Origin of the sequence: Corynebacterium sp. zg-331 (assembly GCF_014267345.1) — a bacterium.
In the GTDB taxonomy this organism is placed as follows: Bacteria; Actinomycetota; Actinomycetes; order Mycobacteriales; family Mycobacteriaceae; genus Corynebacterium.
The window spans coordinates 1-56,560 of the sequence record NZ_JACMYD010000004.1; the positions used below are offsets into that span (position 1 = coordinate 1).

Consider the following 56,560-nt stretch of genomic DNA (forward strand, 5'->3'; position numbering starts at 1 on the left):
CTCGGCAACCGCCTCGTAATACAAGCGCAGCGCACGGTCCTTGGTCTCTTGATCAAACCTCATAGTGCCCATGGGCCCCATTATCTCCTATTTAGCTCGTGCACTCTCACACCCCAAGGACGCCTCAAGTTCTTGCATTGCCTTGAGGTGAGAGGGGGGGGATCCTGAGCGGCAAGCGCTACGACCATGCTCGCGGGGCGTGGGCAGCATGGCTGAACCCCACCGGGGGCGCCGATCCGCCCCCAGGAGAGATTCGTTGCCCGTGCGGTCCTTGAGGGGTGCGCGTGGGCGAAGGCAAACCTTGGGGCTATGACGATGTAGGACCCATTCCCCTCCACGGATTTCACCATGGTTGCGTTGTACTCGGAGGCGATCGTTTCCACCTTTTCGAGCAGACCACCGGCGAGCGTGAGGGAGGAACATTCTGTCCCGCTTGCATCCCCACTTGAATGCGACGGATGAATAATCGCCTAGCCTTGAAGTAGCATCGTCAATTCCGCCCGCACCAGCGCATCGCTCAAATCCACCTGACAAACCTGCTCGATCTTTTCCAGGTGCGCTCGAATGGTGTGTCGGTGTAATCCCAGTCGAGTGGCGGTCGGGGAGACCTGCGCCCCGCACAGAAGGTAGGCCCGCAGGGTTGTAGAGAGACGGGGGTCGTATTCCTCCAGCGCCCCGATGGTGGCGGCCCGCCGCGGTTGGAGGGCCGCCTGCACCGAGGGGTCAGCGAGCCAGGTCGGTTGAGGCTGCACCTGAATAGTCCCCGGCTCGCTGAGGGCCTGTGCCCGGGCGAGTAGTTGCTGGGCGAGGGGGAGGGAGATGTCGCGGATTGGGGTGCGCGGCGAGGTGGCAATGCGCAGCGGTAGCGGGGGGAAAGTATCGCCAGGAGCATGAACAACCACGGCGCTATATTCGCTCAGCTGAACATGGCCAGGGAGCAGGGAGGAGAGGGCGTCGTCGAGAAGTTCTGGGGTATCCGCGTGGAGCACGCTCATGTCCAGGGGCTCCTGGGGAAACGTTCGCTCGGCTTCCTGCCGCGTCTCCGTGGAGGCTCCCTGGTCGAGCAGTACCCGCAGGGCTAGGGACTCGTCGGGGGAATCGCGTGGGGGAGAAGAGACCAGCAGCCCCACCAGCCCGGCGAGGTGCCGCAGTAGGGCACGGGACGAGGCGGGGAATTTATCGGCGGAAGCCGAGCGGGCCACGAGGTGAAACCGCCGCCCGGGGAGCTCGGCACCCCCACCCCCCACCACAAGCGGAATGCTCAGCGTGGTCACCCTGGCCCCGTTCTTGCCCGTGCTGGTGCGGGCGCTGGGTGGGGTACCCGGGGCGACCTCCGCGAGGGCAATCTCGGCCCCCAGGTAGGAGGAGGCCTCGCGCAGCAGGGCGTCGAGCCCGTTGCCAGCCTGCCTGTTGAGCTTTTCTTGTCGTCGCAGCAGCTCCGTTTGTTCGGCCAGTGTGCGCCGGGAGAGTTCGGCCATGACGGCGTTGGCGATGGCGAGGAAGGCGGTGGCGCGGGGTACCTCGAAAAGGCCTAGGTCGTGGGTGTGGGCGGCGTCGATGAGCGGCGGGGGAACCTGGTCGAAGACGAGCCCGGTGCCAAAGCCGATGGCGCGCACCCCGGCGCGGGTCAGTCGCGCGGCGTAGTCGTGGAAGTCCTCGGGGGAATCCGCGAAGGCGAGTCCTACGGTGAGGATGAGGCTGCCGGGGGTGGTGAACTCGGTGGGGTCGGTCAGCTCGGTGGCATGAACCACGGTGAAGTCGCCGCCGGGGGTGTGGATGGACTGGAGGTGGAGGGAGCGTTGGTTGAGCAGCCAGGCCAGGGGAATAGTGGACACCCTGGATAGTGTAATTGCAGAAAATTAGACGCTATGGCCATAGCGGCGCGGCGGTGGGTGGCATCACAATAGTGGGCAATTGTTGCGGAAAGAGGAAGGAATCGGTCATGGCCTCACTACCGGAGTTGGAGTATCGCATCGAGCAGCAGCGCAGGCTGGTCACGGAGCAGCGCCCCGGCCCGCGCAGCAAGGCCCTGGAGGAGCGTCGCCAGGCGGCCCTGCCCGCGGGCATGGTGCCCGCCCTGCCCGGCTACGTGGTGGACGCCGACGGCGGCATCCTGGTGGACGCGGACGGCAATCAGTTCATCGACCTGGCCTCGGGGATCGCGGTGACCTCGGCGGGGGCGTCGAACCCAGCGGTGGTCGGGGAGGTGCGCGAGGCGGTGGGGCGCTTTACCCACACCAGCTTCACCATCTCCCCCTACGAGTCCTACGTGGCGGTGGCGGAGAAGCTCAACGAGGTCACCCCGGGGGATCACCCCAAGCGCACCGCGCTGTTTAACTCGGGTGCGGAGGCGGTGGAAAACGCGGTGAAGATCGCCCGCAGCTACACGGGCAAGAACGCGGTGGCGGTGATGGATCGCGCCTTCCATGGTCGCACCAACCTCACCATGGCGATGACGGCCAAGCAGCAGCCCTATAAGTCCGGCTTCGGCCCCTTTGCCCCGGACGTCTACCGGGTGCCGATGTCCTACCCGGTGCGCGACGGCTTGAGTGGGCAGGAGGCCGCCCGGCGCACGATCACGGCCCTGGAGCAGGAGATCGGCGCGCAGAACCTGGCCTGCGTGGTGATCGAGCCCATCCAGGGCGAGGGCGGGTTCGTGGTGCCCGCGCCGGGCTTTCTGCCCGCGGTGTCGCGCTGGTGCACGGATAACGACGTGGTGTTCATCGCCGATGAGATCCAGGCGGGGATGATGCGCACGGGCACCTGGTACGCCAGCGAGCACGAGGGGATCGTGCCGGACATGGTGACCAGCGCCAAGGGCATCGCCTCCGGCATGCCGCTGTCCGCGGTGACGGGCCGCGCGGAGATCATGGACGCCCCGCAGCCCGGCGGTCTGGGCGGCACCTACACCGGCAACCCGGTGGCCTGCGCGGCGGCGCTGGCTACTTTCCGGGAGTTCGAGGAGAAGGACTTTGGCGCCCGGGCCCGCCGCATCGAGGAGATCGCCCGCGAGGAGCTGGCCGGGCTCATCGAGGACCCGCGGGTGGCGGACTTCCGGGGTCGGGGCGCCATGCTGGCCTTGGAGTTCGTGACCGCCGAGGGCGAGCCGGACGCCGAGTTGGTGCACGCGGTGGCGGCCGGGGCCAAGGAGCGCGGCGTGCTGATCCTGACCTGCGGGCTGGATCATAACGTGATTCGCTTCCTGCCCTCGCTGGCGATCCCGGAGCACCTGTGGCGCGAGGCGCTGCGTATCGTGGTGGACCTCGTGACGGACAACAAGTAAAGGAGCCCGCAGCATGTCCTTTGATTACACTCCTCATCAGGACCTCTTAGATAGCCTGCCCACCGGCCTGTGGCTGGGTGCTCGCACCACCCAGGCGGCTTCCGGTGCGACCTTCGAGGTGATCGATCCGGCCACGGAGGAGGTGCTGGCCGAGGTCGCCGACGCCGATTCCCGGGACTGGTTCGAGGCGCTCGCCCTGGCCGACGCCGCCCAGGGGCCGTGGGCGAAGGTCGCCCCCCGACAGCGCTCGGTGATCCTCACCGAGATCTTCCAGGAGATGACGCGGCGCGCCGAGGACTTCGCCCGCGTGATGACCCTGGAGATGGGCAAGCCGCTCGCGGAGGCGCGCGGCGAGGTGGCCTACGGCGCGGAGTACCTGCGTTGGTTCGCCGAGGAGGCGGTGCGTATCTCGGGGCGCTACGCGGCTTCCCCGGCGGGCAACGGCTCCATGACCATCTCGCACACCCCGGTGGGCCCGGTGCTGGCGATCACCCCGTGGAACTTCCCGCTGGCGATGGCCACCCGCAAGATCGCCCCCGCCCTGGCGGCGGGCTGCCCGGTGATCGTCAAGCCGGCGGCGGAGACGCCGCTGACCATGCTCCTGCTCGGGGAGGTCATCGCCGGAGTATTCCGCCGCCACGAGGTGCCCGAGGGCGTGGTGTCCATCGTGCCCACCACAGTCTCGGCGCGAATGTCCGAGGAACTCATGGCCGATTCCCGGCTGCGCAAGGTCACCTTTACCGGCTCCACCGCCGTGGGCAAGATTCTAGTGCGCCAGTCCGCCCAGCACCTCCAGCGCACCTCGATGGAGCTGGGCGGTAACGCCCCCTTCCTCGTGGCCCACGACGCCGACCTCGACATGGCGCTTGACTGCGCCATGCAGGCCAAGATGCGCAACGGTGGCGAAGCATGCATCGCCGCCAACCGCTTCCTGGTGCACGAGTCCCTGGCCGAGGAGTTCACCGCGCGGTTGACCGAGCGTATGGCGGCGATCCGCATGGGCCACGGCCTGGAGGAGTCCACCACCCTGGGCCCGGTGATCACCGCCCGCCAGCGCGACGCCGTGGCCGCGCTGGTCGAGCGCGCCGTGGAACAGGGCGCGGTGGTACACACCGGCGGGCAGGTGTCAGAGGGCAAGGGCTTCTTCTATCCCGCTACCGTGCTGTCCCACCTTCCCGACGACGCCGAGATCCTCTCCCAGGAGATCTTTGGCCCCGTGGCCACCGTGAGTACCTTTGCCACCCTGGAGGAAGGCGTGGCCCGGGCCAATAGCACCGAGTTTGGGCTGGCCGCTTACGCGTTTACGGAGAACGTGCACACGGCGGACTACCTCGCGCACGCCCTGGAGGCGGGCATGGTGGGCATCAACCGCGCGGCCATCTCGGATGCCGCCGCCCCCTTCGGCGGTATCAAGCAGTCCGGGTTCGGGCGCGAGGGCGGCGCCGAGGGCATCGAGGAGTACATTTCCGTGCGCTACATCGCCAAGCCCTAGCCGGGGCTAACCACCTAGCGACGTGCCCCGTTCCCGGCACGAAAGCGGTCGGATCCCCGCGGATGCGGAAGCCTACGTGCCGGGAACGGGGCATTCCTCTTGCAGCGCGTGGTTCCGCGCTTTAAAGTCAACCGGGGGGATATATGAGAAACCTTATTGTCAGCGGCGTTGACCGCTCCACGGTACGGCGTCGCGTGAAGGCGGGGACGTACTACAAGGTTTGCAAGGGGCTCTACCTGACACGAGCCCCCACCGCGCGCGAGCTCTTGGGCGTTCTCTTGGCTACCTTTCCCGCCGCGCGTGCCACGGGGTGCACGGCCGAGCAGCTTTTTTACCGCCGGGAACTGAGCTTTCCGCTGCAGCTGGTGAGTACGCGAGACATGCCGGACATGGACGGCGTTGAATGGTTTCGCTCGCGGAGGTCGGCATTTGTCTGGATGGGGGAGTATCGTGTGCATCTTCCGTGTCTCGCCATCGAGTACCTCGAGGAACCGCGAGCCATTGCTCTCCTGGAGCACGTCTACAAAAACCGGAATGGAAAACGTGCGATTGAAAAACACGCTGCTGGCGTTCGCTTCCCCGCGCGGAGCCGCGACCTCCTGAGGAAGGCGGTGATTGGTGCCGATAGTGGTGGCGAGACAGTCCTCATCAGGGCCCTGAAAAACGCCGGATTGGCGGTGGAAAATAACGTGTTCCTCGGCGCCTACTGGTGGGACATTTACGTCCCGGAGCTCAACCTGTTGGTGGAAGTCGACGGCTTCAAATACCACAGCAGCGAAAACCTGGAGATCTTCGTGCGGGACCGCGCCAAGGCAAATGACGCGACACTGGCGGGGTACGTCGTGCTGCGTTTTACCGGCAGCTGCGTGGCCAATGAGCTAGACCGGGTGGTGGCGCAGATTCTCTCCGTGCGGACCATGCCGAATCCGCTGCCCACTCAAGGGGTGTGGGAGTGGCACTGGATCTTTAGGCGTAGCGATCGATGGTAATGCCCCGTTCCCGGCACGTAAGCTCCCGGAGTCGCGGGGATCCGAGGTCTTGTGTGCCGGGAACGGGGCATTTCGGGGCGGTGAGCGGTCGTGCCTAGTCCTCCACGTAGTAGAGCTGTTTGTTCACGAACTCGTCCATGCCCAGCGGGCCCAGCTCACGGCCAAAGCCGGAGCGCTTCACCCCGCCGAAGGGCAACTCGTAGCCCTCCCCGGCGGGGGTGTTCACGTTGGCCATGCCCACTTCCAGGCGGCGGGAGAGAGCGGCGGCACGCTCGGTATCCTCGGAGAACACCGTGCCGCCCAGGCCAAAGCGGGTATCGTTGGCCAGCCGGAGGGCCTCCTCGTCAGAAGTTACCCGGAACACGGTGGCCACGGGGCCGAAGAACTCCTCATAGTAGATGTCCGAGCCCACGGGCACGTCCGTGAGCACGGCGGGGGATAGGTAGGCTCCGGTCTCGGTGAGTTCTCCGCCCGCGCGCAGGGTGGCCCCTGCGGCCACGGCGCGATCGAGTTGATCCTTGAGCTTCTCGGCGGCCTCGCGGGAGGACAGCGGGCAGTAGGTGTTCTCCCCCTCCTTGTCCGGGGTGGTGGGGGTGGCGGCCTCGGCCAGGGCCACGAGCTCGGCCACGAACTCCTCGTAGACGTCGTCCATGACGATCATGCGTTTGTTGGAGTTGCACGCCTGCCCGGTGTTGTACATCCGGGTGCCCCAGGCGAGGGCCGCGGCGGCGGGAATGTCCGCGGAATCGAGGATCACGTACGGATCGCTCCCGCCGAGCTCGAGCACGGCCTTCTTCAGATGCTGGCCCGCCTGGGCACCCACGATGGCCCCGGCGCGCTCCGAACCGGTGAGGGAGACGCCCTGCACCCGCGGGTCCGCGATGATGGTGGAAACCTGCTCGTGGGTGGCAAAGAGGTTGGTGTACACGCCCTCCGGCACCCCGGCGTCGCGGAAGATCTCGGCCACGGCGAGCGCCGAGCGCGCGCAGATCTCCGCGTCCTTGAGCAGGATGGTGTTGCCCAGCACCAGGTTGGGACCCACGAAGCGGGCGATCTGGTAGTAGGGGAAGTTCCACGGCATGATGCCCAGCAGGGGACCGATGGGCAGGCGACGGATCACGGCCTTGCCGGAGCCGGAGACTACCGGAATGGGCTGATCCTTGGTGAACTCGGCGCCGTGCTCGGCGTAGTAGCGAATGATGTTGCCGGAGAGCTCGGCCTCGTCGGCGGCCTCGGAATGAGGCTTGCCCATCTCGGTGCCGGCGATGGTGGCGAGGGCGTCCTTGCGCTCGATGAAAAGCTCCCCGGCGCACGCCATGATCTCGGCGCGCCGGGCCAGCGGCAGCTGCGACCAGGAGGCAAAGGCGCGGGCGCTAGCATCGAGGGCGGCCTCGACCTCGGCGTCGCTGGCAAAGGGGAAAGTCTCTACCACCTCGTCGGTCACGGGGTTGTGGACGCGGTACTGGGGGGAGGTCATGATTTCTCCTTCGTGGGGATCGGGGATGAGGGATAGACGTCATGGCGGGCCGTGATCCGGGGCAGCGTGTGTCCCAGGAAGAAGGCCGGGTGGCGCAGCCGGGTAAAGACCATGAGCGCCACCCCTAACAAGAGGATACTCGTGCCCAAAATAAACACGGTGCCTACGCCGAAAAGAGAGGAACCCGAGCCGTAACTGGGATTCATGGAATCCCATGCGGTGACGACAAACATGATGAGCAAGAAACCGCCTCCGAGCAGCGGAAAGAGGAACTTGAAAACGATGTTATGCGCGCTGGCAAAGAGCTCGTGACGGAAATACCACAGGCAGGCCATGGCGGTGATGCCATAATAGAAACAAATCATCAGGCCCAGGGCGGCAATCGTGTCCCAGAGAGCATTATCGGACAATATCCGCGTGACCGCATAAAAACCGCCGGCGGCTACCGCCGAGGCGATGGTGGCCGTGGACGGCGTGCGATACCGGGGGCTTATCCGCGCAAAGATCGGCGGCAGCGCCTGGTAATACCCCATCGCCAGGAGGGTGCGCGCCGGGCCGACCATGGTGGATTGCAGGGAGGCAAAGGAACTGGACAGCACCGCCACGTACATCAGCAGCGCGGCGGGTCCCAGGACGGGGTAAGACAACGCGGCGAAGATGGATTCCTGATTGTCCGGGTTCCCCGCGCCCAGGCCCGTGGAGCCGGTACCGGCCCAGGCGACGATGGCCAGTGCCGTGGCGATGTACAGGGCTATGATGATGCTCACCGTCACCGCGGCCGCCCGGCCGGGGGTCTTTTCCGGGTTCTTGGTCTCCTCGTTCATGGTGAGGGTGACGTCCCAGCCCCAGAACATGAAGATTGATAGCGAGATGCCCGTGGCGATGAGTGGGAAGTCACCGATACCCACCGGATTGAACCAGCTCAGGCTCGGAAGGGTGACATCGAAGCCATCGCCGCGCAGGGCGCGGAGGAAGGCTACGGTGTCGAAGGCGACGATAGCCAGGATTTGCACCCCCACCAGGAGATACTGGAGCTTTTGGGTGGAGTCCATGCCGCGGTAGGCCACCCAGGTGGCCAGGGCGATGAAGACGAAGGTGGTGGGGATGTTGATCCACAGCGAGTGGGTCCACTGCGCTATCTCCGGTCGCCCGGTGATCTGCGCTATGAGCAGGTAGAAGAAATCCACGGCCACCGCCGCCAGGTTGGAAAGCACCAGGATGGTGGCGGTAATCAGCCCCCAGCCACCCATCCAGCCCACCCACGGCCCGAAGGCCTTGGAGGCCCAGGTAAACGAGGTGCCGGAGTCCGCCACGGCGGCGTTGAGCTCGCGGTAGGCGAAGGCCACCAGGAGCATGGGGATAAAGCCCAGCAGCAGTACCGCAGGGACGTACTCGACCACGGCGGAGATCGTGGGGCCCAGCCCGGAGGTCAGCGTGTAGGTGGGGGCGATGCAGCTGATGCCGATGATCACGGCGCCCATCAACCCCACTCTTCCCGCGGCGAGGCCCTTCGTCCCGGCTATGTTATCTCCGGTCCCCGGGACGGCGCGGGGAGCCAGCGGTTGCGTCACCATCATTCACCATCCCGTGCTATCCGCGCTGTGCTATCTTCTCCGCGACGATCTCGCCCTGCCGGATGGCGCCGTCGACGTGCTGATAGCCCTCGGCGGCGATGTCGGAGCAGGCGTAGTAGAGAGGTCCCGTGGGCTCATTTTGCAGATGGCCCCAGCGGGAGAGCCCGCCGAGATCGTAGGAGGTGGCGTAGGCGCCGCGCGTCCATTCCTCGGCCGCCATGTCGGAGAGGTAGAAGGCGATGGGGTCTGTGGCCTTGGGGCCGAGGTAGGCGGCCAGTTCCGCCAGGATGCGCTCCTTGCGCTCCTGCGCGGGCAGTGCCCACATTTGCTCGGCGTACACGTCGGAAACGAAGCCCACGAGGGTGCCATAGGAATCCTCGGCGTCCTCGCGGGAGGCCCCGATGTTCTTGCCGTAGTTGGTGTTGTCGTAGACCTCCTGCACCAGGCGCCCGCCGCCAAAACCGGTGCCGGAAAGTCCTTCGGCCCGCCAGAAGGGCTCGGAGTACACGGCATGCACCTTGATGACCAGCCCCATGGAGATGTGCTGGTGGGCGATGTGCTGCTTGCGGGGCAGCGGCGGTACGAAGGAGATGCGGTTATAGAGGTTCGGCGGCACGGCCAGGACGGCGTAGCGCGCTCGCACCGTGAGCCGATCGGAGTGCACCACTACCGAGCCGGGGGCGCCGTTGTCCGTTACTCCATTGCGCACGTCGGCCGGAACGTTGTTGAGCGCGTCGGCGGTGGTGGAATCTGGGGTGGCCCATTCCACCGTGCGCACCGGGGTACCGAGGTGGACGTCCTCGCCGAGTTCGTCCGCCATCCGCTGCGAGACGCCCTGCATTCCGCCGATCACGCGGCGATCCAGGATGAAGTCCTCGTCCGCCAGGTTGGAAAAGGAACCCGCGGAGGCCGCCATGAGCACGGCCTGGAGGGTGGAAAAGGCGTAGGAGGGCTTGGTGAGCATGCCCGAGGCGACGTAAATGGAGACGTTATCGATGGCCTCGGCGTCGTCGGAAAGCTCCTCCAACCAGCTGCGGAAGGAGACGCGGTCGAGCTCCTGAGCCCGTGGGTGATCCCAGGGGCGCGCCGGATCCATCTCGGCGGCGAGCTCGTCCATGATACCGATGAGGCGTTCCATCTCCGCGATGGTCTCCGGGGAGGCGGGGAAGGTCGTGCCCTCGTACTCGTGACGGGTGCCATCGGGGGAGAGATAGATGGACTTGCCCTCGCGGTAGCGCTGGAAGGTGGGTAGCCCCAGTTCCTCCAGCAGCGCGAGGAGGCGGGTTTGATCCGGGGAGATCCACTGCCCGCCCAGCTCGAGGAAGTGCTCCACGCCCTGCTCGTCGGCGACCCGACCGCTCCAGGTGCGCCCGCCCACCCGGTCTCGTGCCTCCAGGACGGCCACGCTGAGGCCCTTGCTGCGCAGGGTGCGCGCGGCCATGAGGCCGGAGGGGCCGGCGCCGATGATGGCGACGTCGCGGGTAATCGTTGGGTTTTCTGCCGGAAGATTCATGATGCTCCTCAAGGTCGGGTCGTGTCCCATACCAAAATGAATCATGTTCATTTTGTGTTGGCAGTCACCATACAGGATTTCTGAGGCCAGTGGAATAGTCTGGAGGTATGAATCGTGCGCAAGGCCGAGGGCGCCCCTCGTATTCGCTGGTCAACCGGGAAAAAATCGCCGAGGCGGCGCTCGCTATCATCCACCGTCTCGGCTACGACAAGCTCACGATGGCCCGCATCGCGGAGCAGATTGGGGTCAGTCCCAGCGCCCTGTATAACCACGTCTCCGGCAAGCACGAACTTCTCCTCCTCGTGGAGGACACGGTGATGGGGCAGGTCGATACCTCGCCGCTGTACCGCGCCCTCGACGGTACGATCACCCCCCGGGACGCGCTAGCCGCCTGGGCGGAGTCCTACCGCGACGTCTTCGCCCGGCATTCGCCCCTGGTCAGCGTGATCGCGCACGCTCCGATCTCCGGCGCGCCTCGCGCCGTGGCGATGTACGAACTTGTTGCCCGGGTCTATGTCCGGGCGGGTGTGCCCACCGAGGAGGTGTTGCCGCGTATCGTCATGCTGGAGTCTTTCATCTACGGCTCCGCCTTCGATGTCCACGCCCCCGCCGATCTCTTCCGTGTCCCGGAGTCGGCGGGGTTCGATGCGCCCACCCTCGACGCCGCCCACCGCGCCGCGCCGACGGGCCCCGAGGAAGAACGAGAATCCGACCGCAACCCCTACGCTGACGCCCCCTTCCGGCTGGGGCTTCGCGCGCTCCTGCGTGACGTGGCCGATGAGGGCTGCGCAGGCGGCTCCTAGTCTCCGGATCAACTCCGCGGCTCGCTCGCCCATGAGCATGGCGGAGGCGGCAAACACGGGGCGATTCCTCGTCGTGAGGTAGGGGCAGATTCGTCATCTATCTGTGGTAACGGAGGCGGTGGCGGGGCGACGCTGTGCGTCCGGGGCTTTCAAGGTGGGCGAGAGGTAGCGTAGAAAGTGGTCTAGAGGTAGTTTACGCACGTGGGAAGGGGTAAAGCAGATGTACATTCGACGGGTGCTAGACGAGGTGTTGGACACCCTGCTTCCGTATGCCCCCGCGATAGCGATCGAGGGGGCCAAGGCGGTGGGAAAAACTGCAACGGCCCTGCAGCGGGCACAGGATGTCCTGAGATTGACACGCACCGTGGACATGGAGCGCGTGAGGGGCGATGTGGAGGGGGAGATCGCTTCTCCGCATACTTTGCTCATCGACGAATGGCAGCTTTATCCCCCGATCTGGGACGCGGTGCGGCACAGCGTGGACGAGGATCGGCGCGGGGGACGCTTTTACTCACGGGATCGGCGGGGCCAACAAAGAACGTCCGGATACACTCCGGCGCGGGCAGGATCCTGCGCCTCAGACTCAGGCCCCTGTCCTTCTTCGAGCGGGGCATCTGCGAGCCGAGCGTCAGCATCGCGGATCTGGCGAGCGGGCGAAGAGGAAAGGTAGGCGGAGCGGCACACTGTGGGTTGAATACCTACGTGGAGAAGATCATTCGGTCGGGTTTCCCCGGGATACGGGACTTTCCACACCCGGTCCGGCTGGAGGAACTGGATGGGTACATAGCCAGAATCTCCGACCACGAGATGACGGAATCCGGGCATACCGTTCGCAGGCCGCAGTCACTGAGAAAGTGGATGGAAGCCTACGCCGCAGCCAGTTCCACGACAGCCGGTTACTCGGAGATATTGGACGCGGCTACCCCCGGGGAAAGCAACAAGCCGTCCAAATCCACAGCGCTGGAATACCGGGAGACGCTGGAAAGAATTTTTATTCTTGATCCCGTTCCCGGGTGGTCTCCCGCGCTGGCCCCGCTATCGCGGGCCACGCAGGCCCCCAAGCACCAGATGGTCGATCCCGCGATCGCGGCCCGCCTCATGCGGATCGATGAGGGCGTTCTGATGAAGTACGAAGGAGGAACCTTTACCCCCAAGGACGGCTCGCTTTTAGGCCTTTTCTTCGAGTCCTTAGTGACCCTTTCCGTCCGTGTCATGATCGAGCCCCTGCGGGCGCATCTATATCACCTTCGTACCAAGGAGGGACGTCAGGAGATCGACCTCATCGTGGAGCTGGATAATCGCCGGGTGCTTCCCATCGAGGTCAAGCTCAAGGAGGCCGTGGACGATCGCGACGTGCGCCACCTGCACTGGCTAGAAAACAAGATCGGGGATCGCGTGGTGGACAAGGTGGTGGTCACCACGGGAAGGCATGCCTATCGCCGCGCCGACGGCGTGGCCGTGGTTCCCCTCGCCCTGCTCGGCCCGTGATCGCGTCTATGGCACCCGGTGTGTCCACTCCCGCGTGCCGAACTTCTCTTCCACGAGCCTGCGGGCCGCCGCGAGATCCTCTTCACTGAGTTTTCCGGGGTGCGAGGGATAGCGGGACCGGAAGGCGTCGATCAGCGCGGTGATGACCTCCTCCCGGCTCACACCGGTCTGGCGGCGCAGCGGATCTACTCGCTTGGCGGCGGAACGCAGCCCCTTGTCCGCGATCTTGACCTTGCCTATGCGCAGCACTTCCGTCATTTTCTGGGCGTCGATGTCGTAGCTCATGGTGGTGTGATGCAGCACCGCGCCGGCCACGCGCTTTTGGGCGGCACCCCCGATCTTGCCGTGATCCGAGGTGATGTCGTTGATGGGCACGTACCAGGCGTTGACGCCCAGGGAATGCAGCCCGGCGAGGACCCACTGATCGAGGTATTCGTACGATTCCACGTAGCTCAATCCCCGCACCGCCGCCTCGGACACATAGAGGGAGTAGGTGACGCAGTTGCCGCCCTCCATGAACATCGCGCCGCCGCCGGAGATACGCCGCACCGGGACGATACCGTGCCGCTCCACGCCGTGCGGATCTAGCTCGTTGGCGTAGCTCTGGTAGGAGCCAAAGACCACCGCGCGATCCTCCCAATCCCAGAAACGCAGGATCGGGCCGCGCCGCCCGGCGGCGACCTCGTGGAGTAGGTGCTCGTCCAGAGCCACGTTGAGCAGGGTGGGCAGCGCGCCGGGGCGCAGCACCTCCCACTCATAGTCGGTGAGGTCCTTCGCGTCGAGCACCGCGCGGCGGGCGGCCAGGGCGACGTCGGCGGTGGAAAATCCGTGGAGCTGAGCGCCCAGCGGCGCCAGCGCCGCGTCCAGGCGCTGCTGGAGCTGCTCGGCGGTGTCCGTGAGCGGCGCGCCGACGAGCGCGTGGGTCAGCGCGGGGAAGGCGTCCTCGGGTTCGAGGAAGAAATCGCCGGAGACGCTGGCGGCGGTGATCCGCTGGCCGTCCTCGGAGACGTCCACTACCACCAGCTTTCCTCCGGGAACCTTGATTTCGAAGTGATGATCGGTGCTCATGGGGCAATGGTACGGGCGCTTCCATGCCGTTGCGGGGTGCGGTGGAACCACACCGGCCACGGCGTGGCATGGGGAGATTCTTTCATTCCGTTCTGGGGCTGGAGGGGCTCACACCGGCCACGGCGTGGCATGAATAATCCCCGCGCGCCCTACGCGGCGGCTTCGTGGCGTCGATAGGCGCGCCCCAGCAGCGGCAGGAGAACCGCCGCGAGCGCCGCGCAGAGCGCCAGCGCCAGGGGGAACCGGCCGGGGTCGAGCGCGGATTCGCCCCAGGAGGGCAGCGCGAGGAGCCACAGGGGCGTGGAGGCCAGGACGTCCCCACCCAGGGTGAGCGAGACGATGGCGCCTACCACACCCAGCCCCAGGGCCGCGCCGGGGGAGAACCGCACGGTGAGCAGCAGAAACAGCAGCGCGAGCACGGTTCCGGTGGCGCACCACAGCACCGCGCGGGCGGCGGCCCGCCCTATCGACTCCCCGGCCGCGACGGCCCCCAGGGCGGCCGCCAGGCACACGAGCCAGGTCATGCCCAGGTGCCACAACGTCACCGCGCCGCGCAGCCCCGGGCGGCGCAGCACGGCGATGCGCCACGCGGGGGCGAGCCCACCCCACGCCGTCACCGGCAGGATCGCGGTGCCCAGGGGCAGGACGAGGAACGTGGTCAGCCCGGTGACCACGAACGGCGGGTACACGGCAGCGGCGTAGGCGAGCACCGAGAGCGTCGCCAGGAGCAGCGGGTAGCCGCCGCGACGTCGGGCGGCCAGCACAGGGACGCGCAGGAGACCCCACCGTGTGGGGCGAGCGGCACTGCCGCCGGGGGAGTATAGGATCTCCGCCGAGGCATTTCCGGTTTGGTGGCGGCGCCCCGGTGCCCTCCGCTGCGAGCGCGGGTCGCAGGCGACGGCGGCCGCGAGGGCCAGCGCGTTCATGAGAGTGCAGGCGGCCAGGGCCGGCCACGGGTGGGGGATCGGCTCGCCGGGGGCGAAGGGCACGAGGTTGGCGTGCGTGCCTAGCAGCGTCAGCGCGAGGCGCACAGGCCAGGCTGGAGGAACCGCCCACCATGAGGGTGATTCCGCGGCGAGCAGCCCGACGACCTGCCAGGTCACGGCCGCGAGCAGGGGCAGGACGGCGCCGGTGGATCGGCCGATCAGCAGGAAAACGCAGAGCACGCCCACCTGGCCCCACCAGGAGGCCAGCCCGGCGAGCGGGATCGCGCCCGCCCCGGCATAGCCCTGAATCAGGGCCGCGCACCAGCACATCCCGAAGCTCAGCGCCGTGAAGGCACCCAGCAGCCCCGCGAGCACCAGAACCCGCGCGGCGCGCTGGGCCGCCGGGGAGAAGGCACGCCACTGCGTGCCCCCGCAGCGGGCGGCGCGCTCGCGCCTGTCCGCGAGCACGTAGAACAACGCGGTCAGCGGCGCGGCCATGCCGGTGACGTACATGCCCTGCCAGGAGAGGAGGACGGCGGCGTCGCGCCGGCCGGAGGCCACCATCGGAAGAAAGACGCTGAGCCCGCCGACGAGCAGGCCGAGCAGCGGCAGCCGCGCGACCGCGCTGCGCCGGGTGCGTAGCAGCTCCGCGCGCAGGGCGCGGGGAAGGGATCGGAGCATTAGTGGTGATCCTCCGTTGCGCTCGTGGCGTCGGTGAGGGCGAGGAACCGCTCCTCCAGTCGCTCCGGCGGGGCGAAGTCGGCCAGCGTGCCCGCGTAGTGAGCGCGCCCGTGGGCGAGCACCGTGAGGTCGTCGGCCATGCGGGTGACCTCCCCGAGCTGGTGGGAGCTCAGGAGCACCGCGCCGCCGCGCCGCGCCCACTGGCGCAGGAAGCCGCGCAGCTCCACGATGCCCTGGGGATCGAGACCGTTGTGGGGTTCGTCGAGCAGCAGGACCTCGGGGTCACCCAGCGTGGCGATCGCCAGGGCCAGCCGGGCCTTCATGCCGGTGCTGAAGGCCGAGGCGCGCTTGCGGGTATCGGGCAGGCCCACCGCGCGCAGCGCCCGCAGCGCCTCGGAGCGGGGCAGACCCAGCAGGTGGCAGTGGATCGCGAGGTTCTCCACGGCGCTTAAGTGCGGGTAGAGCGCGGGGCCGTTGATGCTGGCGCCGATGTGGCGCAGGCTCTCGCGGGTGCGCGGCGAGCCGAGGATGGTGACCTCGCCCGCATCGGGCCGCAGCAGGCCCAGGATGGCCTTGTAGGCGGTGGACTTGCCCGCCCCGTTGCGTCCGATCAGGGCGTGGACGCGCCCGGGGCGAACGGTGAGGTCGAAGCGGTCGAGGATGCGCTGCCCGCCGAGGCTGATGCGCAGGCCACGGCAGGTAAGGGAGGGAACATCGGTAGTCATGCCCGCTACTATGGCCCCTGCGCGGCGCGGCGTGATCCCCGCGCAGGGTGATTATGGGGAAGGAGATTCTCCCCCGTCAGGGGGAGGGGCCAGGCCCGCGCGGTGCGCGAGCAGCACCAGGGCCACCCGGTCCCGGCAGTGCAGCTTGGTGAGGAGGTGGGAGACGTGGGTCTTCACGGTGGCGGCCCCGATGGTCAGCGCGGCGGCGATCTCGGCGTTCGTGTGGCCCGCCGCGATGAGGGAAAGGATCTCGAGCTCGCGTGGGGTGAGCAGGCTTAGGCCCTGGCGCTGGTGGGCGGGCAGGGCGCTCGCGCCCGCCACGGCTCGCCGGTAGGCCCGCAGCACGTGGCCGGTCACCCCGGCGCTGAGCACGGATTGCCCCCGGTGCACGCTGCGCACCGCCCGGACCAGCTCGGCCGGGTTCGCGTCCTTGAGCAGGAAACCGGAGGCGCCCGCGCCGATGGCCTCGCGGATGAGGGAGTCCTCGTTGAAGGTGGTCAGCATGAGCACGGCCACGCCGCGCGGAGCCAGGACGCGCGCGGCCTCGATCCCGCCAACCCTGGGCATGCGGATGTCCAGCACCGCCACGTCCACCCGGTGCTCCCGGGCGGCGCGCAGCGCCTCCTCGCCGTCGTGGCACACGGACACCACGGCGATGTCCTCCTCGGCGGACAGGATCGTGGCGAGCGCCGAGGCGAGCAGCGGCTGGTCGTCGGCCAGCAGCACGCGGATGGACGGGGTCATCGGGGTTCTCCTAACGGCAGGTCGGCACGCACGAGCCAGCCGCGCTCCGTGGGACCGGCGCGCAGCGTGCCGCCGAGCGCCGTGGCGCGCTCGCTCATGCCCACCAGGCCGGTGCCGCACCCGGCGGGCAGGCCCGGGCCGGAGGCTGCGGAGGTGAGCGAGCGCGGCGCCTCGAGGCTCTCCACCGTCAGGGTCAGGCCGGAGGGATCCTCGGTCAGGCGGTAGTTCACGGCTGTGCCCGCCCGCTGGTGGCGCAGCACGTTGGTGAGGGCCTCGGCGGTGATGCGACGCACCGCCAGGGCGTGCTGGACGGGCAGGCGGGAGAGGATGTCGGCGGGATAGTCCGCGCGCACGGTCAGGCCCAGCCCGCGAAAGCCCTCCACGATCTCCGCGAGGGTGGCGGGGTCCTCCGATGCAGCCGTGGGCGCGCCGGGGGAGCGCAGGGTGGCCACGATCCCGCGCACCTGCGCCAGGGCCTCCGCGCTGACGTCCCGCACGGTGCCCAGCGCCTCGACGGCCGCCTGGGGGTTGGTGCGTGCCCCGATGATCCCGGCGGAGGACTGCACGTTGATGAGGGTGAGGTTGTGGGCGAGCACGTCGTGGATCTCCTGGGCGATGAGGATGCGCTCGGTTTCCCGGGCCGCCTCGTGTTCCCGCTCGCGCCGCCGCTGTTCCGCGCGCCGGTGCAGCGCCCACAGGAAGGCCACGCCCAGCAGCGACCAGTGCAGCGCGAGGAAGCCGAGGAGGGAATTCCCGGAGCGGTAGCGGAGGTCGTCCGGGCCCCGCAGCTCCCACATGAGCGGGCTGGCGGGTGCGGCCGCCGCGCACGCGAGGAGCGCACCCCAAGCGAGGTGACGATCCGGGGCGTGGCGGCTAAGGGAATAGACCGCCATCGGCGCCGCCACCAGGTACGGGGGAAATCCCGTGTTGGCGGGCGCGGCGGCGATGAACGCGAGGCACCAGGCCGCGAGCAGCCCCAGCAGGGCCCCGGCGGCGGGGACGACCCGGGTGCGCCACAGCGCCAGGGCGGGGACGAAGCCGAGGGAGAGCGCCGCCTGCGCGCACAGCACCGGGGTGGGGTGCGCGGCGGCGATGCTCACGTACATCGCGGCGAGGACGCAGCCGAGGAGCGCCGCGGCGGCGTCGCCGCGCCGGAGTCTCCGCATGCTGTGCATGATCGCCGTGCCCTAGCCCACGAACTCCGCTAGGTACCGCCCCGTGGCGGTGCCGGAGGCAGCGAGATCGGCTGGGCTGCCGCTGAACACCACCCGGCCGCCCTGCGAGCCCGCGCTCGGGCCGAGGTCGATCACGTGGTCGGCGCGCGCGATAACGGCCAGGGAGTGTTCCACCACGATCACGCTGGCTCCGGCGTCCACCAGGCGATCTAGCACGGAGATCAGGTTCTCCACGTCCGCCAGGTGCAGGCCACGCGAGGGCTCGTCCAGCACGTAACGGGTGGCGTTCTCCGCCATGTGGGTGGCGAGCTTGAGGCGCTGGCGCTCGCCCCCGGAGAGCTCCGTGAGCGGCTGGCCCAGGGTGATGTAGCCCAGGCCCACGTCCCGCAGCCTGCCGCAGATCTTCGTGGCGGCGGGCACCCGGGAGTCCTTGGCAGCAAAGAAGTCCGCGGCCTGGGCCGCGGTGAGCTCCAGCACGTCCGCGATGGTCAGGCCGCCCAGGGTGTATTCCAGCACGGATGGGCCGAAGCGGAGCCCCTCGCACACCTCGCAGGGGGTGGCGACGCCGGACATGATGCCCAGGTCCACGTAGATCACCCCTGCGCCCTTGCAGTGCGGGCAGGCGCCGTCGGAGTTGGGGGAGAACAGCCCGGGCTTCACACCCCCGGCCTTGGCGAAGGCCTTGCGGATGGGGTCGAGCGCCCCGGTGTAGGTGCCGGGGTTGGAGCGGCGCGAGCCCTTGATGGCGCCCTGGTCGATATACACGGTGGACTCGTCGCGCGGCAGGGCGCGCACCAGGGAGGACTTGCCGGACCCCGCCACGCCGGTGATGGCGGTGAGCACGCCCAGGGGGACGTCCACGTCCACGTCGCGCAGGTTGTTGTGCCGGGCCCCGCGTACCTTCAGCGTGCCCGTGGGCCTGCGGACCTCGGCCTTGAGGCTGCCCTTGTCCCGCAGGTACGCGCCGGTGACGGTGCCGGAGGATTCCAGGCCGGATACCGGCCCGGAGTAGCACACGGTGCCGCCCTCGGTGCCCGCGCCCGGGCCCATGTCCACCACGTGATCGGCGGCCAGGATAGTCTGCGGGTTGTGCTCCACCACCAGGACCGTGTTGGACTTATCGCGCAGGCTGTGTAGCAGATTATTCATCTTTTCTACGTCGTGCGGGTGCAGCCCGGCGGTGGGCTCGTCGAACACGTAGGTGATGTCCGTGAGCGGGGAGCCCAGGTGCCGGATCATCTTGGCGCGCTGTGCCTCGCCGCCGGAGAGCGTGGAGATGGGGCGGTCCAGGGTGAGGTAGCCCAGGTCCACGGCGATGAAGTTATCGAGGGTGGCGCGCAGGGCGTCGAGAAGCGGGGTGAGGTTGGGGTGCTCCAGCCGGGCGGCCCACTCGCGCAGCTCGGTGATCTCCATGGCGCAGAGCTGGGCGATGTTGGTGCCGTCGATGGTGGATTTTAGGGCGTGCGGGGCCAGCCGCGTGCCGCCGCAGGCGGGACAGGGGATGAAGGTGACGGCGCGGTCCACAAACTCCCGGATGTGCTTCTGCATGCCCTCGCGCTCCTTGGACAGCATGGAGCGGCGCAGCCGGGGCAGCAACCCCTCGTAGGTCATGTTCATCCCGGCGATCTCCATCTTGGTGGCCTCCTTGTCCAGGAAGTCCGCGCGCTGCCGCGGGGTGAAGTCTGCGATGGGCGCGTCCGCCGGGAACAGGCCGGACTCCGCGTACATGCGGTAGGACCACCCGCCGGTCTTGTAGCCCGGCACCTTCAGCGCGCCCTCCTGGAGACTCAACGCGGGATCGAAGACCTCGTCGAGGTCGAAGTCCGTGACGCGCCCGGTGCCCTCGCACTCCGGGCACATGCCGCCGGTGCGGTGGAAGTCCTGCCGCTGCTTCTTGCCGCCGTTGACGGAGATCGCTCCGGTGGCGCTCACCGAGGGGATGTTGAAGGAGTAGGCCCCCGGGCCGCCCGCGCTGGGCGAGCCCATGCGGGAAAAGACGATGCGCAGCATCGCGGTGGCGTCCGTGGCGGTGCCGACCGTGGAGCGCGGGTTGGCGCCGAGGGGCTCCTGATCCACCACGATGGCGGTGGTGATGCCCTGCAGCAGATCCACGTCCGGCCGGGGCAGCGAGGGCATGAAGCCCTGCACGAAGGAGGAGTACGTCTCGTTGATCAACCGCTGGGACTCCGCGGCGATGGTGGAAAAGACCAGCGAGGACTTCCCGGAGCCGGACACCCCCGTGACCACCGTGAGCGCGCGTTTGGGCAGCTCAAGGCTGACGTCGCGGAGGTTATGCTCGCGCGCGCCAAAAACGCGGATGGTGTCATGCAGGTCGTTCGTGGTCATGCCCGCGATCCTACTAGACGGGTGGGACGGGCTATGTTCGATAGATATGTCTGATACTTACGACTCTATCCGCGAGGGATCCAGCCCAGAACGACCCCAGCGCGCGGGCCGTGCCCGCGCCTTCCTACGAGAGGTGACCTACCCGCACAGCATTCACCCGGCCTTGGTGCCCGGCGTGAGCGTGGAGGACCAGCGGATTCGCTACCGCGTCGATCGCCCCATCATCCTCAGCGTGGGCGGATTCATCGTGGCGTTCGTGGCCTGGGGAGTCCTGGCACCGCAGCAGGTGTTAGGGGTCTCCACCGCCGCGCTGAACTGGGTTATGCTCAACCTCGGGTGGGTGCTGAGCGGCCTGGCCATCGGTTTGGTGATCTTTCTTGTGGCGTTGGCGTTGTCCCGGTACGGGCGCATCCCGCTGGGCCTAGACGGAGAGGAACCGGAATATTCCACGTTGTCCTGGGCCGCCATGCTCTTTGCTGCGGGCATCGGCATCGCGATCATCTTCTTTGGCCCCTTTGAACCGATGAGCCTGTACCTTAACCCCCGCCCCGGGGCCTACGATGCCGCTTCCCGGGAGGCGGTGCTGGGCGCCCTGGCCCAATCCGCCCTGCACTGGGGCGTCAACGCCTGGGCCATCTACGCGGTGGTGGGTCTGGCGGTGGGATACGTGTCCTATCGCCGCGGCCGAGTGCCGCTGATGAGCTCCATTCTCATGCCGCTGCTAGGCAACCGCCCCACCACCTCGTTTCCCGCGCGTATGATCGACTCCCTGGCGATTATCGCCACGCTCTTTGGCACTGCGGCCTCCCTGGGCATCGGCGCGCTGCAGATTGCTACCGGGGTGGAGGTGGTCAGCGGCTGGTCGCCGGCGGGGAATGCTCTGGCGATCGCGGTGATCGTGGTGTTGACCATCGGTACCATCGCCTCGGCGGTTTCGGGTGTGGACAGGGGCATCCGCTGGCTTTCTAACATCAACCTCGTGCTGGCCCTGGGGTTGGCGTTCTTTTTCTTCCTCGCTGGTCCCACGGCCTTCCTCATCAACATGCTGCCCGGCGTACTGGTCACCTACCTGGGTTCCGCGCCGGACATGTTGGCGGCCAATATGGGCCAGGGGGAGGACATGCAGGAATTCCTGTCCGCGTGGACCACCTTTTACTGGGCGTGGTGGGTATCGTGGTCGCTTTTCGTGGGGGTCTTTGTGGCCAAGATTTCCCGGGGGCGCACCATCCGCCAATTCGTCCTCGGCGTGCTGCTGATTCCCTCTACCATCATCGTCGTGGCGTTTAGCATTCTGGGTGGTACCGCGATCTGGTTGCAGCGCCACGACGGCGACATCGCACCGGGCAATGATCCCGCCACCCTGCCCAGCCCAGAGCGCGTCTTCTTCGTGGTGCTTGACCACCTCCCCGGTGCGCCTATTGTGGCGCCCATCGTGATCGCGATGCTGGCAATCTTCTTCATCACAACCGCCGATTCCGCCGCCCTGGTCAATTCCCAGCTCTCTCAGCAGGGCAACCTCCAGCCGCGTCGCTTGGTCACGGCCTTTTGGGCGCTGTGCATGGCGGGTATCGCCGTGGTGATCCTGCTCAGCGGTGGGGACAACGCGCTGACGGGCCTGCAAAACCTCATCACCGTGACCGCGCTACCCTTTGCCTTGGTGCTGGTGGGCATGGTGGTGGCGCTGATGCGGGAATTGCGCAACGACCCCGCCGCGATCCGGCAGGCCTATCAACGCCGCGCGGTGGCTAACGCGGTGGTGCACGGCGTGCGCGAGTACGGGGATAACTTTGCCCTGGCCGTGGAGCCGAGCCGGGAGGAGGAGTATGCCACGGGGGCGGGCTTCGATTCCGCCGCCGAGGAGGTGGTGGACTGGTACGCGCGCACCGACGAGGAGGGCAATCGCGTGGGGTACGACTATGAGACCGGGGAATACCTAGATGAGCCGAATGACGGGTCGAATCGGGGCTGAGCGGCAGTGGGATTCTGGCGGTTAAGCCCCTTCTGCTTCTAGGAACCGACGCCACAGCGGCCATTCGCGGGCCGATTGCAGGGCCCCGCGGTCGAAGGAACCCTGCAGCTTGTCCGGGTTGAGTTCGGTGGAAGCCACGAGCCTTCCGGTGGGGAAGAAGAGGTAGGCGCGTCCCTGTTTCTCTAGCTCCAACAGTCGGGCCATGGTGCGGTTATAGCGGGTATGGCGGGTAATCAATCGCTCGGCCACCACGGGGTAATTACTCAGTAGGTTGCGCAGCAGCCCGGGGCGCTTGATGGGCGCCTTGGCGTAGCCGCGCGGGTGGGTGAGTACCACGAAGAAGCGGGTGTAGCCGTCGTTCTCCGCTGCGTCGAGGGGGATACCGCCGGAGGGACCGAGCGCGCCATCCACGTAGGGCACGCCGTCGATGTTGGGCAGGGGCATGAGCAGCGGCAGGGTCGAGGAGGCCCGAACCTTGGCGAGGAGGGACTCGGAGTCGGTGACATCCTCGTGCCCCCAGTACACGCTGCGCCCGGTGTGTGCCTGGACGGCCCCGATGCGGAAGTCCGCGGGATGGGAGGCGATGGCCTCGTAGTCGAGAGGGCCGGGCAGGTTGAGGCTGGGGGCGCGGCCGTAGATGTATTCCGCGTTGAAGTAACCGCGGCCGCGCAGGAGGGAACTCAGCCCGCCGAAGTGGGGGTCGGAGGCAAAATCTACGAAGTTGTGGCGGGCGCGTTCCCGCTCGCCGGATAGATAGTTCACGGTGTGGGTGGCCCCGGCGGAGATTCCGCCCACCCAGCCAAAACGCACGTCCTCGGCCAAGAGCCTGTCTATCACCGCGGCGGTATAAGAGGCGCGCATTCCCCCGCCCTCCAGGACGAGTGCGGTCTGAGGCGCATCGATCGTCATGGTGCCACGGTACCCGTTCGCGCGGGCATACGTGGTGGCGTACCGGGCAGCCGCGCCAGGATGGGGCGCGGAGGGGAGGGTACATTGCCCTGTATGACCACTTCCACGGCTCGGGTGAGCACCGAGCGTTCCGGGCGCTACGCCAAGCAACTGGCCGATCACTTTGGCCGCACGATCACCGCGCACTGGGACGAGAGCACCGGCCAGGGGGCGTTGATTTTTGACGATCCCGAGCGGCCGGTACGCGGCGAGGTATCCCTGGTCGCGGGGCAGGGGATGCTCCTCATGCACGCGGAGTGCGAGAGCGAGGAGGCCTGCGCCACGATGGAGCGAGTGGTGGGCATCCATCTGGTGCGCTTTGGTCGCAAGGATGCCCTGGTGGTGCGGTGGCGGCGGTCCGGGGGCCGGGCCGGCAGCGAGTGGACGGTGGGGGATCTGGATGAGCCGGGGAGGTGCCCTAGGATAGGCGCAGAAGAAAAGAACACGGGTGCCCGGCGTCAGTACCGGGCTGAGATGCCGACCGCGGGTGGCAAACCGTAGAACCTGATCCGGTTAATACCGGCGCTAGGGAGGATGCAAAACATGGCAAAAAACGCGCGGGCACGCTCGCCGCAGTGGCGCGTGGTGGATATCGTGGTGGCCGCCGTTTTGGGCCTGGCCTGCGGGCTGGTGTTCGTGGTGTGGAATTCCGCGGGCTTGCTGTGGTTGGAGGCCATGGATGCCCTCACGCCGGGTTTGGGGGGCTTGGCCACGGGAATATGGCTGATCGGCGGGGTCATCGGCGGCCTGGTGATCCGCAAGCCGGGCGCGGCGCTGTTCACCGAGGTGCTGGCGGCGGTGGCGTCCATGTTGCTGGGCAGCCAGTGGGGGGTGTCCACCGTGTATTCCGGTATCGCACAAGGGTTGGGCGCGGAAGCGGTCTTTGCGCTCTTTTTCTACCGCTCCTTGAGGCTTCCCACCGCCATGCTGGCGGGCGTGGGCGCGGGGATCGGGGCGTTCATCCTGGAGCTTTTCACTGCGGGACACCTTGCCCGCTCCCTGGAATATAACGCGATTTACCTCGGCTGCCTGATCGTTTCCGGGGCGGTGCTGGCCGGTGCCCTGGGCTACGCCCTGGTCACGGCCCTGGCGCGCACGGGGGCACTCGATCGCTTTGCCGCCGGGAGGGAGGCGCGCGCCGCCGCATGACGATGCAGGCGCCAGACACCGCTCGGCGGGGTGCGATCCGGGCTCGGGGCTTCGGCTGGCGCCACGCCACCCGCGCGCAACCCGCTCTCAGCGGCATCGACCTGGACATTGCCCCCGGCGAACGGGTGATCCTCACCGGGGACTCCGGGGCGGGCAAGTCCACCCTCCTGGGGGCGATCGCCGGGCTGCTGGGCGGCGAAGAGGAGGGCGAGGCCGCGGGCAGCCTTGAGGTCGATGGGGTGGTGGGGATGGTGCTCCAGGACCCGGATTCTCAGGTCATTGCCAGCCGCGTGGGCGACGACGTGGCCTTCGGCTGCGAGAACCTGGGCGTGCCGCACGGTGAGATCTGGCCTAGGGTGCGCCGGGCGCTGGATCTGGTGGGTCTGGGCTTGCCACTAGAGACTCCCACCCGCTATCTTTCCGGGGGACAGAAGCAGCGCCTGGCCCTGGCCGGGGTGGCGGCGATGGGGGCGCACATCGTGCTCCTCGACGAACCCACAGCCAACCTCGATCCGCGGGGTTGCCGCGAGGTGCGTGAGGCCGTCGAGACGCTGGTGGCGCGCACCGGTGCCACCCTGGTGATCGTGGAACACCGCCCCGAGCTGTGGCGCGACCTGGCCACCCGCTGCCTGCACCTGGGCCGCGAGGGCCTGCTCGAGATCACTCCGGAGCAGTGGCCGCCGCGCCCTTTATTGCCCCCCGCGCAGCCGCAGCGCGCCAGCGAAGGAGACGTGTTGTTGCGCACCGAGGGGGTGATCACGGCGGCGGGCCTCACCCCGGATCTGCGCCTGCCTCGGGCCGCCTCCACCGTGATCACCGGCCCCAATGGGGTGGGCAAGACGCAGCTGGCCATGGTGCTCGGCGGGCTGGACGCCCCGCGCGCCGGGCGCGTCCGCCCCCACCCTGACCTCGCCCGGGGGCTGGACACCCCGCCGCATCGCTGGCGTTCGCAGGATCTCGCGCGGCGCATCGGCACGGTATTTCAAAACCCCGAGCACCAATTCGTGGCCCGCACGGTAGCAGACGATCTGCTCGTGGGCGGCTCGGCCGAGCGAGCGGAGGAGCTCATGGCGCGGCTGCGGCTGAGCCACCTACGCGGGGCGAACCCCTACACCCTGTCCGGAGGAGAAAAGCGTCGGCTCTCCGTGGCCACGGCGTTGATGGGGCACCCCGCGCTGCTGGTGCTCGACGAGCCCACCTTCGGGCAGGACACCGCCACCTTTGCCGAGCTCGCCCTGCTGCTGCGCGAGTGCACCGAGCGGGGTACCACGGTCGTGTCCATCACGCACGATGCGGACTTCGTGGCCACCTTGGGCGATCAGCACGTGCGCATGGCGCCACTCGAGGAGGAGCACCCATGAACCTGCTGCGCGGGGTCAATCCCGTGACCCGCCTGGGCGCGATGATGCTCGCCACCACGCCGCTGCTGCTCAGCCTGGATGCGTTCTCCGCCCTCGTGGCCATCGCACTGACGTGCGTGCTCTCCCCGATGTGCGGGCTGGGCTGGGGCGCGTTGGTGCGCCGGAGCCTGCCGCTGCTGCTGGTCGCACCGATCGCCGGGGTCTCCATGCTGCTCTACGGCCGTCCCGGTGGGCGGGAGTACTTCTCCTTCCTCGCCATCCATATCACCGATAATTCGATTGCGCTCAGCCTCGCCATCGTGCTGCGGGTGCTGGCCCTTGGGCTGCCGGTCATCGTCCTGTCCGCCCGCGTCGATCCCACGGATCTGGGCGATGGTCTAGCCCAGGTGGCGCGCCTGCCCGCGCGCTTCGTTATTGCCTCGGTGGCGGCGATTCGCCTGCTGGCCCTGGTGCGCGACGACGCCGCCTCCCTGCGTCGGGCCCGCCGGGCCCGCGGGGTGGCCGATCGTGGTCGGATTCGCGGGACCTTTTCCTTGTTCTTCGGGCTGCTGGTGTCCTCGTTGCGCCGAGGCACCAAGCTCGCCGTGGCGATGGAGGCCCGGGGCTTCGGGCGCGCGGGCGTGCAGCGCACCTGGGCGCGCCCCTCCACGGTGGGTCGGCGCGACGCGATGGTTCTGCTGACGTGGGCGTTGTTGCCCGTCCTCGCGCTCGGCTGCGCCTGGGCGGCGGGCACATTTCGCCTGCTGGGGGTGGCATGATTCGCACCTGGCTCATCGACGGCCCTTCGGGGGCGGGCAAGACCACGTATGCCGAGGCACTCGCGCGCCGCCTGGGGCACCGAGTGGTGCATTTAGATGACTTTTACCCGGGTTGGGACGGCCTGGCCGCCGGGGCGCGCATGGTGGCTGAGCACGTGCTGCACCCGAGTGCGCCGGGGTATCGCCGCTGGGATTGGGAGAGGGATCGCCCCGGTGAGTGGGTGACGCTGCCGGTGGGAGCGCCGCTCATCGTCGAGGGGGTGGGGGCGATCACGGAGGCCTCGGTGGCGGCGGCGCGGCATCGGGGCGGGGTGCATACCGTGGTGATCAGCGCCCCGGAGTCGGTGCGCCGCGCCCGCGCCCTGGCGCGCGATCCTTTCTATGAGCCGTGGTGGCAGACCTGGGCGCGCCAGGAGCGCGAGCATTTTGCGACCACGGTGCACATCACGCCCGACGAGAGGAGAGAACATGGATAGCGAGGCGGTCATTCGGATTGCGGCCGTGGTGCTGCGCAATGGGAAGGGGAAGGTGCTCACGGTGCGCAAACGCGGCACGAACTCCTTCATGTTTCCCGGAGGAAAAAGAGAGCCGGGGGAGCGGCCGCGGGAGACGGCGCGCCGCGAGATCAACGAGGAATTGGGTCTGACTTTGTGCGCGGAGGATTTGATCTTCCTGGGCACGATGACCGCCCCGGCGGCCAACGAGCCGGGCCATACCGTGGAGTGCGCGGTATTCGATTGGCGGGGCGTGTTGCCCGAGCTGCCCCAGGTGCGCGCGGAGATCGCGGAGGCGCGATTTTATGACCCCTCGTCCCGCGCGGCGGAGATCGCGCCCTTGACGCGGGACGTGGTGTTTCCCCTCCTGTTAACCACCTAGCAGGAGGATGCGGGTGTATTAGTCTTCACAGACTATGCTGTCTGAAAAGCGCGAAGGAGACAGCATGGTTCGATCACGGATCATCGCCCTGCTGGTGGCGATGAGCATGGCCGCGGGCGGATTAGCCGCCTGCGGCACCGACGACCCCACCGATTACGTCACGGCCAACGGCTCGGAACCTCAAAATCCCCTGATACCCGGCATGACCAACGAGAACGGCGGGGGCAGGGTTATCGACCTGATTTATTCCGGTCTGGTGGCCTACGATGCCCAGGGACGGCCCTATAACGAGGTGGCGGAGTCCATCGAGTCCGAGGATGGCAAGCACTACACCATCCGGCTGAAGGAGACCTTCTTTGCCGATGGCACCCCGGTCAAGGCTCAGAACTTCGTGCGGGCCTGGAATTACGTGGTGGAACACTCCCAAACCCTGGAATACGCCTTCGAGGGCATCGAGGGCTACGAGGAGGGCATCGCGGAGCTCCCCGGCGTCCGGGCGGTGGACGATCGTACCCTGACCGTGGCCCTCAAGGAGGTGCAACGGGATTTCCCCACCCAGCTGGGCTACCAGGCGTATTTCCCGCTGCCGGACGTGGCCTTCGACGACATGGAGGCTTTCGGTAACAAACCCGTGGGCAATGGCCCCTACCGGGTAAACGAGTGGACGCATTACGACAACATCACGCTTCTGCCGAATACCGAGTATCGCGGCGCCCGCGAGGCCGCCAACGACGGCGTGAAGTTCCTCTTCTACGCCTCCCTGGATGCGGGCTACGCGGACCTATTGGCCAATAACCTCGACGTTTTGGATGCGCTCCCGGATTCCGCCTTCGCCACCTATGAGGAGGAGCTTGAGGGCCGCTCGGTTAATCAACCGGCCGCGGTATTCCAGGGATTCGTCATCCCGGAGCGCCTGGAGCACTTCTCCGGCGAGGAGGGGGATCTGCGCCGCCGCGCGATCTCGCGGGCCATCAACCGCGAGCAGATCACGGACCTCATTTTCGAGGGGACGCGCACCCCTGCCACGGACTTCGCCTCGCCCACGGTGCCCGGTCACTCCGATCACCTCCCGGGGGCGGAGGTACTGGATTACGACCCGCGGGAGGCCCGTCGGCTGTGGGCGCAGGCGGACGCATTGTCCCCGTGGAGCGGGGAGTTCACCATCGGGTATAACTCCGACGGCGGCCATCAGGCCTGGGTGGATGCCGTGACCAACCAGCTGCGCAACACCCTGGGCATCGAGGCCCTGGGCAAGCCCTACCCGGATTTCAAGTCCCTGCGCGACGACGTGAACAAGCGCACCACCAGCGGGGCCTTCCGGTCCGGTTGGCAAGCCGATACCCCCGTGCTCAGCGACTTCCTGGTGGCCCCGTTCACCACCACCGGCGGTTCCAACGACGGCGATTACTCCAACGCCGAGGTGGATCGGCAGGTGGTTTTGGGCAAGGCCGCCGTCACACCGGAGGAGGCGAACGAGCACTACAACCTGGCCCAGGAGGAATTACTGAAGGATCTGCCCTCCATTCCGCTGTGGTATTCCAACACCGTGGGCGGCCATAGCTCCAGGGTGGGCGAGGTCGTCTTTGCCTGGACGGGGATGCCGGTGCTCAACAAGGTGAGGAAGGTGGCCTCATGATGCGCTACGTGGGCCGTCGCCTGCTCCAGATGATTCCCGTGTTCCTCGGCGCCACCTTCCTGCTGTACGCCCTGGTGTTCCTCATGCCGGGTGACCCCGTGGCAGCCCTGGGCGGGGACCGAGGTCTGAGCGATTCCGCCCGTCAGGCGATCGAGGAGCGGTATCACCTGGACAAACCCTTCTTGGTGCAGTACCTGCTCTACCTCAAGGGGATCTTTAGCCTTGACTTTGGCACCACCTTTTCCGGTCAGCCCGTCTCGGAGGTCATGGCCCGGGCCTTCCCGGTGACCATTGTGCTGGCGATGATGGCCCTGGCCTTTGAGGCGGTGTTCGGCGTGCTCTTTGGCGTCATCGCCGGGGTGCGCAAGGGCGGCATCTTCGACTCCACGGTGCTGGTGCTCTCCCTGCTGGTCATCGCGGTGCCCTCCTTCGTCATCGGCTTTGTGCTGCAGTTCCTGGTGGGGGTGAAATGGGAGCTGTTGCCGGCCACGGTGGGCAGCAACGAGTCTCCGGTCGCTCTCGTCCTGCCGGCGGTGGTCCTGGGCTCCCTCTCTTTCGCCTACGTGTTGCGGCTGACCCGTCAATCGATCAGCGAGAATCTCCAGGCTGATTACGTGCGTACCGCCAAAGCCAAGGGACTCTCGGCGCGCCGGGTGATGACGCATCATGTGCTGCGTAACTCGTTGATCCCGGTGGTGACCTTCCTCGGCGCGGACCTGGGGGCGCTGATGGGCGGCGCGATTGTCACCGAGGGGATCTTTGGCATCAACGGCGTGGGCGGCGCGATCTATCAGGCCATTCTCAAGGGGGAGCCCAGCACCGTGGTTTCCATTGCTACGGTGCTGGTGATCGTCTATATCCTGGCCAATCTGCTGGTGGACATCCTGTATGCCGTGCTTGATCCGAGGATTCGCTATGTCTAACTACCCCCATCAAGAGCATGTCGTGGCCGAGGAGCAGGCCCCCGAGTCTCGGCCGGAGTCCGAAGAGCGGAAAAACGGTGCTCCCGCCTCCCAGTGGGTGGTGGCCTGGCACCAGTTATGCCGCCGCTCCATGTTTTGGGTCAGCGCGGTGTTGATCCTCGGCGCGGTGTTGACGGCCGCCTTCCCGCAGCTGTTGAGCTCCGCCGATCCCCGCTCCTGCGATCTGGCCCGTTCCCTGGCCGGGCCGGAATCCGGTCATCCCTTTGGCTTCGATCGTCAGGGCTGCGACATCTATGCCCGCACCATCTACGGCGCTCGCGCCTCGGTGACGGTGGGGCTCCTCACCACCGTCCTGGTGGTGTGCATCGGCACCACGGTGGGGGCGGTGGCGGGCTACTTCGGTGGGGTCCTCGATGCGGTGCTATCCCGGCTCACGGACGTGTTCTTTGCGGTGCCGCTGGTACTGGCGGCCATCGTGGTGATGCAGATGTTCCGCGATCACCGCACCATCCTCACCGTGGTGATCGTGCTGGGGTTGTTCGGTTGGACGAGCATTGCGCGGATCACTCGAGGCGCGGTGATGAGCGTCAAGAACGAGGAATACGTCACCGCCGCCCGTGCGATGGGCCAGCCAGGGTGGAAGACCCTCATCACCCACATCGTGCCGAACTCCGCCGCTCCCATCATCGTCTACGCGACGGTGGCCCTGGGCACCTTTATCGTGGCGGAGGCCACGCTTTCCTTCCTGGGCATTGGTCTGCCCTCTACGGTGGTGTCCTGGGGTGGCGACATCTCTGCGGCCCAGGCCAGTCTGCGCACCAAACCAATGGTGCTGTTTTACCCCGCGGCGGCCCTGGCACTGACCGTCTTGAGTTTCATCATGATGGGCGACGTCGTGCGCGACGCCCTGGAACCGAAGGCGAGGAAGCGATGAGTACCGCGACCACCCCCCAACCGCTCCTGCAGATCAGCGATGTACGGATCACCTTCGACTCCGCCGCCGGCCCCGTCCACGCCGTCAAGGGCGCCAACCTGACCGTGTACCCGGGCCAGGCCGTGGCCATCGTGGGCGAATCTGGCTCCGGTAAGTCCACCACCGCCATGTCCGCGATGGGTCTGTTGTCTCCGAACGCGCGCATCACCGAGGGTACCGTGCGCTTCGATGGTGTCGACGTCACCCGCTACACGGAGAAACAGTGGCAGCGGCTCCGCGGCCGGGAAATCGGACTGGTGCCCCAAGACCCGATGAGCAACCTCAACCCCGTGTGGCGCGTGGGACGCCAGATCGAGGAGATCCCCGGCAATCACGACGTGGTGGCCCTGCTGGAGGAAGCGGGCCTGACCGACGCCGCCCGCCGGGCCCGTCAGTTTCCCCACGAGTACTCCGGTGGTATGCGCCAGCGCGCGCTTATCGCCATGGGACTGGCTTCTCGTCCCAGGCTGCTTATCGCCGACGAGCCCACCTCCGCCCTGGACGTGACCGTGCAAAAGCTCATCCTGGATCACCTGGAGAAGCTGACCGCAGAGCTCGGCACCGCCGTGCTTTTTATTACCCATGACCTGGGGCTGGCCGCCGAGCGCGCCGAGCACCTCGTGGTGATGAGTGGCGGGCGCGTGGTGGAATCCGGGCCCAGCCGTGAGATCCTTACTAACCCGCAGCACTCCTATACCCGGCGCCTGGTGGAGGCCGCTCCCGCCGTGGGAACCCCCGGAACGCCTCGACAGCGCTCGAATCACGAGCGGGTGATCAGCGTGGAGAACCTGACGAAGGACTTTGGCAAGAACCGCGCCGTGGACGACGTCTCCTTCTACGTGCGCACCGGCACTACCACGGCCGTGGTGGGGGAGTCCGGTTCTGGCAAGTCCACCGTGGCAAACATGATTCTGGGTCTGCTCCAGCCCACCTCGGGGGTCGTGCGTTACAAGGGAAAGAACCTCGATGAGCTTTCGCGCCAAGAGAAGTTCGAGATGCGCCGCCGCATGCAGGTGGTGTTCCAGAATCCCTACGGTTCCTTAGACCCCATGTACTCGATTCAGCGGTGCATCGAGGAACCGATGAAGATCCATGGCATAGGCCGCAAGCAGCGGGCCAGCAGGGTGGGAGAACTTCTCGATATGGTGGCTATGCCGAGGTCGGTGGCGCGCCGCTACCCCAATGAACTTTCCGGCGGGCAGCGCCAGCGCATCGCCATTGCGCGGGCGCTGGCGCTGGATCCCGAGGTGATTGTGCTGGACGAGGCGGTCTCCGCCCTGGACGTGGTGGTGCAGGATCAGGTGCTAAGGCTCCTGGGGAACCTGCAGGAGGAGCTGGGCCTTTCCTATCTCTTTATCACCCACGATCTCGCCGTGGTGCGGCACACCGCCGACGACGTGGTGGTCATGCGCGGCGGCAGGATCGTGGAACGAGGCGACACCGAGAGGGTCTTCCGTTGTCCCGAGCAGGAGTACACGCGCAATCTCATCGATGCCGTGCCCGGTTGGGGGTAGATCGATGGAGGGGATCGCCATAGCCGTGGCCGTGATGACCAGGGAGCAACCTGCCTCTTCTTGACGGGAACAGCAATTCCGGAACGGGAGGGGAAGAGGACCGAGAGAAGCGCCCTGCCGACCACGGTGTAGGAACCGGTCGGCAGGGCGCTTGTTCGGCTCGTCGTGCGGAGCGTGGCGCTAGGCGATGCCTTCGCGCTGCTTGAACTCGCGGCGGCGGGCGTGCAGGATCGGTTCGGTATACCCGGCGGGGGATTCCGTTCCCTTGAGGATCAGATCCTTGGCGGCCTGGAAGGCAAGGGAATAGTCATAGTCCCGCGACATAGGCAGATAGGCGGCGTCGCCCTCGTTCTGCTTGTCCACCACCACGGCCATGCGCTGGAGAGAATCCACCACCTGCTCCTCGGTGATGACTCCGTGGCGCAGCCAGTTGGCCAGCAGCTGGGAGGAGATGCGCAGCGTGGCGCGATCCTCCATGAGGTCCACGTTGTGGATGTCGGGAACCTTGGAGCAGCCGATGCCCTGCTCCACCCAGCGCACCACGTAGCCCAGGATGGACTGGCAGTTGTTGTCCACCTCTTCCGCGATTTCCGCCGCGGACCACGAGGGGTTCTGTGCCACCGGGACGGTGAGCAGATCGGCGAAGGTATCGCGGCGGCCCACAGTCACGAGTCGCTGCTGCACCGCACGAACGTCCACCTTGTGATAGTGGGTGGCGTGCAGCGTGGCGGCGGTAGGGGAGGGCACCCAGGCGGTATTGGCGCCCTCGTGCAGCTGGCCAATCTTGTTTTCCACCATCTCCGCCATCATTTCGGTCTTGGCCCACATGCCCTTGCCGATCTGGGCGCGCCCGGATAGCCCGCGCTCCAGCCCGGCGTCCACGTTGTTGTCCTCATAGGCTTGCTTCCACGGAGCGGTTTGCATGTCGGCCTTGCGCACCATCGCCCCGGCTTCCATGGAGGTGTGGATTTCGTCGCCGGTACGGTCGAGGAAGCCGGTGTTGATGAAGGCCAGGCGGTGGGTAACGGCTTGGATGCAGGCGTCGAGGTTGGCGGAGGTGCGTCGCTCCTCGTCCATCACACCGACCTTGAGCGTATTGGGCTTTAGGCCCAGCAGCTGCTCGACGCGGCTGAAGAGTTCGTCGGTGAAGGCGACCTCCTGCGGTCCGTGCTGCTTGGGCTTGACGATATAGATGGAGCCGGTCACGGTGTTGCGCAGGGGATTGTCCTTGCGGGTTCCCGGGATGGCGCAGGCCGCGGTGATCACGGCATCCATGATGCCCTCGTAGATCTCCTTGCCGTCGATGAGGATCGCCGGGTTGGTCATCAGGTGTCCCACGTTGCGCACCAACAGGGTGGAACGCCCCTTAAGTACGGTCTGCGAGCCGGTACGCGAGATGTAGGTACGATCCGGATTCAGCGCGCGGGTGAAGGTCTTATCGCCTTTGGTCACCTCCTCCTTGAGGGTGCCGGTATTGAGGCCGAACCAGTTGCGGTAGCCCAGGGTCTTATCGGTGGCATCCACCGCGGCCACGGAGTCCTCGAAATCGATGATGGTGGAGGTGGCGGCCTCGAGGACGATGTTTTCCACCCCGGCGAGGTCCGTCTTGCCCACCGGGGAGGTGGGGTTAATGCGGATGTCGATGTGCAGGCCGTTGTTGTACAGGATGATGGAGGAGGGATCGCCGAAGTCCCCCACGAATCCCTTGTACGCCTTGGGGTTCTTCAACGGGATGCACTCGCCGTCCACGCGGGCGCACAGGCTACCGCGCACCACGCTGTAGCTCTCCACGTCGGCGTGGCTGGCACCGTCGAGCGGCACGACCTCGTCGAGGAAGGCCCGGCCCCAGGCGATGACGCGGGAGCCGCGCACCGGGTTATAAGGACCCGAGCGCTGCGCGCCGTTGTCCTCGGGGATGACGTCGGTGCCGTAGAGGGCGTCGTAGAGCGAGCCCCAGCGTGCATTGGTGGCGTTGAGGGCAAAGCGGGCGTTGAGCACGGGCACCACTAGCTGGGGGCCGGCGATCTCGGAGAACTCGGGGTCGGTGTCGTCGGTGCGGATCTCGGCCTTCTCGGGCACGGGTTCCAGGTAACCGATGGACCGCAGGAACTCCTCGTGCTCCTTCGGGTCCGGCCGGCCGGGGTGGGTGCGGAAGTAGTCGTCGAGCTGGCGTTGCAGCTCCTCGCGGCGTGCCAAGAGTTCCTTGTTGCGTGGGGTAAGGTCCGCCACGATGGCTGCGAATCCCTGCCAGAACTCCTCCGCGTCCAGCCCGATTTCGGGCAGTACTTCTTCGACGAGGAAGTCGTAAAGGACACGGGCAACGTCCATTCCGGCGACCTGGACGCGGTCGTCCTGCGTGCTAAGAGCCGTGGTCGTGGGCATCGGGGAACTCCTCAATGATCTGGCGAACGAATGGAACAGCGACGTGATTGCCGCTTGGGGGATCATCGTATGTGCGTGGCGTCACTATGGAAAGCGGCTCGGGGATTTTTTCCTCGGGCTACCCCCGGTCCGATCGGGAACGGGGAGTGCGGGCGGCGGGGGTAAAGCGACAGCTTTCTGGAGGGATACTATGCCGCCTGACGGGCGGTTTTGTGATCTGTGGCGCGGGGTGGCGCGGGGGTAATATGGGGCGCTGGAACTAACATCATTCGGCTCTTTCTCTTCTGTTCTGCTACCCCCGTTGCGAAAAATATTGACCGGAATCATTGACGCGGGCCCTTGATCCTGCCATTCTGTGAATCACGCCACCAGATGTGGTGTGAAGGGTTCGCCTCTCAAAGTCATGGCGAGGCGTGCCCGGCAGTACCCCGCTTTTCAAGACCGACGAAGGAAGTTGGTGTGATTATGACCGCTACCGGCCAGGCCCGTACAACCGAAGAAATTCAGAAGGATTGGGATGAAAACCCCAGGTGGTCTGCGATTCAGCGCGACTACACGGCTGAGCAGGTAGCCAAGCTCCAGGGTACCGTGGTGGAGGAGCACACCCTGGCGCGTCGCGGTGCCGAAATCCTCTGGGAGGGCATCAACAAGGGTGGCGGCGAGTACATCAACGCCCTCGGCGCGCTCACCGGTAACCAGGCCGTGCAGCAGGTGCGCGCGGGCCTGAAGGCCGTGTACCTCTCCGGCTGGCAGGTCGCGGGCGACGCGAACCTTTCCGGCCACACCTACCCGGACCAGTCCCTGTATCCGGCCAACTCCGTGCCCCAGGTGGTGCGTCGCATCAACAACGCCCTCCTGCGCGCGGACGAGATCGCCCGTGTGGAGGGCGACGACTCCGTGGATAACTGGCTCGTCCCCGTGGTCGCGGACGCCGAGGCGGGCTTCGGCGGCGCCCTCAACGTCTATGAGCTGCAGAAAGCCATGATCGCCGCGGGCGCGGGCGGCACCCACTGGGAGGACCAGCTCGCCTCCGAGAAGAAGTGTGGTCACCTGGGCGGCAAGGTGCTCATCCCCACCCAGCAGCACATCCGCACCCTCTCCTCGGCCCGCCTGGCGGCCGACGTCGCCAACGTGCCCACCGTGATCGTGGCCCGCACCGACGCCGAGGCTGCCACGCTGCTGACCTCCGACGTGGACGAGCGCGACCACGAGTTCCTCACCGGCGAGCGTTCCGCCGAGGGCTACTACTACGTCAAGAACGGCCTGGAGCCCTGCATCGCCCGTGCCAAGAGCTTCGCCCCCTATGCCGACCTGATCTGGATGGAGACCGGTACCCCGGATCTGGAGCTGGCCAAGAAGTTCGCCGAGGGCGTGCGCTCCGAGTACCCGGATCAGCTCCTGGCCTACAACTGCTCGCCCTCCTTCAACTGGTCTGCGCACCTGGAGGCGGACGAGATCGCCAAGTTCCAGAAGGAACTCGGCGCCATGGGCTTCGTGTTCCAGTTCATCACGTTGGCCGGTTTCCACGCCCTGAACTACTCCATGTTCGATCTCGCCCACGGTTACGCCCGCAACGGCATGACCTCGTTCGTGGACCTGCAGAACCGGGAGTTCGAGGCGGCCAAGGAGCGCGGCTTTACCGCCGTCAAGCACCAGCGCGAGGTCGGTGCGGGCTACTTCGATGCCATCGCTACCACGGTGGATCCGAACTCCTCTACCACCGCCCTCAAGGGTTCCACGGAGGAGGGACAGTTCCACTAGTCCATGAGGCGGCGGGCCGCGATTGGCCTTGTGCCGTGGTCATGATGTGTGACGGTGTATGACCAGTGCGTGGGCGGCAATCGCCGCCCACGCACTGAGTTGCTTTGAGGACGCCAGACGCGAGAAAGAAGAAGACATGACGCAGTTCATTCCCACCGCCGATCTGGTGGATATCATCGGCGAATCCGTGCGCAGCTGCGATACGCAGTTGCGCACTATCGGTGGCCGCACGCAATTTTGCGGCAGAATCACCACGATTCGCTGCTTCCAGGACAACGCCTTGGTCAAGCGGATCCTCAACGAGGAGGGGGAGGGGGGCGTGTTGGTCATCGACGGCGATGCCTCCGTGCACACCGCGCTCGTGGGCGATCTCATCGCCGCCGCGGGGCGAGATCACCACTGGTCCGGCGTGATCGTCTATGGGGCGGTGCGCGATTCCGCGGTCATCGCCCAGCTGGACTTCGGCTGCAAGGCCCTGGGTACCAACCCGCGTAAGTCCAGTAAGGACGGCACAGGCGAGCGCGACGTCACCGTGCACTTCGGTGGCGTGGACTTTGTGCCCGGCCACTACGTCTATGCGGATGCGGACGGGGTGGTAGTCACGGAGAAGCCTATTATTCCCCCGCAGGAGTAAGCCGTACCTCCGGGGCCCAGGTGAGCGTCACCCCCTGGGCCTTAAGCCACTCCTCGGGATTCTCGCCGTGGCGGCTGCTCCCGGCCACCGCGGCGACGGTGGCGCGCATAGCCAGCTCGGCCTCCGCAGAACCGATGAGCCCAGCGTGGGCAGCGGCGGCGAGTTCGTCGAGGTCGAGTACTTCCACGGGGGCGGGTGGATTGCTCACCAGATCCACGTAGAGATCCCGGGTACGCCACAGACCGCCTTGGCGGGTGATAGCGGCGACGTCGATGTAGAGGTGCTGCCGAGTTTCTACACCGGGGCGGAAGTGAAAGATATTAGCGCGCAGATTCCAGGCCGGCAGCAGCCAGGACTCCAGGTAACCGAAGCGGGGGTGATCGGCCCCGCGGGCCATATACAGGCCAAAATCGGTGACGCGAAAGCGATCCACGCGGCGCGGGAATCCCTTGGGATCGACGTTGACGCTGGTCTGAAGATCGAAGGTTTCCTGCTTGATGGGATGGAGATCCGTCGTCATAGCGCGTGCTTCGGCGGTGCTTCGCGAGCGGGGCGCGGGTTGTTCACGATCCCGGCGGTGGGGGCGTAGGAGCAGGTGCCCTCCTGGGTCTTCACGGAGCCGGTAATCACGGCCACGATGGTGCCCGTTCCCGTATCGGCGGTGCCGGATAGGGTGGCTGGTCCTTGTGGGTTGATGCCGTGGTTGCCCAGCGGCGTCGTTCCTGCAGTCAGAGTGGTGAGGTTGAACCAGTGCACGGCCATGTTCTTTTGTTCTGCGGCGGCCGCGGCGGTGCCCAGGCCGGTGAACAGGAAGGTGGTCTGGCCCTCGCTCGCGCCGGGAGCGGGGATCTGCGCCGGGCCGGGTACCCCGATGGCGGTGCCCACGGAATTAAGCTGGCCTCCGATGCAGTTTCCGGCCACGGTGGGCCAGTAGAACTGGGCGAAGTGGGGGGCATCGTCGGGCAGGGCCACCGCCCCCTTGGAGTCGGCGGTTCCCTCGTAGAAATCGGCGGCCGCGCGGATCGCGGAGGCGAGGTCCGCGGGCAACCAGGGTTGAGCGGCGAAGCTGCGGGCCTGCTGCACCTGCTGTTGGCTCGGGAGAAAGAGGGGCCCCTCCGGTAGCGGCGGCACGGGGAGGGTGAGCGCCCCGGCGGTGGGGGCACCCAAGGCGAGACCGAGTGCGGCGATTGCGCCGGTGAGACCGGCGGCAAGGCGGCGACGGGGGAGCGACACGAGGCGGAAACCTTCCGGTGGGGAAATCAACTATTGTCACTCTAGTATCGCGATGGCCGTTTGTCTCCCCTGGGGTGAGTGCGGGCGAGGAGTGGGATCAAGCGCCCCGGTGATGAGGGCCGAACGTGACGTGCGTCGGTGCCGCGCAGGGAGTAACCTTTCTTCAGTTCACCAATTTCCCTTTTGTGCTAGGAGTACCCCCGTAGTGAGCCACCCAGAGTTCCGTAACGTCGCCATCGTCGCGCACGTGGATCACGGCAAGACCACCCTTGTTAATGCCATGCTGGAGCAGTCCGGCGTCTTTGGCGAGCATGAGGAGGTCGCCGATCGCGTGATGGACTCCGGCGATCTGGAAAAGGAAAAGGGCATCACCATCCTGGCCAAGAACACCGCCATCCGCCGCAAGGGCTTGGGGAAGGACGGCGACGACCTCATCATCAACGTCATCGATACCCCCGGTCACGCGGACTTTGGTGGCGAGGTGGAGCGCGCGCTGTCCATGGTGGACGGGGTGGTGCTGTTGGTGGATGCCTCCGAGGGACCACTGCCGCAGACCCGCTTCGTGCTGGGCAAGGCGTTAGCGGCCACAATGCCCGTGATTATCCTGGTGAATAAGACCGACCGCCCGGACGCCCGGATCGATGCCGTGGTGGAAGAATCCCAGGATCTGTTGCTGGAGCTGGCGGCGGGCTTGGATGACCCGGAGGCCGCCGCCGCGGCCGAGCAGCTGCTCGATCTGCCGGTGCTCTATGCCTCCGGCCGAGAGGGCAAGGCCTCCACCGTTAATCCTGGCGATGGCAACGTCCCGGATGCTGAGGACCTTCAGGCGCTCTTCGACGTGATCTACGACGTGCTGCCCGAGCCTACTGCTACCCTGGATGGCCCGCTGCAGGCCCACGTGACCAACCTGGATTCCTCGTCCTTCCTGGGACGCATCGGCCTGGTGCGCATTCACTCCGGCGCCCTCAAGAAAGGGCAGCGGGTGGCCTGGATCCATTACGACGAGGAGGGCAACCAGCACGTTAAGGACGTCAAGATCGCGGAGCTGCTGCGCACCGAGGGCGTCAATCGCGTGCCCACCGACGAGGTGATCGCCGGGGACATTGCGGCGGTGTCCGGCATCGACGACATCATGATCGGCGATACGCTGACGGATCTGGACAATCCAGTGGCCCTGCCAAGGATCACCGTGGACGAGCCGGCGATCTCCATGACCATCGGCGTGAATACCTCGCCCATGGCGGGCCGCGGCGGCGGGGATAAGCTCACCGCCCGTCTGGTCAAGGCGCGCCTGGACCAAGAACTCATCGGTAACGTGTCCATCCGCGTGTTGCCCACCGAGCGCCCCGATGCCTGGGAGGTGCAGGGTCGCGGCGAGATGGCGCTGTCCGTGCTGGTGGAGACCATGCGCCGCGAGGGCTTCGAGCTGACCGTGGGCAAGCCGCAGGTGGTCACCCAGACCATCGACGGCAAGCTCCACGAGCCCTACGAGATCATGGTGATCGATATTCCCGCCGAGCACCAGGGCGCGGTCACCCAGCTCATGGCGGCACGCAAGGGGCAGATGCAGGCGATGGACACCACGCCGGGCTCGGACTGGATCCGCATGGAGTACCGCGTTCCCGCTCGTGGCCTGATCGGCTTCCGCACCACCTTCATGACGGAGACACGCGGCACCGGCATCGCCAACTCCTATTCCGACGGCATGGATCTCTGGGCGGGGGAGATCAAGGATCGTCCCAATGGCTCCCTGGTGGCGGATCGTTCCGGGCAGGTCACCGCCTACGCCCTGACGCAGCTGGCGGATCGCGGTGATTTCTTCGTGGAGCCGGGTGCGGAGACCTACGAGGGCATGGTCGTGGGGGCTAATAACCGGGACGAGGACATGGACATCAACATCACCAAGGAGAAGAAGCTGACGAACATGCGCTCGGCCACCGCCGACGCTACCGTCACGCTCGCCAAGGCGCGCACGCTTTCCCTGGACGAGGCGATGGAGTTCTGCGGCAGCGACGAGTGCGTGGAGGTAACCCCCGACGTGTTGCGCGTGCGCAAGGTGGTGCTCGGCGCCACGGAGCGTGGCCGCGCCCGCGCCCGCGAGAAGGCGCGCAACAAGTAGCGTTGGGCCTGGGTGCGCTAGCCTGGTTGTGCGTGAGCCTCGTGAATAAACACAAGCGTGCGGTGGCAGCCTCGGTGATGGCGTGTGTGCTCGCGGGCTGCGCGGCTAACCCCAGCCCGCCCCCGGTGGAGGACGTCCGCGAGGCGACCACCACCGCCGCTCCATCCCGTTCCGCGCGGGAGGAACCCGCGCGGACGTCGTTGAGCGTGGGGATCGATCCCCTGCGCAATGGTTTTAACCCGCACCTCCTGACGGACTCCACTCCTTTCGTGGAGGCCTTGGCCGACCTGGTATTGCCCTCCGTCTTTGTGGCCGGTGCGCCCAATCCGGATCTGGTGGTCTCCGCAGAGCAGATCGAGCCCGCCGCGCCGGGGGCGGCGCAGACGGTGCGCTACGTGCTCACCTCGGAGTCCCAGTGGTCCGACGGCACCCCGGTCGGCGGTAACGACTTCGTGTATCTCTGGCAGTCCATGCGCACCACGCCGGGGGTGCTCGGGGAGGCGGGTTATCGGGCGATCGCGGATGTGCGCATTACCGGAGGCGGTAAGACCGTGGAGGTGGACTTCTCCCAGCCGGTAGCCCAGTGGCAGGGGCTGTTTAGCCACCTCTTGCCCGCGCACCTCATGCAGGGCAAAGATTTTGCGCGCGGAATGCGCGAGACCATTCCGGCCTCGGCGGGGCGCTACATGGTGCGCGCGGTGGATCGCGCCCGAGGCACGGTGGAACTCAGCCGCAACGATCGATTCTGGGGCAGCGACCCGGCGGCGACCGAGCTGCTGATCTTCCGCCCCGTGCGCGGCACCACCGAGGGGGCCGATCAGCTGCGCAGCCAGCAACTGAGCTACCTGGACATCACTCCGGCGGAAACCTCCGTTCAGGCATTCTCCCTGGTGCCGGGAAGCCGCTTGCACACCACGGATACGGGCCGGGAGTTAGCGCTCACCGCCTCCGTGGACTCGCCCACCCTCGGTGATGTCGCCCTGCGCGAGACGCTGTTCGGGCTGATCGACGTCCCAGCCCTGGCCCGCCTGGCGGCGGGGCGCAGCGCGGACGTGGCGGTGCCGGAGCACCGGGTGCCGGAAGTAGCCGAGGAGAAGATCGAATTACTCCGGCAGCGCGCGGCGGCCCAGCCGTTGCGCCTGGCTGCGGACCCCACCGATGGCGTGGCCGCGGCCGCTGTGCGCGGCCTGGCCGATAGTCTGGTGCGGCTGGGGGTACCGGCCCATGCAGTCAACATGGATCTTGACGAGGTCGCGGCGCGGGGCCTTGGCGAGGGCGAGGTGGACGCCGTGGTATCGTGGCGCGCTGCGCAGCCGGATGGGCTGGAGGCCGCCGGCAGGTACGCCTGCCCGGAAGGGGTGGCGCGCGGGAGTAACCTCTCGGGGTACTGCTCCCCACGGACCCAGGACGTGGTCAATGCCGTGCTGGCGGGTCGGGAATCCCCCGAGGTTCTGCGCGCGGTGGAGGATAACGAACACCTCAGCGTGCCCTTGTTGCGGGAAACGCACCTGATGGTGGCGGGGCCCGAGGTAGACGGCTTGCCCGAGGCTCCTGAGCAGTGGCAGGGGTTGGCAACGGCGGCCCGGTGGACGAAGCGATGAGGAGGACGCGAGTGGATGTCTTGCGGGGAAAGAGCGTGGTGGCGGTGCACGCCCACCCAGATGATGAGGCGATCTGGACGGGTGGGGCCTTGGCCCGGCTGGCCCGCCTGGGCGCAGAGGTGACTGTGGTCACCTGCACGCTGGGGGAGCACGGCGAGGTGATCGGCCGCCCCTACGGAAACCTGGTGGCCGAGCGGGCGGATCAGCTCGGCGGGTTCCGCATCGCAGAGCTGCGCGAATCCCTGGCGCGCCTGGGGGTACGGGGGGAGTTTTTGGGCGCCGCAGGAAAATATCGGGACTCCGGGATGGCGGGCACCCCGGCCGCGGCGCACCCGCGGGCCTTTACCGCCTCCGGCGACGACGCGGTGGACGACCTCGTGGGGATCCTGGAACGACTGCGCCCCGACCTACTCATGACCTACGGCCCCGATGGCGGCTACGGACACCCGGATCATATTCGCGCTCACCAGATCGCCCATGCTGCGACCCGTCGGGTTCCGGTACCGGGTATCGCGTGGGCCGTGACCCTGGACTCGGAGCTTCAGGCGGGCCTGGCCGCCATCGAGACCATTCCCTCGGGATGGCGTCGGCCCCGACCCGGGGAGATCGCGGCGGTGGATCGCGCGGAGGTGGCGCTCACGTTGACGGCGGGGGAGATGGCCGCCAAGGCCGCGGCCATGCGCGCGCACGCCACCCAGTTGTGGCTGGCCGACGGCTCCGTGAGCGAGACCAACCCGTGCGCGGCCTATGCCACGGTGCGACACCCTGGCCCGGCCGCGCACGTTTTTGCTCTCTCCAACCTCATTGCCCAGCCCCTGACGTGGCGGGAGCACTACGCGGTGGGGTGCGGTGAGATCGCCCTCGGGGGTCGGCGCTGGTGGGAAGATGATGGTCGATGAGTGATCGACGCTTCACCCGCACCGATTTCTCCTGCGGCGAGGCGGCCCTGGGGTTGTTCTGGCTAGCGCTGGGCGCGCTGCTCTCGGTGGTCCTCGAAGTGATCTACCTGGGTACCTGGATCGCGCTGCCCGGCGGGGCCAGGGTGGCCTTTCCTTATACGATACTGGTGGCCTTTGCCTTCAACCGGGTGCTCAGCCGCACGGCGCTCTTGTGGACGCGCAATGCCGCGGTGGCCGGGATACCCCTGTGGACGTGGTTGCTGGGCTACGTCGCCCTGACCGCATGGGTGGCCATGAGCGGGGATCAGCTGGTGGGGAATAATATTCGCAGCATCGCGCTGCTCATCGCGGGAATGGCCGGAGGCGGTTGGCCGCTGGTGCTGCGGAGGTGACATACTAGGCAGTTGTCACTGCTTTCCGGCGTTGCCCCTGGCGGAGCAGCGCCTGTTTCCCGTAACTGGAGTACCCGATACACGATGACTTATACGATCGCACAGCCCTGTGTGGATGTCATGGACCGCGCCTGCGTGGAGGAGTGCCCGGTGGATTGCATTTACGAGGGCAAGCGCTCCCTGTACATCCACCCCGATGAATGCGTCGATTGCGGTGCCTGCGAGCCGGCCTGCCCGGTGGAGGCCATCTTCTATGAGGACGACGTGCCCGACGAGTGGCTGGATTACAACGACGCCAACGCGGCCTTTTTTGACGACCTCGGCTCTCCGGGCGGGGCGCAAAAGCTGGGACCGCAAGACTTTGATGCCCCGCTGATCGCCGCCCTCCCGCCGCAAAACGCCGATTAATCTGCCCACAAGAAAAGGCCCGCCATGACCCGTATTCCGCTTGGAACCACCCTGCCCGACTTCCCCTGGGACACCCTGGTTCCCGCCAAGCAGAAAGCCGCCGAGCACCCCGAGGGGATCGTGAACCTCTCCGTTGGGTCCCCCGTGGACGAGGTGGCCCCGGGGATTCAGCTGGCCCTGGCGGAGTCCGCGGCCTACCCGGGCTACCCTCAGACCGTCGGCACCCCGCGGCTGCGGCGGGCCATCGTGGACTCCGTCGTGCGCCGCTATGGGGCGATGGGTCTCAGCGAGTCCGCCGTGTTGCCCGTCGTGGGCACCAAGGAGGCCATCGCCTGGCTTCCCACGGCCCTGGGGCTTGGCGAGCGGGACGTGGTGGTGATCCCGGAGCTGGCCTATCCCACCTACGAGGTGGCCGCGCGCCTGGCGGGATGCCCGACGGTGCGTACCGATTCCACGGTGGCCCTCGGCCCGCAGACACCGGGCCTGTTTTTCCTCAACTCCCCGTCTAACCCTACCGGCAGGGTGCTGGGGGTGGAGCACCTGCGCAAGGTGGTGCAGTGGGCTCGCGAGCGCAACGTCATCGTGGCCTCCGACGAATGCTACCTGGGCCTGGGATGGGACGATGCCCACCGACCGCTGTCCATCCTGCACCCCGAAGTGTGCGATGGCGATCACCGTAACCTGCTAGCGATTCACTCCTTGTCCAAGACCTCCAACCTTGCCGGCTACCGCGCCGGGTTCCTGGCGGGGGATGAAAGCCTGATCGGGGAACTGACCCTCGTGCGTAAGCACGCGGGCCTCATTGTGCCCCATCCCATCCAGGCAGCGATGACCGCGGCCCTGGAAGAAGACGCCCAGGAGCAGATGCAGAAGATGCGCTACGCCTCCCGTCGTGCCGTGCTGCTGCGTGCGCTTTCTCAGGCGGGCTTTACTATCGAACATTCCCAGGCCGGGCTCTACCTTTGGGCCACGCGGGGGGAGGACTGCTGGGATACCGTGGACTGGCTGGCCGAGCGGGGAATTGTGGTGGCCCCTGGTTCCTTCTACGGCCCGGCGGGGCAACGCCACGTGCGAATATCGCTCACCGCCACCGACGAACGCATCGAGGCCGCCGCGGCCAGGCTAGGTGCCTGAGTCTTCAGCGGCTAGAATGGGTCGGTCAGTATTTCTTGTGGAATCGAGGCCCGATCGCAGTGCATCTAGGTAGTCCCTCCGGGCGTCTTTCCCGGAACGTCCAGCAATTTCTTACCTTCGGGATCATCGGTGGCTCCGGTACGTTGGTGAACTTGGCGGTCACCGCGATGTCGAAGAAGGTCGCCGGGTGGACGGCGGGGATCTCTGAACACGATGCCTTCCTCAACCTGTTGGGTACGCAGTTTCACATTCGTTGGTTCCATATCTTCATGGTGATTGGGTTTCTCTTCGCCAACACCTGGAACTACCAGCTCAACCGGGTGTGGACGTTTCGGTCGGTGCGCACCGAGGGCTGGTGGCGCGGTTTCTTTCCCTTCCTCCTCACGGGCCTGAGCGCCCTGGTGGTCAGCAGCATCGTGGCCACTTTCTTGATGAATCCCGCCTCCCCGATCGCACTGCCCACCGAGGTCTTTGACGATTCGACGGGCCTGCGCACCAAGTTCTACTGGGCTACGGCGATCTCCATCGTGGTGGCCATGCCGGTGAACTTCGTGCTCAACAAGATCTGGACTTTCCGCGGCAGGCCTCCGGCGGTTGCCGTGGTGGCCGAGCAGGAACCTGTCGCCCGGGTTTAGGCATCCTCCCCGATTCGACGGTCGAGGGCGCGCCTGTCCTTCTCACGGCGGGCCTCGGAGTACGTGTAGGCGCTATAGGCTCCGGCTAATCCACCGAGCATGGGAACGATGAACGAGAACCAGTCTTTGGGCGTGCCAGCGTTGTGGAAGATACCCGTTGCATATGACGATGAAGATGAATACCGCCGCGATGCACTCCGGCGTGCTGTTGCGCTGATAGCGCGGGCGGGGCGTGGTGCGGCGCAACCAATGCAGACCTCCGAGTGGGGAGAACAGGGCGGGCAGGAGAGCCACGAGGCTGAGATAGGCGTGATCCCCGGGGAGGAGCCACGCGAGGGTGGCGGTGATGGTCAAAGATAGCCAGTAGCTATAGGCCAGCGATACCGTCGAGGCCTTGTGTAGCATGGCACGCTCGAATTCGTCGTCAACGAGCCGTTCCTGACGGCGGATCACGTAATCTGCATAGCTCATGAGGGGGGCTCCTGTTTGGAGGAGGGTGGGGTATCGGGGTTGCCGAAGACGTGCTCGACGGTGCGGTGGAGCTCGCTACAGATCGCCATGGCCAGGTGCACCGAGGGGGAATAGTTGCCCCGCTCGATGTTGGCGATGGTTTACCGCGAGACCCCCATGCGCTGGGCGAGCTCGGCCTGGGAAAGCTCGTTCCAGCGGCGATACTTGCGCACCAGGTTTGCGGGCAGGTCCGTCACGTTTGCGCCTCCTTAATCTAGTTTATGAGGCAGATTGTAAAATGTTCTTGTCTATGTATCTAGATTTCTTTCCTATGTGAGGTGAGAAAAAGACCGCCCCGGCGCGTCAGCGCCGAGTGCGGCCCGCAATCGGAAGGCTGCCTAGTTGGCGTGCAGCTCCTCGTTGAGAGACACAGACGAGGCGTACGAGGTAGCCTCCACCGCCCCGGAGACGGAATTGCGGCGGAAGAGCACGCCAGAGGCCCCGGAGAGCGAGGCGGCCTTCACCGCGGAACCCTCGGGTACGCCCGCGGCCTGAGCGACCGCCCCGAAGACGGACACCTTGGTTCCGGCGGTGACGTAAAGACCCGCCTCCACCACGCAGTCGTCGCCCAGGGAGATGCCCACGCCAGCGTTGGCTCCCAGCAGGCAGCGCTCGCCGATGGAGATGACTTCCTTTCCGCCGCCGGAGAGGGTCCCCATGATCGAAGCACCGCCGCCCACGTCGGATCCGTCTCCCACGACTACGCCGGCGGAAATGCGCCCCTCGACCATCGAGTTCCCCAGGGTGCCCGCGTTAAAGTTCACGAAGCCCTCGTGCATGACGGTGGTGCCCTCGGCGAGGTGTGCGCCGAGACGTACCCGATCGGCGTCGCCGATGCGTACCCCCGTGGGAACCACGTAATCGACCATGCGGGGGAACTTATCCACGGAGTACACGGTCACCGGGCCGCGGGCGGCCAAGCGGGCACGCACCATCTGAAAATCGGCGGGAACGCACGGGCCGTAGTTCGTCCACACCACGTTGGCCAGGAGGCCGAAGATGCCGTCGAGGTTTTGCCCGTGTGGTCGTACGAGTCGATGGGAGAGTAGATGCAGGCGCAGGTAAGCGTCGTAGGCGTCGATGGGGGTGTCGTCGAGGGAGGCGATGCGTGTTTCCACCGCGACGCGAGCCACGCCGCGATCCTCATCCGGTCCGGTCAGCGCCACGAGGTGAGCCGGGGCCTCGTCGAGGCGGTCGGTGCCCGCGGTGAGCGGAGCGTCGTGGAGCCTGGGGGCGGGGAACCAGACGTCGAGCACGGTACCGTCGTGGGTGAGGGTGGCTATTCCTTGAGCTGAAGCAGAAGTCATGCCTTTGAACCTACCCGAGAGTCCCTGTGGCGGAGGGCAAAGGATACGACGATGAGCGCGGCTATCATGACGAGCACGGAGAAAATCTGGGCTCGGGAGCCATCATCGAAGAGCATGAGCGCCACAAAGGCCAGCAGAGCGGCGATGGTGGCCCACCCCAGCCAGGGGTAACCCCACACCCGCACCGTGGTGAGCTCACCGTTGCGCTCTAGCCTCGGATGGAGCCTGAGGTAACTGGCCGCCACCATGATCCAGATGACGATGAGGATGCCGCCCACGGCGTTGAGCAGGAAGTCCAGCAGGCCGGTGGGGTTCCACCACTGCAGGCCCACCGAGACGAAGGCAAAGGCCACCGAGAGCAGCACCGCGCGGAAGGGCACGTTATCCTTGCTGAGCTTACCCAGGCGGGCCGGGGCGTTACCCTCCGCGGCGAGGGAATACGCCATGCGGGAACTCGCGTAGATCTGCGCGTTGAAGGCGGAGAGCAAAGAGATGACGATCACGGCCTCCATGAATCCCACCACGCCGGGGATATCGGCGATCGCGAGCACCTGGGTGAAGGGGGATTCCGCGGCCGTCTCCGCGGCATCAATCTGCGTGGCGGGTAGTAAGAACGTGATGACCAGGACGGAACCGAGGTAGAACACGCCGATGCGCCACAGGGTAGAGCGGATGGCGGTCTTGATCGCGCGGCGCGGATCCTCGGATTCCGCGGCCGCGATGGTGACGATCTCGATGCCGCCGAAGGCGAAGGCCACGGCGAGCAGGCCCGCGGCTAGGCCGGGAATCCCGTGCGGCATGAAGCCGCCGTCGCCAAGAAAGTGTTGCGTGCCCACGAAGTCGTGGCCGGGGAGCAGACCGAAGATCAACAGGGCGCCGATGAGGAGGAAGGCGATGATCACGCTGACCTTGAGGAAGGCGAACCAGAACTCGAACTCCCCAAAGCCGCTGACCTTGGCTAGATTGACGATGGCAAAAAAGGTGACGCATACGAGCGCGGGAATCCAGGGCTCCACCCCGAACCAGGAGGCCATGATGGCGGCGGCGCCGGTCATTTCCGCACCCAGCACCATGATCATCATGAACCAGAAAAGCCATCCCAGGGTAAAACCCGCCCACGAGCCAAAGGCGGCCCGGGCGTACGTGGCGAAGGAACCGGGCGCGGGGCGGGCGGCAGCCATCTCCCCGAGCATGTACATCACGGCCATGACCACGGCCCCGGCGATGAGGTAGGCGAGGAGAATGGAGGGGCCGGCGGTGCGGATGCCCACGCCGGTGCCCAGGAAGAGGCCCGCGCCGATGGCGGACCCAAGACCCATCATGGTGAGGTGGCGGGTTTTTAATCCGCTTCCTAGCGTCGTTGCGTCATTGCTGTTAGTCATGCATCGTCCTTATCGTTGCCAGTGGCGCGTTGCGTCGTTCTCGTGGGTTCCGGTTAATGTAGCCGCTCGGCGCGTGAGAAACGCCATCGACACGATGACGCCGCAGATCACCGCCACGGCATAAATTTGGGTACGTGCTGCGGCATCGGCAAGCATGAGCGCCACGATGGCCGCCACCGCCAGCAGGGTAGCCCAGGCAGCCCAGGGGTATCCCCACATCCGCACGGTGGAAATTTCTCGATTGCGCACGAGCCTCGGGTGCAGGCGCAGGTAGGACGCGATGATGGATACCCAGATCACCACCAGGCACCCGCCTACGGCGTTGAGCAGGAAGTCCAGCAGGCCGGTGGGGTTCCACCACTGCAGGACCACCGAGGCGAAGGCGAAGATCACGGAAAGCACCAGGGCGGGGGTGGGCACTCGATTTTCCCCCGTGCGTGCAAAGAGGGCGGGGGCGTCGCCGCGCTCGGCTAGGGAATAACACAGGCGCGAGGATCCGTAGAGCTGCGCATTAAAAGCGGAAAGGAGAGCCACCACAATCACGGCCTCCATGAATCCCACCACCCCGGGAATTCGCGCCTGCTCCAGCACCAGGGTGTAGGGGGACTCCGCGGCGCTCGTGGCCCCGCCGAGGGAATCGAAGGGGAGGAGGAAGGCGATCACGAGTACCGAACCGAGGTAGAAGATGCCGATGCGCCAGATCACGGAATTGACCGCCGTGGTGATGGAACGCTGCGGATCCTCAGACTCTGCGGCCGCGATGGTCACCATTTCGATGCCGCCGAAGGCGAAGGCCACGGCGAGTAGGCCGGCGGCTACCCCGGACCAGCCGTGCGGCATGAAGCCATGATCGCCAAGGAAGTGCTGGGTGCCCACGGGGTCGTGGCCGGGAAGCAGGCCGAAGACCAGTAGGGCGCCGATGAGGAGAAAAGCGAGGATGACTGCAACCTTGAGGAAGGCGAACCAGAACTCGAACTCCCCAAAGCCCCGCACGGATAGGAGGTTCACCGCCGCCAGGATGGCCACGGAGACGAGCGCAGGAACCCAGGCGGGCAGCCCAAACCAGGAGGCCATGATGGCGGCGGCGCCGGTCATCTCCGCACCCATGATCATCACCATCATGAACCAGTAGAGCCAGCCCACGCTGAAACCGGCCCAGCGGCCGAAGGCCTGCTCGGCATAGTCGGAAAAGGAGCCGGAGGAGGGGCGCGCGGCTACCATCTCCCCGAGCATGCGCATGATGAGCACGGTGATGATCCCCGTGACGAGGTAGGCGAGCAGCACCGCGGGGCCGGCGGCGCGGATGCCCACGCCGGTGCCCAGGAAGAGGCCCGCACCGATGGCGGAGCCAAGACCCATCATGGTGAGGTGGCGGGTACGCAGGCCGTGGCCCAGGCCGGTGTTCGTCGAGGCGGACATGAACAAACTGTATAACCGCCGCGTGACCACCACATACCGGGTGCCCCCGTTTATTCGAACAAGGAGGATGAAGCGGGGGTAAAACGGCATCCTTCCGTTCGCGCCTCTACCCTCGGTGAGCATGAATACTTCACCGCCACGCCTCGATCTCACCGGAGACCCCGTCGCCCTGACCGCGGCGCTCGTGGACATCGCCAGTCCCTCTCACCAAGAAACCGCCATTGCCGACGCGTTGGAAAGCGCGCTGCGCGGCACCGTGCCCGACGAGGTGGAGGTGCTGCGCTACCACAACAACGTGTTGGCGCGCACCCACCGCGGCCTGGGCTCCCGGGTGATCCTGGCCGGGCATATCGACACGGTGCCCCTGGCCGATAACGTTCCCCACCGCCGGGGTCGGGATGCCCAGGGCCGCGATACCCTCTTTGGCTGCGGAACGGTGGACATGAAGTCCGGCCTGGCGGTTTATGCGCAGGTCTTTGCCACGCTGGCCGTCGCCGATTCCCTGCGCCACGACCTCACCTTTATCGCCTACGAGGGGGAAGAGGTGGCCACCGAATTCAACGGCTTAGGCCACCTTGCCGAGGCGCATACCGATTGGTTGCGCGGCGATCTCGCCCTCTTAGGGGAGCCCTCCGGTGGCGTGATCGAGGCGGGCTGCCAGGGTTCGATCCGGCTACGTGTTCGGGCCACCGGCACCCGCGCTCACTCGGCGCGATCGTGGCTGGGCGATAATGCCGTTCATCGCCTGAGCCCGGTGTTGGGGCGCATTGCCGCTTATACCCCGCGCGATGCAGTCGAGCTTGATGGTTGCGTGTATCGAGAGGGCCTCAACGTGGTGCGGATGGAGGCGGGTGTGGCCAATAACACGGTTCCTGACGACGCATGGTTCTTTGTGAACTTCCGCTTTGCCCCCGATCGTAGCAGTGAGCAGGCGATGGAACACCTGCTGGACGTGCTGGCCATCGAGGGGGAGGATAACCTGAGCTACGAGGTGGACGACGTGGCTGCGGCCGCCGCGCCGGGTTTGGCCGCCCCGGCAGCGCGGGATCTGGTGCGGGCCGTAGGCGGACGGGTGCGGGCAAAATACGGTTGGACCGATGTGTCGCGCTTCGGCCAACTGGGGATTCCGGCGGTGAACTTTGGTTGCGGCGATCCCGGCTATGCCCATAAGAAGGATGAGCAGTGCCCGGTGGAACAGATCCGTGAGGTCTCGGCCGTGCTGCGGCGGTATCTCACGGCGGGGACCATCGACGGCGAAGTGTGAGCCATCGGGTGCCCCGGGGTTCGGGTCTGCGGGTAGCTGTGGTCAGTTCGACGCCGCGTGCTCGGGGAGAGGCGTGGGGCAGCGCTATCGGCTAGGTTCGGAAGTTGTGTCAGACAAGATGGAAGAAAGACAGCACGAGGCTCGGCGCGGCCCATCATCATCCGCGGCGGGCGGTCGGACCCTGCGCGGCCCGCTTTTGCTGCGTTCCACCGGACAGCAGGAATCCACGTACGATCAGCGCCTACTGGAGCTGGGGGCCGGTCGTGAGGAGAGGCATCTGGATTGCTGGCGGATCCTGCGCATCCAGTCCGAGTTCGTGTCTGGCTTCGACGCGCTGGCCGATCTTCCGCCTGCAGTCAGCGTCTTTGGGTCGGCGCGGGTGGCCCGCGAACACCCCTACTACGCCTTGGGTATCGAACTCGGCCGCGCTCTCGCGGAGGCGAACTACGCCGTGATCACTGGGGGCGGGCCGGGCTTGATGGAGGCGCCTAACCGGGGCGCGCGCCAGGCCGGCGGCCTGTCCGTGGGCCTGGGTATCGAGCTGCCCCACGAGCAGCGGCTCAACGAGTGGGTGGACGTGGGTCTTAACTTCCGCTATTTTTTCGTCCGCAAGACAATGTTTCTCAAGTACTCGCAGGGTTTTGTTTGCCTGCCGGGCGGTTTGGGCACCCTCGATGAGCTCTTCGAGGTGTTGTGTATGGTGCAAACCGGGAAGATACGCAACTATCCCATTGTGCTCGTGGGCACGCGGTACTGGGGCGGGCTGATCGAGTGGATCACCACCCGCCTGGTGGAGGAGAAGATGATGGCGCCCGGTGACGGTGATCTTTTCTTCGTCACGGATTCCGTGGCCGAGGCCGTGGCGCATATCCGCGCGGTGCACGAGGAGAACAAGGAGGGTGTGCAAGCATGACGCATACGGAGACGAACCCGGCGATCCCTCAGGTCATGGCGATCGTCAATTGCACGCCCGATTCCTTTTACGATCACGGCGCTACCTACCGCCACGAGGAGGCGCTGGAGCGCGCGGAGGAGATGCTGGCCCAGGGGGCGTCCATCATCGATATCGGCGGGGTGAAGGCGGGACCGGGACCGCAGGTAGACGCCCGCGAGGAGGCTCGCCGCATCATCCCCGTGATCGAGCGGCTGCACCGCAGGCACCCGGAGGCCCTGATCTCCGTGGATACCTGGCGGGCCGAGGTTGCGCAGGAGGCCATCGCGGCCGGAGCGGGGCTGATCAACGATACCTGGGCTGGGGCCGATCCCGAGCTCGTGGAGGTGGCGGGCGCTCACGCGGTGGGTTACGTATGTTCGCACACGGGTGGTGCCACGCCGCGCACCCGTCCGCACCGGGTGCACTACGATGACGTGGTGGCCGACGTGATTGCGGAAACCACGCGTCTGGCCGAGCGTGCCGTGGCCTGCGGCGTCCCGGCGGATAGGATCTTTATCGATCCCACCCACGACTTCGGCAAGAACTCTTTCCATGGGCTGGAGTTGCTGCGCCGGGTCGCCGAGCTGGTGGACACCGGTTGGCCGGTGCTCATGGCCCTGTCTAATAAGGATTTCGTGGGCGAGACCGTGGATCGGCCCGTGCGCGAGCGCGTGGCCGGCACCCTCGCGGCCACCGCATGGGCGGCTCAGCACGGGGTGGCGGCCTTTCGGGTGCACGAGGTGGCCCAGACCCTGGACGTGATCCGCATGGTCGCGGCCATTCAGGGTCGGATGGCGCCGCTATCGACCATGCGGGGCCTGGCATGAGTGCTCGGCTCGACGAGGTGAGCGTGGTGATTCCCGCGCTTAACGAAGAAGCCACGGTGGCCAGCGTGGTACGCGCGGCTCTGGCCGACGCCCCCCGAGAAGTGCTGGTGATCGACGCCGACTCCCGGGACGCCACCGCTTGCCGCGCAGCCGAAGCCGGGGCCAGGGTGATCAATTGGCGCGAGGTTCTTCCCGAGGTGCCTCCGGCGCCGGGTAAGGGGGAGTCGCTGTGGCGCGGAGTGGCCGCCGCCACCGGTGAGATCGTGGTCTTTCTTGATGCCGACCTCACCGCCGCCGAACCGGGCATGGTGCGCGCGCTGAGTCTCCCCTTTGCCGATCCCGATGTGCAGATGGTCAAGGCTCATTACGCCCGGGCGCTCCACGGGAGGGTGGGCTCCGGCGGTCGGGTTACCGAGCTGACGGCCAAGCCGCTCCTGGCGGCATTGTTCCCCGATCTGCGCGCCATGAAGCAGCCCCTCGGCGGGGAGTATGCCCTGCGCCGTCGTACCGCTCGGAACCTGCCCTTCGTGGGCGGGTACGGCGTGGAGGCGGGACTGCTCATCGACGTCGCCCGCCACCACGGCGCAGCCGCTATCGCCCAGGTGGACTTGGGGGTACGCCACCACCGGAATCGCCCGTTGGCGGAGCTGGGGCCGATGGCGCACGTGGTGACCGCCACGATCCTGGAGCGTGCCGGGGTGGGGGAGGCGCGGGTGGACCAACGGCCGCCGCTTTCTACGCTGCCGAGTGCGACCGTGAGGAGTCTGGAAGCATGATGTTTCTCATGTGGATGCTCTTGATCGTGGTGCTGTGTGCGCTCACCGTGGTCAGTACGTGGGCATGGGGGCGAATCTTCGGGCGCGGCGAGGTAGAGGCCCCGGTGGTGAACACCTCGTCGGTGCGCGAGCACAATCGGGCGGCCCTGAGCCGTGGCGAGCTCGATGACGTGCGCTTTGACCTGGTTATTCGCGGTTATCGCCCGGATCAGGTGGACGAGGTCATCGAGACCCTATGGCAGCGCATCGAGGCATTAGAGGAGCGGGAGGCCCAGCGCGAGCAGGGTAAGAGCGACTAGGCTTAGTGGGGTACCTGAAGGAAGACGCAAGGAGCCTTGGTGAAATGGCAGCGATGAAGCCGCGTACCGGCGGCGGTCCGATGGAAGCCGTGGTGGAAAACCGCAAGATCGTGATGCGCATCCCCTCCGACGGGGGCGGCAGGCTCGTCGTGGAGATGTCCTCCGAGGAGGCAGCGGAGCTGGGGGAGCTGCTTAGCCAGGCCGCTGATTCCGGCCAGTAACCTCACCCTCTATCCTGTGGGAAGAGTCACCCACGATCCTCGGACAGGAGTAGTCATCCCTATGCTGCACGACGTCGTTGATGTCTTGGCCGACCCCATCGATGGAACCCCGCTGCGCGGGGATGAGGACTTTCGATGCCTCATATCCGAGTCCGGCCATAGCTATGACATCGCGCGCCAGGGCTACGTCACCCTTGCCGGGGGCGGTGGTCTGCGCCATTCCGGCGACGATATGGAGATGGTCCGCAACCGCGAGACTTTCCTTGGTGGGGGCCACTTTGCCCCCTTTGTGGAGGCCGTGACCCACGCCGTGGATGATGCCCTCGACGCCGCCCAGGTGCCCGACGCCGCCGAGCCGGTGATCTGCGAGGTAGGAGCGGGTACCGGCTATTATCTCGCGCATACCCTCGACACCGTGGTGGGGGCACGAGGGGTGGGGTTAGACGTTTCCGTTCCTGCGGCTAAGCACCTGGCCAAGTGCCACCCGAGGGTGGGCGCGGTGGTGGCCGATGCGTGGTCGCGCCTGCCGCTTCGCGATGCGTCGGTGGACGTGATCACTGTGATTTTCGCCCCGCGCAACGCGGAGGAGTTCGCGCGCGTGCTCACCGAGCGCGGTGAGGTGGTGGTGCTGACCGCCGATACCGGGCACCTCGCGGAGCTGCGGGAACCCCTGGGGATCATCGACGTGGAAAAGGGGAAGGTCGATCGCCTCATCGAGCAGGCGGCGGGGCACCTCACTCCGGTGGATAGCCCCCGCACCATCGAGTTCCCCATGACGCTGGATCAGGATTCCATTGCTGCGCAGATTGGCATGAGTCCCTCGGCGCGTCACATAGCACCGGGGGAGTTACAGCGCCGAATCTCGGCCCTACCCCCCACGATGACGGTGACGGCCCGCGCCACCATCACACGCCTGGGCCGGGCATCGTCCTAAAGACGGGGGACGCCTAGAACTGTGCGTCTAGCTCATCCTCGGCCCAGTCGGGCAGCTGGGAGGAATCCAGGGATCCCGCGGAGCGGCGGAAGCTACGCTCCACCCGGGCGGTTCCCGACTCGGCCACGAGGATCTCCGAGCAGCCGCCGTCAATGTAGACGCGGCTGGCCATGGAGACCGCCCCGCCGTCAGCAAAGACCTCCACGGTGGAGCCGTCCACGATGATGGTCAGGGAATCGGAATCGCCCTCGGCGAGATCCGCGACAGCCGGCGCGTCCCCTGCGTGGTGCGGATTCATGGAGCGATCCAGCATCAGGGTGGAACCGCGGTGGGCAATGCGGGCGGCTACGTTTCCGGTGGCATCGAGGATCTCCACGCCGATCTCCGCCCCCTCGGGCACCTCGCACAGTCCCGTCCAAGATTGGGCGCGCTGGGTGTGGGTGATCTGTTCTACGAGTCCCGCCGCGGGTGTCTGAAATAGGATCCCGCCTTGGAGGGTAGCCACGCGCGGGATGGACATGGCGTTGGCCCAGCCCTCGGCGGTGAGGCTGCGGTGTGTTGTGGCGTCGTCGAGGCGGCCCACGCCGTTGAGGTGGCCGACGAGGGCGGCGCGATCGAAGCGGGCGTCCTCGGAGATCGTGCCGGGGGTAAAGGCGGTGTTGCGCGGGCGGGTGAAATCGTGGCCGTAGTCGATGCGGCGGAAGGGGCTGCTCACGGTGAAGACGGCCTGGTGCAGGTGGCCCACGAGGTATCCGGAGACATCGACGCCCTGGCTTTCAAGGGTCACCAGCAGAACGTCGCGGATCTGGCCGTCCACCTCGTCGCGCAGCCGCAGGATGCGCGGGGAGACGATGCGGGCCTGGGGATCGATGCCGGTGTCGCCGGAAAAACGCAGTGCCCCCTGAAGCGCCCATTGCTCTCCGTCCTCGGAATGAAGCATCGCCAGGGCGGGGCGATCCATCGTCCCGGTGACCGCCAGCATGAGCCATCCCGCGTGTCCCTCGTCGCGGTCGTCGTCGGTAACCCAATCCGGCACCACGCAGGGGGAGCGGAAATTGGTCATGCCGGCCTCGGCACCCGCGTCGTCGCCCACCACGC

General features: G+C 66.7%; 50 protein-coding genes, 2 pseudogenes and 1 riboswitch (1 of these 53 cut by a window edge). Of the genes and pseudogenes, 32 read left to right on the forward strand and 20 right to left on the reverse strand.

Annotation, left to right across the window (positions count from 1 at the left end; genetic code table 11):
- Positions 1–470 precede the first annotated feature (470 nt).
- Positions 471–1,835 carry a PucR family transcriptional regulator gene (locus tag H7347_RS05875; RefSeq protein WP_152822224.1) on the reverse strand — a complete coding sequence of 455 codons (1,365 nt, stop codon included), beginning with the start codon at positions 1,833–1,835 and terminating at the stop codon, positions 471–473.
- A gap of 107 nt (positions 1,836–1,942) precedes the next feature.
- Between H7347_RS05875 and gabT the strand changes: the two genes are divergently transcribed.
- The 3 genes from gabT to H7347_RS05890 all read left to right on the forward strand — a co-directional run bounded on the left by gabT (position 1,943) and on the right by H7347_RS05890 (position 5,764).
- Positions 1,943–3,283, forward strand: a complete 1,341-nt coding sequence (gene gabT / locus H7347_RS05880) for a 4-aminobutyrate--2-oxoglutarate transaminase (RefSeq protein ID WP_152822226.1) — start codon at positions 1,943–1,945, stop codon at positions 3,281–3,283.
- Positions 3,284–3,296: 13 nt separating this feature from the next.
- A complete protein-coding gene (locus H7347_RS05885) occupies positions 3,297–4,775 on the forward strand; it encodes an NAD-dependent succinate-semialdehyde dehydrogenase (protein ID WP_152822228.1) in 1,479 nt (492 codons plus the stop codon).
- A 143-nt stretch (positions 4,776–4,918) separates the two neighbouring features.
- Positions 4,919–5,764: an endonuclease domain-containing protein gene (locus tag H7347_RS05890; RefSeq protein WP_152822229.1), complete on the forward strand. Its 846-nt coding sequence runs from the start codon at positions 4,919–4,921 to the stop codon at positions 5,762–5,764.
- Positions 5,765–5,858: 94 nt separating this feature from the next.
- Here H7347_RS05890 and H7347_RS05895 read toward each other — a convergent pair whose 3' ends face one another.
- From H7347_RS05895 to H7347_RS05905, 3 genes are all read right to left on the reverse strand, one after another.
- Positions 5,859–7,241: an NAD-dependent succinate-semialdehyde dehydrogenase gene (locus H7347_RS05895; protein ID WP_152822231.1), complete on the reverse strand. Its 1,383-nt coding sequence runs from the start codon at positions 7,239–7,241 to the stop codon at positions 5,859–5,861.
- Positions 7,238–8,722: an APC family permease gene (locus tag H7347_RS05900; RefSeq protein ID WP_227659035.1), complete on the reverse strand. Its 1,485-nt coding sequence runs from the start codon at positions 8,720–8,722 to the stop codon at positions 7,238–7,240. Before H7347_RS05900 ends, H7347_RS05895 begins: the two co-directional genes overlap by 4 nt.
- A 109-nt stretch (positions 8,723–8,831) precedes the next feature.
- Positions 8,832–10,328 (reverse strand): NAD(P)/FAD-dependent oxidoreductase, encoded by a 1,497-nt coding sequence (locus H7347_RS05905; RefSeq protein ID WP_152822233.1) that lies wholly within the window; start codon positions 10,326–10,328, stop codon positions 8,832–8,834.
- Positions 10,329–10,435: 107 nt separating this feature from the next.
- On the opposite strand from H7347_RS05905, the gene H7347_RS05910 reads away from it, so the two are divergent.
- Together H7347_RS05910 and H7347_RS10750 are read left to right on the forward strand one after the other, a co-directional pair.
- A complete protein-coding gene (locus tag H7347_RS05910; protein WP_152822235.1) occupies positions 10,436–11,131 on the forward strand; it encodes a TetR/AcrR family transcriptional regulator in 696 nt (231 codons plus the stop codon).
- An 858-nt stretch (positions 11,132–11,989) separates the two neighbouring features.
- Positions 11,990–12,619 (forward strand): DUF4143 domain-containing protein, encoded by a 630-nt coding sequence (locus H7347_RS10750; RefSeq protein WP_255476844.1) that lies wholly within the window; start codon positions 11,990–11,992, stop codon positions 12,617–12,619.
- A gap of 6 nt (positions 12,620–12,625) precedes the next feature.
- On the opposite strand, the gene H7347_RS05920 is transcribed toward H7347_RS10750, so the two are convergent.
- From H7347_RS05920 to H7347_RS05945, 6 genes are all read right to left on the reverse strand, one after another.
- Complete coding sequence (locus tag H7347_RS05920; protein ID WP_152822237.1) at positions 12,626–13,687, reverse strand: biotin/lipoate A/B protein ligase family protein; 1,062 nt, start codon at positions 13,685–13,687, stop codon at positions 12,626–12,628.
- A 149-nt stretch (positions 13,688–13,836) separates the two neighbouring features.
- Entirely contained in the window at positions 13,837–15,294 is a 1,458-nt protein-coding gene (locus H7347_RS05925) for a hypothetical protein (RefSeq protein WP_152822239.1), read from the reverse strand.
- Positions 15,294–16,019 (reverse strand): ATP-binding cassette domain-containing protein, encoded by a 726-nt coding sequence (locus tag H7347_RS05930; RefSeq protein WP_152822241.1) that lies wholly within the window; start codon positions 16,017–16,019, stop codon positions 15,294–15,296. Before H7347_RS05930 ends, H7347_RS05925 begins: the two co-directional genes overlap by 1 nt.
- Positions 16,020–16,070: 51 nt before the next feature.
- The gene (locus H7347_RS05935) at positions 16,071–16,763 is read right to left on the reverse strand and encodes a response regulator transcription factor (protein WP_152822243.1); all 693 of its coding nucleotides are present in this window, start codon (positions 16,761–16,763) and stop codon (positions 16,071–16,073) included.
- Positions 16,760–17,929: a sensor histidine kinase gene (locus H7347_RS05940; RefSeq protein WP_186337314.1), complete on the reverse strand. Its 1,170-nt coding sequence runs from the start codon at positions 17,927–17,929 to the stop codon at positions 16,760–16,762. Before H7347_RS05940 ends, H7347_RS05935 begins: the two co-directional genes overlap by 4 nt.
- Positions 17,930–17,950: 21 nt before the next feature.
- Positions 17,951–20,284: an excinuclease ABC subunit UvrA gene (locus H7347_RS05945; protein ID WP_152822246.1), complete on the reverse strand. Its 2,334-nt coding sequence runs from the start codon at positions 20,282–20,284 to the stop codon at positions 17,951–17,953.
- Between the two features lie 46 nt (positions 20,285–20,330).
- Here H7347_RS05945 and H7347_RS05950 point away from each other — a divergent pair, with 46 nt between their 5' ends.
- Positions 20,331–22,253, forward strand: coding sequence for a BCCT family transporter (locus tag H7347_RS05950; RefSeq protein ID WP_186337315.1), 1,923 nt, complete (start codon positions 20,331–20,333; stop codon positions 22,251–22,253).
- Positions 22,254–22,274: 21 nt separating this feature from the next.
- Here H7347_RS05950 and H7347_RS05955 read toward each other — a convergent pair whose 3' ends face one another.
- Positions 22,275–23,162 (reverse strand): patatin family protein, encoded by an 888-nt coding sequence (locus tag H7347_RS05955; protein WP_152822250.1) that lies wholly within the window; start codon positions 23,160–23,162, stop codon positions 22,275–22,277.
- A 93-nt stretch (positions 23,163–23,255) separates the two neighbouring features.
- Between H7347_RS05955 and H7347_RS05960 the strand changes: the two are divergent.
- From H7347_RS05960 to H7347_RS06005, 10 genes and pseudogenes are all read left to right on the forward strand, one after another.
- A pseudogene (locus tag H7347_RS05960) lies at positions 23,256–23,543 on the forward strand (DUF2218 domain-containing protein); the annotation flags it as partial.
- A 92-nt stretch (positions 23,544–23,635) separates the two neighbouring features.
- Positions 23,636–23,751: riboswitch (TPP riboswitch) on the forward strand.
- Positions 23,736–24,350 carry an ECF transporter S component gene (locus H7347_RS05965; protein WP_152822252.1) on the forward strand — a complete coding sequence of 205 codons (615 nt, stop codon included), beginning with the start codon at positions 23,736–23,738 and terminating at the stop codon, positions 24,348–24,350. (Overlaps the previous riboswitch by 16 nt.)
- On the forward strand, positions 24,347–25,711 hold the full coding sequence (locus tag H7347_RS05970) for an ABC transporter ATP-binding protein (protein WP_227659037.1): 1,365 nt from the start codon (positions 24,347–24,349) through the stop codon (positions 25,709–25,711). Before H7347_RS05965 ends, H7347_RS05970 begins: the two co-directional genes overlap by 4 nt.
- The gene (locus H7347_RS05975) at positions 25,708–26,469 is read left to right on the forward strand and encodes an energy-coupling factor transporter transmembrane protein EcfT (protein ID WP_152822254.1); all 762 of its coding nucleotides are present in this window, start codon (positions 25,708–25,710) and stop codon (positions 26,467–26,469) included. The genes H7347_RS05970 and H7347_RS05975 overlap by 4 nt, the downstream gene beginning before the upstream one ends.
- Entirely contained in the window at positions 26,466–26,945 is a 480-nt protein-coding gene (locus H7347_RS05980) for a (d)CMP kinase (protein WP_152822256.1), read from the forward strand. Before H7347_RS05975 ends, H7347_RS05980 begins: the two co-directional genes overlap by 4 nt.
- Positions 26,938–27,345 carry an NUDIX domain-containing protein gene (locus H7347_RS05985; protein WP_152822258.1) on the forward strand — a complete coding sequence of 136 codons (408 nt, stop codon included), beginning with the start codon at positions 26,938–26,940 and terminating at the stop codon, positions 27,343–27,345. Before H7347_RS05980 ends, H7347_RS05985 begins: the two co-directional genes overlap by 8 nt.
- 64 nt (positions 27,346–27,409) lie before the next feature.
- Entirely contained in the window at positions 27,410–28,981 is a 1,572-nt protein-coding gene (locus tag H7347_RS05990; protein ID WP_152822260.1) for an ABC transporter substrate-binding protein, read from the forward strand.
- A complete protein-coding gene (locus H7347_RS05995) occupies positions 28,978–29,904 on the forward strand; it encodes an ABC transporter permease (protein WP_152822262.1) in 927 nt (308 codons plus the stop codon). The genes H7347_RS05990 and H7347_RS05995 overlap by 4 nt, the downstream gene beginning before the upstream one ends.
- A complete protein-coding gene (locus H7347_RS06000) occupies positions 29,897–30,838 on the forward strand; it encodes an ABC transporter permease (RefSeq protein WP_186337316.1) in 942 nt (313 codons plus the stop codon). The genes H7347_RS05995 and H7347_RS06000 overlap by 8 nt, the downstream gene beginning before the upstream one ends.
- The gene (locus H7347_RS06005; RefSeq protein WP_152822265.1) at positions 30,835–32,391 is read left to right on the forward strand and encodes an ABC transporter ATP-binding protein; all 1,557 of its coding nucleotides are present in this window, start codon (positions 30,835–30,837) and stop codon (positions 32,389–32,391) included. Before H7347_RS06000 ends, H7347_RS06005 begins: the two co-directional genes overlap by 4 nt.
- Before the next feature lie 180 nt (positions 32,392–32,571).
- Here H7347_RS06005 and glcB read toward each other — a convergent pair whose 3' ends face one another.
- On the reverse strand, positions 32,572–34,773 hold the full coding sequence (glcB, locus tag H7347_RS06010) for a malate synthase G (protein WP_152822267.1): 2,202 nt from the start codon (positions 34,771–34,773) through the stop codon (positions 32,572–32,574).
- Positions 34,774–35,238: 465 nt separating this feature from the next.
- Between glcB and aceA the strand changes: the two genes are divergently transcribed.
- Complete coding sequence (aceA, locus tag H7347_RS06015) at positions 35,239–36,534, forward strand: isocitrate lyase (RefSeq protein ID WP_152822268.1); 1,296 nt, start codon at positions 35,239–35,241, stop codon at positions 36,532–36,534.
- A 136-nt stretch (positions 36,535–36,670) separates the two neighbouring features.
- Positions 36,671–37,168, forward strand: coding sequence for a ribonuclease E activity regulator RraA (rraA, locus tag H7347_RS06020; RefSeq protein ID WP_152822598.1), 498 nt, complete (start codon positions 36,671–36,673; stop codon positions 37,166–37,168).
- Here rraA and H7347_RS06025 read toward each other — a convergent pair.
- Both H7347_RS06025 and H7347_RS06030 read right to left on the reverse strand, forming a co-directional pair.
- Positions 37,149–37,688 carry a DUF402 domain-containing protein gene (locus H7347_RS06025; RefSeq protein ID WP_152822270.1) on the reverse strand — a complete coding sequence of 180 codons (540 nt, stop codon included), beginning with the start codon at positions 37,686–37,688 and terminating at the stop codon, positions 37,149–37,151. The two genes, rraA and H7347_RS06025, sit on opposite strands and share 20 nt — an antisense overlap.
- A complete protein-coding gene (locus H7347_RS06030) occupies positions 37,685–38,401 on the reverse strand; it encodes a hypothetical protein (RefSeq protein WP_186337317.1) in 717 nt (238 codons plus the stop codon). Before H7347_RS06030 ends, H7347_RS06025 begins: the two co-directional genes overlap by 4 nt.
- A 205-nt stretch (positions 38,402–38,606) precedes the next feature.
- Here H7347_RS06030 and typA point away from each other — a divergent pair, with 205 nt between their 5' ends.
- The 7 genes from typA to H7347_RS06065 all read left to right on the forward strand — a co-directional run bounded on the left by typA (position 38,607) and on the right by H7347_RS06065 (position 45,589).
- The gene (gene typA, locus H7347_RS06035) at positions 38,607–40,520 is read left to right on the forward strand and encodes a translational GTPase TypA (RefSeq protein ID WP_186337318.1); all 1,914 of its coding nucleotides are present in this window, start codon (positions 38,607–38,609) and stop codon (positions 40,518–40,520) included.
- A gap of 32 nt (positions 40,521–40,552) precedes the next feature.
- Entirely contained in the window at positions 40,553–42,121 is a 1,569-nt protein-coding gene (locus tag H7347_RS06040; RefSeq protein WP_152822274.1) for an ABC transporter family substrate-binding protein, read from the forward strand.
- The gene (gene mshB, locus H7347_RS06045; RefSeq protein WP_152822277.1) at positions 42,118–43,020 is read left to right on the forward strand and encodes an N-acetyl-1-D-myo-inositol-2-amino-2-deoxy-alpha-D-glucopyranoside deacetylase; all 903 of its coding nucleotides are present in this window, start codon (positions 42,118–42,120) and stop codon (positions 43,018–43,020) included. The genes H7347_RS06040 and mshB overlap by 4 nt, the downstream gene beginning before the upstream one ends.
- The gene (locus H7347_RS06050) at positions 43,017–43,412 is read left to right on the forward strand and encodes a hypothetical protein (RefSeq protein ID WP_152822279.1); all 396 of its coding nucleotides are present in this window, start codon (positions 43,017–43,019) and stop codon (positions 43,410–43,412) included. Before mshB ends, H7347_RS06050 begins: the two co-directional genes overlap by 4 nt.
- A gap of 84 nt (positions 43,413–43,496) precedes the next feature.
- Positions 43,497–43,820 (forward strand): ferredoxin, encoded by a 324-nt coding sequence (gene fdxA, locus H7347_RS06055; RefSeq protein WP_152822281.1) that lies wholly within the window; start codon positions 43,497–43,499, stop codon positions 43,818–43,820.
- Positions 43,821–43,844: 24 nt separating this feature from the next.
- On the forward strand, positions 43,845–44,954 hold the full coding sequence (gene dapC, locus H7347_RS06060) for a succinyldiaminopimelate transaminase (RefSeq protein WP_152822283.1): 1,110 nt from the start codon (positions 43,845–43,847) through the stop codon (positions 44,952–44,954).
- A gap of 59 nt (positions 44,955–45,013) precedes the next feature.
- The gene (locus H7347_RS06065) at positions 45,014–45,589 is read left to right on the forward strand and encodes a GtrA family protein (protein WP_186337319.1); all 576 of its coding nucleotides are present in this window, start codon (positions 45,014–45,016) and stop codon (positions 45,587–45,589) included.
- A 72-nt stretch (positions 45,590–45,661) separates the two neighbouring features.
- On the opposite strand, the gene H7347_RS06070 is transcribed toward H7347_RS06065, so the two are convergent.
- The 5 genes and pseudogenes from H7347_RS06070 to H7347_RS06090 all read right to left on the reverse strand — a co-directional run bounded on the left by H7347_RS06070 (position 45,662) and on the right by H7347_RS06090 (position 50,207).
- The gene (locus H7347_RS06070) at positions 45,662–46,060 is read right to left on the reverse strand and encodes a hypothetical protein (RefSeq protein WP_152822285.1); all 399 of its coding nucleotides are present in this window, start codon (positions 46,058–46,060) and stop codon (positions 45,662–45,664) included.
- Positions 46,057–46,296: pseudogene (locus H7347_RS06075) on the reverse strand (helix-turn-helix transcriptional regulator). Before H7347_RS06075 ends, H7347_RS06070 begins: the two are co-directional and overlap by 4 nt.
- A 141-nt stretch (positions 46,297–46,437) precedes the next feature.
- Positions 46,438–47,406: a 2,3,4,5-tetrahydropyridine-2,6-dicarboxylate N-succinyltransferase gene (gene dapD / locus H7347_RS06080; RefSeq protein ID WP_152822287.1), complete on the reverse strand. Its 969-nt coding sequence runs from the start codon at positions 47,404–47,406 to the stop codon at positions 46,438–46,440.
- A complete protein-coding gene (locus H7347_RS06085; protein WP_152822289.1) occupies positions 47,403–48,788 on the reverse strand; it encodes an amino acid permease in 1,386 nt (461 codons plus the stop codon). Before H7347_RS06085 ends, dapD begins: the two co-directional genes overlap by 4 nt.
- Positions 48,789–48,797: 9 nt before the next feature.
- A complete protein-coding gene (locus H7347_RS06090) occupies positions 48,798–50,207 on the reverse strand; it encodes an amino acid permease (RefSeq protein WP_152822291.1) in 1,410 nt (469 codons plus the stop codon).
- Between the two features lie 121 nt (positions 50,208–50,328).
- Between H7347_RS06090 and dapE the strand changes: the two genes are divergently transcribed.
- The 7 genes from dapE to H7347_RS06125 all read left to right on the forward strand — a co-directional run bounded on the left by dapE (position 50,329) and on the right by H7347_RS06125 (position 55,462).
- Positions 50,329–51,471, forward strand: a complete 1,143-nt coding sequence (gene dapE / locus H7347_RS06095; protein ID WP_152822293.1) for a succinyl-diaminopimelate desuccinylase — start codon at positions 50,329–50,331, stop codon at positions 51,469–51,471.
- 118 nt (positions 51,472–51,589) lie between these two features.
- Complete coding sequence (locus H7347_RS06100; protein ID WP_152822608.1) at positions 51,590–52,384, forward strand: TIGR00730 family Rossman fold protein; 795 nt, start codon at positions 51,590–51,592, stop codon at positions 52,382–52,384.
- Complete coding sequence (folP, locus tag H7347_RS06105) at positions 52,381–53,232, forward strand: dihydropteroate synthase (RefSeq protein ID WP_227659038.1); 852 nt, start codon at positions 52,381–52,383, stop codon at positions 53,230–53,232. Before H7347_RS06100 ends, folP begins: the two co-directional genes overlap by 4 nt.
- A complete protein-coding gene (locus H7347_RS06110; RefSeq protein WP_152822295.1) occupies positions 53,229–54,008 on the forward strand; it encodes a glucosyl-3-phosphoglycerate synthase in 780 nt (259 codons plus the stop codon). The genes folP and H7347_RS06110 overlap by 4 nt, the downstream gene beginning before the upstream one ends.
- Complete coding sequence (locus H7347_RS06115) at positions 54,005–54,307, forward strand: DivIVA domain-containing protein (protein WP_227659039.1); 303 nt, start codon at positions 54,005–54,007, stop codon at positions 54,305–54,307. Before H7347_RS06110 ends, H7347_RS06115 begins: the two co-directional genes overlap by 4 nt.
- A gap of 44 nt (positions 54,308–54,351) precedes the next feature.
- On the forward strand, positions 54,352–54,528 hold the full coding sequence (locus H7347_RS06120; RefSeq protein WP_152822297.1) for a DUF3117 domain-containing protein: 177 nt from the start codon (positions 54,352–54,354) through the stop codon (positions 54,526–54,528).
- Between the two features lie 61 nt (positions 54,529–54,589).
- Positions 54,590–55,462 carry a methyltransferase domain-containing protein gene (locus H7347_RS06125; protein WP_152822299.1) on the forward strand — a complete coding sequence of 291 codons (873 nt, stop codon included), beginning with the start codon at positions 54,590–54,592 and terminating at the stop codon, positions 55,460–55,462.
- Positions 55,463–55,475: 13 nt separating this feature from the next.
- Here H7347_RS06125 and H7347_RS06130 read toward each other — a convergent pair whose 3' ends face one another.
- Positions 55,476–56,560, reverse strand: the 3' portion of a protein-coding gene (locus tag H7347_RS06130) for a GH32 C-terminal domain-containing protein (protein ID WP_152822300.1). The gene runs 412 nt beyond the window's last position; only the last 1,085 of its 1,497 coding nucleotides appear in the window; its start codon lies off the right edge, out of view — the gene reads right to left on this strand; the stop codon is at positions 55,476–55,478.

Coding starts and splice junctions, on each gene's coding strand:
- H7347_RS05890 (WP_152822229.1), top strand. CDS start 4,919: ATGAGAAACCTTATTGTCAGCGGCGTTGACCGCTCCACGGTACGGCGT.
- H7347_RS05980 (WP_152822256.1), top strand. CDS start 26,466: ATGATTCGCACCTGGCTCATCGACGGCCCTTCGGGGGCGGGCAAGACC.
- H7347_RS06090 (WP_152822291.1), bottom strand. CDS start 50,207: ATGTCCGCCTCGACGAACACCGGCCTGGGCCACGGCCTGCGTACCCGC.
- H7347_RS06120 (WP_152822297.1), top strand. CDS start 54,352: ATGGCAGCGATGAAGCCGCGTACCGGCGGCGGTCCGATGGAAGCCGTG.
- H7347_RS06115 (WP_227659039.1), top strand. CDS start 54,005: ATGATGTTTCTCATGTGGATGCTCTTGATCGTGGTGCTGTGTGCGCTC.
- rraA (WP_152822598.1), top strand. CDS start 36,671: ATGACGCAGTTCATTCCCACCGCCGATCTGGTGGATATCATCGGCGAA.
- mshB (WP_152822277.1), top strand. CDS start 42,118: ATGAGGAGGACGCGAGTGGATGTCTTGCGGGGAAAGAGCGTGGTGGCG.
- H7347_RS05900 (WP_227659035.1), bottom strand. CDS start 8,722: ATGGGCGCCGTGATCATCGGCATCAGCTGCATCGCCCCCACCTACACG.
- H7347_RS05895 (WP_152822231.1), bottom strand. CDS start 7,241: ATGACCTCCCCCCAGTACCGCGTCCACAACCCCGTGACCGACGAGGTG.
- H7347_RS05990 (WP_152822260.1), top strand. CDS start 27,410: ATGGTTCGATCACGGATCATCGCCCTGCTGGTGGCGATGAGCATGGCC.
- H7347_RS06025 (WP_152822270.1), bottom strand. CDS start 37,688: ATGACGACGGATCTCCATCCCATCAAGCAGGAAACCTTCGATCTTCAG.
- H7347_RS05910 (WP_152822235.1), top strand. CDS start 10,436: ATGAATCGTGCGCAAGGCCGAGGGCGCCCCTCGTATTCGCTGGTCAAC.
- H7347_RS05930 (WP_152822241.1), bottom strand. CDS start 16,019: ATGACTACCGATGTTCCCTCCCTTACCTGCCGTGGCCTGCGCATCAGC.
- H7347_RS05955 (WP_152822250.1), bottom strand. CDS start 23,162: ATGACGATCGATGCGCCTCAGACCGCACTCGTCCTGGAGGGCGGGGGA.
- fdxA (WP_152822281.1), top strand. CDS start 43,497: ATGACTTATACGATCGCACAGCCCTGTGTGGATGTCATGGACCGCGCC.
- H7347_RS06110 (WP_152822295.1), top strand. CDS start 53,229: ATGAGTGCTCGGCTCGACGAGGTGAGCGTGGTGATTCCCGCGCTTAAC.
- dapD (WP_152822287.1), bottom strand. CDS start 47,406: ATGACTTCTGCTTCAGCTCAAGGAATAGCCACCCTCACCCACGACGGT.
- H7347_RS06125 (WP_152822299.1), top strand. CDS start 54,590: ATGCTGCACGACGTCGTTGATGTCTTGGCCGACCCCATCGATGGAACC.
- H7347_RS06000 (WP_186337316.1), top strand. CDS start 29,897: ATGTCTAACTACCCCCATCAAGAGCATGTCGTGGCCGAGGAGCAGGCC.
- H7347_RS05920 (WP_152822237.1), bottom strand. CDS start 13,687: ATGAGCACCGATCATCACTTCGAAATCAAGGTTCCCGGAGGAAAGCTG.
- H7347_RS05965 (WP_152822252.1), top strand. CDS start 23,736: ATGCAAAACATGGCAAAAAACGCGCGGGCACGCTCGCCGCAGTGGCGC.
- H7347_RS05970 (WP_227659037.1), top strand. CDS start 24,347: ATGACGATGCAGGCGCCAGACACCGCTCGGCGGGGTGCGATCCGGGCT.
- H7347_RS05940 (WP_186337314.1), bottom strand. CDS start 17,929: ATGCGGAGACTCCGGCGCGGCGACGCCGCCGCGGCGCTCCTCGGCTGC.
- H7347_RS06050 (WP_152822279.1), top strand. CDS start 43,017: ATGAGTGATCGACGCTTCACCCGCACCGATTTCTCCTGCGGCGAGGCG.
- H7347_RS05905 (WP_152822233.1), bottom strand. CDS start 10,328: ATGAATCTTCCGGCAGAAAACCCAACGATTACCCGCGACGTCGCCATC.
- dapE (WP_152822293.1), top strand. CDS start 50,329: ATGAATACTTCACCGCCACGCCTCGATCTCACCGGAGACCCCGTCGCC.
- H7347_RS05950 (WP_186337315.1), top strand. CDS start 20,331: ATGTCTGATACTTACGACTCTATCCGCGAGGGATCCAGCCCAGAACGA.
- dapC (WP_152822283.1), top strand. CDS start 43,845: ATGACCCGTATTCCGCTTGGAACCACCCTGCCCGACTTCCCCTGGGAC.
- gabT (WP_152822226.1), top strand. CDS start 1,943: ATGGCCTCACTACCGGAGTTGGAGTATCGCATCGAGCAGCAGCGCAGG.
- H7347_RS05925 (WP_152822239.1), bottom strand. CDS start 15,294: ATGCTCCGATCCCTTCCCCGCGCCCTGCGCGCGGAGCTGCTACGCACC.
- folP (WP_227659038.1), top strand. CDS start 52,381: ATGACGCATACGGAGACGAACCCGGCGATCCCTCAGGTCATGGCGATC.
- H7347_RS06100 (WP_152822608.1), top strand. CDS start 51,590: ATGGAAGAAAGACAGCACGAGGCTCGGCGCGGCCCATCATCATCCGCG.
- glcB (WP_152822267.1), bottom strand. CDS start 34,773: ATGCCCACGACCACGGCTCTTAGCACGCAGGACGACCGCGTCCAGGTC.
- H7347_RS05945 (WP_152822246.1), bottom strand. CDS start 20,284: ATGACCACGAACGACCTGCATGACACCATCCGCGTTTTTGGCGCGCGC.
- H7347_RS05935 (WP_152822243.1), bottom strand. CDS start 16,763: ATGACCCCGTCCATCCGCGTGCTGCTGGCCGACGACCAGCCGCTGCTC.
- H7347_RS05995 (WP_152822262.1), top strand. CDS start 28,978: ATGATGCGCTACGTGGGCCGTCGCCTGCTCCAGATGATTCCCGTGTTC.
- H7347_RS06070 (WP_152822285.1), bottom strand. CDS start 46,060: ATGAGCTATGCAGATTACGTGATCCGCCGTCAGGAACGGCTCGTTGAC.
- H7347_RS05885 (WP_152822228.1), top strand. CDS start 3,297: ATGTCCTTTGATTACACTCCTCATCAGGACCTCTTAGATAGCCTGCCC.
- aceA (WP_152822268.1), top strand. CDS start 35,239: ATGACCGCTACCGGCCAGGCCCGTACAACCGAAGAAATTCAGAAGGAT.
- H7347_RS10750 (WP_255476844.1), top strand. CDS start 11,990: ATGGAAGCCTACGCCGCAGCCAGTTCCACGACAGCCGGTTACTCGGAG.
- H7347_RS05985 (WP_152822258.1), top strand. CDS start 26,938: ATGGATAGCGAGGCGGTCATTCGGATTGCGGCCGTGGTGCTGCGCAAT.
- H7347_RS06005 (WP_152822265.1), top strand. CDS start 30,835: ATGAGTACCGCGACCACCCCCCAACCGCTCCTGCAGATCAGCGATGTA.
- H7347_RS06085 (WP_152822289.1), bottom strand. CDS start 48,788: ATGACTAACAGCAATGACGCAACGACGCTAGGAAGCGGATTAAAAACC.
- H7347_RS05975 (WP_152822254.1), top strand. CDS start 25,708: ATGAACCTGCTGCGCGGGGTCAATCCCGTGACCCGCCTGGGCGCGATG.